Source organism: Alloacidobacterium sp., from assembly GCF_035631355.1.
GTDB lineage: Bacteria > Acidobacteriota > Terriglobia > Terriglobales > Acidobacteriaceae > Alloacidobacterium.
Genome location: NZ_DASQIX010000036.1, coordinates 1 through 57,671, shown reverse-complemented (window position 1 = coordinate 57,671; position 57,671 = coordinate 1). Strand labels below are relative to the sequence as shown.

Annotated in this window: 41 protein-coding genes and 1 other RNA gene (1 of these 42 running past the window's edge); 28 read left to right on the top strand and 14 right to left on the bottom strand. The window is 56.3% G+C overall.

Features of this window, described 5'->3' with window-relative positions:
• The 7 genes from VEV40_RS06645 to VEV40_RS06615 all read left to right on the top strand — a co-directional run.
• Window positions 1-614, top strand: partial view of a phenylalanine--tRNA ligase subunit beta gene (locus tag VEV40_RS06645; protein WP_324831045.1) — the 3' portion only. It extends 1,552 nt beyond the left edge of the window; only the last 614 of its 2,166 coding nucleotides appear in the window; its start codon lies off the left edge, out of view; its stop codon occupies window positions 612-614.
• 167 nt (window positions 615-781) lie between these two features.
• Window positions 782-1,063, top strand: coding sequence for a hypothetical protein (locus tag VEV40_RS06640; RefSeq protein WP_324831043.1), 282 nt, complete (start codon window positions 782-784; stop codon window positions 1,061-1,063).
• A gap of 29 nt (window positions 1,064-1,092) precedes the next feature.
• Window positions 1,093-1,431, top strand: coding sequence for a cell division protein ZapA (locus tag VEV40_RS06635; RefSeq protein WP_324831041.1), 339 nt, complete (start codon window positions 1,093-1,095; stop codon window positions 1,429-1,431).
• A gap of 46 nt (window positions 1,432-1,477) precedes the next feature.
• Window positions 1,478-1,667, top strand: a non-coding RNA gene (ssrS, locus tag VEV40_RS06630) — 6S RNA.
• Window positions 1,668-1,760: 93 nt separating this feature from the next.
• Window positions 1,761-2,666, top strand: coding sequence for a prolipoprotein diacylglyceryl transferase (locus VEV40_RS06625; protein WP_324831039.1), 906 nt, complete (start codon window positions 1,761-1,763; stop codon window positions 2,664-2,666).
• A 370-nt stretch (window positions 2,667-3,036) separates the two neighbouring features.
• Complete coding sequence (locus VEV40_RS06620) at window positions 3,037-3,579, top strand: thioesterase family protein (protein WP_324831038.1); 543 nt, start codon at window positions 3,037-3,039, stop codon at window positions 3,577-3,579.
• A 57-nt stretch (window positions 3,580-3,636) separates the two neighbouring features.
• Window positions 3,637-4,941, top strand: coding sequence for a M23 family metallopeptidase (locus tag VEV40_RS06615; RefSeq protein WP_324831035.1), 1,305 nt, complete (start codon window positions 3,637-3,639; stop codon window positions 4,939-4,941).
• A 557-nt stretch (window positions 4,942-5,498) separates the two neighbouring features.
• Here VEV40_RS06615 and VEV40_RS06610 read toward each other — a convergent pair.
• The 4 genes from VEV40_RS06610 to obgE all read right to left on the bottom strand — a co-directional run bounded on the left by VEV40_RS06610 (window position 5,499) and on the right by obgE (window position 9,311).
• Window positions 5,499-7,052 (bottom strand): altronate dehydratase family protein, encoded by a 1,554-nt coding sequence (locus VEV40_RS06610; protein ID WP_324831033.1) that lies wholly within the window; start codon window positions 7,050-7,052, stop codon window positions 5,499-5,501.
• 38 nt (window positions 7,053-7,090) lie between these two features.
• Window positions 7,091-7,378: a type II toxin-antitoxin system RelE/ParE family toxin gene (locus VEV40_RS06605; protein WP_324831031.1), complete on the bottom strand. Its 288-nt coding sequence runs from the start codon at window positions 7,376-7,378 to the stop codon at window positions 7,091-7,093.
• Window positions 7,378-7,647, bottom strand: a complete 270-nt coding sequence (locus tag VEV40_RS06600) for a type II toxin-antitoxin system ParD family antitoxin (RefSeq protein WP_324831029.1) — start codon at window positions 7,645-7,647, stop codon at window positions 7,378-7,380. The genes VEV40_RS06605 and VEV40_RS06600 overlap by 1 nt, the downstream gene beginning before the upstream one ends.
• Window positions 7,648-8,279: 632 nt before the next feature.
• The gene (gene obgE / locus VEV40_RS06595; RefSeq protein WP_324831027.1) at window positions 8,280-9,311 is read right to left on the bottom strand and encodes a GTPase ObgE; all 1,032 of its coding nucleotides are present in this window, start codon (window positions 9,309-9,311) and stop codon (window positions 8,280-8,282) included.
• Window positions 9,312-9,791: 480 nt separating this feature from the next.
• Here obgE and VEV40_RS06590 point away from each other — a divergent pair, with 480 nt between their 5' ends.
• From VEV40_RS06590 to mnmG, 3 genes are all read left to right on the top strand, one after another.
• Complete coding sequence (locus VEV40_RS06590; protein WP_324831025.1) at window positions 9,792-13,031, top strand: TonB-dependent receptor; 3,240 nt, start codon at window positions 9,792-9,794, stop codon at window positions 13,029-13,031.
• Window positions 13,032-13,257: 226 nt separating this feature from the next.
• Window positions 13,258-16,578, top strand: a complete 3,321-nt coding sequence (locus VEV40_RS06585) for a TonB-dependent receptor (RefSeq protein WP_324831023.1) — start codon at window positions 13,258-13,260, stop codon at window positions 16,576-16,578.
• Window positions 16,579-16,655: 77 nt separating this feature from the next.
• Window positions 16,656-18,728, top strand: coding sequence for a tRNA uridine-5-carboxymethylaminomethyl(34) synthesis enzyme MnmG (gene mnmG / locus VEV40_RS06580; RefSeq protein WP_324831021.1), 2,073 nt, complete (start codon window positions 16,656-16,658; stop codon window positions 18,726-18,728).
• Between the two features lie 164 nt (window positions 18,729-18,892).
• On the opposite strand, the gene VEV40_RS06575 is transcribed toward mnmG, so the two are convergent.
• On the bottom strand, window positions 18,893-19,357 hold the full coding sequence (locus VEV40_RS06575; protein WP_324831019.1) for a hypothetical protein: 465 nt from the start codon (window positions 19,355-19,357) through the stop codon (window positions 18,893-18,895).
• Window positions 19,358-19,616: 259 nt separating this feature from the next.
• Here VEV40_RS06575 and VEV40_RS06570 point away from each other — a divergent pair, with 259 nt between their 5' ends.
• A complete protein-coding gene (locus VEV40_RS06570; RefSeq protein WP_324831018.1) occupies window positions 19,617-20,384 on the top strand; it encodes a carbonic anhydrase family protein in 768 nt (255 codons plus the stop codon).
• A 5-nt stretch (window positions 20,385-20,389) separates the two neighbouring features.
• Here the strand turns inward: VEV40_RS06570 and cax are convergent, their stop codons facing one another.
• Window positions 20,390-21,484: a calcium/proton exchanger gene (cax, locus tag VEV40_RS06565; protein WP_324831017.1), complete on the bottom strand. Its 1,095-nt coding sequence runs from the start codon at window positions 21,482-21,484 to the stop codon at window positions 20,390-20,392.
• A gap of 335 nt (window positions 21,485-21,819) precedes the next feature.
• Between cax and VEV40_RS06560 the strand changes: the two genes are divergently transcribed.
• The 7 genes from VEV40_RS06560 to VEV40_RS06530 all read left to right on the top strand — a co-directional run bounded on the left by VEV40_RS06560 (window position 21,820) and on the right by VEV40_RS06530 (window position 28,595).
• Window positions 21,820-22,086, top strand: coding sequence for a UBP-type zinc finger domain-containing protein (locus tag VEV40_RS06560; RefSeq protein ID WP_324831015.1), 267 nt, complete (start codon window positions 21,820-21,822; stop codon window positions 22,084-22,086).
• A 10-nt stretch (window positions 22,087-22,096) separates the two neighbouring features.
• Window positions 22,097-22,735, top strand: a complete 639-nt coding sequence (locus tag VEV40_RS06555) for a CDGSH iron-sulfur domain-containing protein (RefSeq protein ID WP_324831014.1) — start codon at window positions 22,097-22,099, stop codon at window positions 22,733-22,735.
• A gap of 29 nt (window positions 22,736-22,764) precedes the next feature.
• Window positions 22,765-24,129: a pyridoxal phosphate-dependent decarboxylase family protein gene (locus VEV40_RS06550; RefSeq protein WP_324831013.1), complete on the top strand. Its 1,365-nt coding sequence runs from the start codon at window positions 22,765-22,767 to the stop codon at window positions 24,127-24,129.
• A complete protein-coding gene (locus VEV40_RS06545; protein WP_324831011.1) occupies window positions 24,075-25,052 on the top strand; it encodes a hypothetical protein in 978 nt (325 codons plus the stop codon). The genes VEV40_RS06550 and VEV40_RS06545 overlap by 55 nt, the downstream gene beginning before the upstream one ends.
• Window positions 25,053-25,084: 32 nt before the next feature.
• The gene (gene galK, locus VEV40_RS06540; protein WP_324831009.1) at window positions 25,085-26,263 is read left to right on the top strand and encodes a galactokinase; all 1,179 of its coding nucleotides are present in this window, start codon (window positions 25,085-25,087) and stop codon (window positions 26,261-26,263) included.
• A gap of 204 nt (window positions 26,264-26,467) precedes the next feature.
• The gene (glgP, locus tag VEV40_RS06535; RefSeq protein ID WP_324831008.1) at window positions 26,468-28,228 is read left to right on the top strand and encodes an alpha-glucan family phosphorylase; all 1,761 of its coding nucleotides are present in this window, start codon (window positions 26,468-26,470) and stop codon (window positions 28,226-28,228) included.
• A gap of 124 nt (window positions 28,229-28,352) precedes the next feature.
• Complete coding sequence (locus VEV40_RS06530) at window positions 28,353-28,595, top strand: hypothetical protein (protein WP_324831006.1); 243 nt, start codon at window positions 28,353-28,355, stop codon at window positions 28,593-28,595.
• A gap of 26 nt (window positions 28,596-28,621) precedes the next feature.
• Here the strand turns inward: VEV40_RS06530 and VEV40_RS06525 are convergent, their stop codons facing one another.
• Window positions 28,622-29,308 carry an alpha/beta family hydrolase gene (locus VEV40_RS06525; protein WP_324831003.1) on the bottom strand — a complete coding sequence of 229 codons (687 nt, stop codon included), beginning with the start codon at window positions 29,306-29,308 and terminating at the stop codon, window positions 28,622-28,624.
• A gap of 185 nt (window positions 29,309-29,493) precedes the next feature.
• Between VEV40_RS06525 and VEV40_RS06520 the strand changes: the two genes are divergently transcribed.
• Entirely contained in the window at window positions 29,494-31,632 is a 2,139-nt protein-coding gene (locus VEV40_RS06520) for an alpha-galactosidase (RefSeq protein ID WP_414637818.1), read from the top strand.
• Here VEV40_RS06520 and VEV40_RS06515 read toward each other — a convergent pair.
• The 6 genes from VEV40_RS06515 to VEV40_RS06490 form a co-directional block, all read right to left on the bottom strand.
• Window positions 31,629-32,981 (bottom strand): Gfo/Idh/MocA family oxidoreductase, encoded by a 1,353-nt coding sequence (locus tag VEV40_RS06515; RefSeq protein WP_324831000.1) that lies wholly within the window; start codon window positions 32,979-32,981, stop codon window positions 31,629-31,631. The genes VEV40_RS06520 and VEV40_RS06515 overlap by 4 nt on opposite strands.
• Before the next feature lie 356 nt (window positions 32,982-33,337).
• Window positions 33,338-34,477, bottom strand: a complete 1,140-nt coding sequence (locus VEV40_RS06510) for a cellulase family glycosylhydrolase (protein ID WP_324830999.1) — start codon at window positions 34,475-34,477, stop codon at window positions 33,338-33,340.
• Between the two features lie 203 nt (window positions 34,478-34,680).
• Complete coding sequence (locus VEV40_RS06505) at window positions 34,681-36,720, bottom strand: alpha-L-arabinofuranosidase C-terminal domain-containing protein (RefSeq protein WP_324830998.1); 2,040 nt, start codon at window positions 36,718-36,720, stop codon at window positions 34,681-34,683.
• 83 nt (window positions 36,721-36,803) lie between these two features.
• Window positions 36,804-37,610, bottom strand: a complete 807-nt coding sequence (locus VEV40_RS06500; RefSeq protein ID WP_324830997.1) for a response regulator — start codon at window positions 37,608-37,610, stop codon at window positions 36,804-36,806.
• The gene (locus tag VEV40_RS06495; RefSeq protein ID WP_324830995.1) at window positions 37,600-39,741 is read right to left on the bottom strand and encodes a histidine kinase; all 2,142 of its coding nucleotides are present in this window, start codon (window positions 39,739-39,741) and stop codon (window positions 37,600-37,602) included. Before VEV40_RS06495 ends, VEV40_RS06500 begins: the two co-directional genes overlap by 11 nt.
• Window positions 39,741-40,703, bottom strand: a complete 963-nt coding sequence (locus VEV40_RS06490) for a substrate-binding domain-containing protein (RefSeq protein WP_324830993.1) — start codon at window positions 40,701-40,703, stop codon at window positions 39,741-39,743. The genes VEV40_RS06495 and VEV40_RS06490 overlap by 1 nt, the downstream gene beginning before the upstream one ends.
• A gap of 322 nt (window positions 40,704-41,025) precedes the next feature.
• On the opposite strand from VEV40_RS06490, the gene VEV40_RS06485 reads away from it, so the two are divergent.
• Together VEV40_RS06485 and VEV40_RS06480 are read left to right on the top strand one after the other, a co-directional pair.
• Window positions 41,026-44,682, top strand: coding sequence for a TonB-dependent receptor (locus VEV40_RS06485; protein ID WP_324830991.1), 3,657 nt, complete (start codon window positions 41,026-41,028; stop codon window positions 44,680-44,682).
• A gap of 133 nt (window positions 44,683-44,815) precedes the next feature.
• Window positions 44,816-46,000, top strand: a complete 1,185-nt coding sequence (locus tag VEV40_RS06480; RefSeq protein WP_324830989.1) for a tetratricopeptide repeat protein — start codon at window positions 44,816-44,818, stop codon at window positions 45,998-46,000.
• 7 nt (window positions 46,001-46,007) lie between these two features.
• On the opposite strand, the gene VEV40_RS06475 is transcribed toward VEV40_RS06480, so the two are convergent.
• Window positions 46,008-47,009 carry a tetratricopeptide repeat protein gene (locus VEV40_RS06475; RefSeq protein WP_324830987.1) on the bottom strand — a complete coding sequence of 334 codons (1,002 nt, stop codon included), beginning with the start codon at window positions 47,007-47,009 and terminating at the stop codon, window positions 46,008-46,010.
• Window positions 47,010-47,066: 57 nt separating this feature from the next.
• On the opposite strand from VEV40_RS06475, the gene VEV40_RS06470 reads away from it, so the two are divergent.
• The 7 genes from VEV40_RS06470 to VEV40_RS06440 all read left to right on the top strand — a co-directional run bounded on the left by VEV40_RS06470 (window position 47,067) and on the right by VEV40_RS06440 (window position 57,650).
• Window positions 47,067-48,008, top strand: a complete 942-nt coding sequence (locus VEV40_RS06470) for a tetratricopeptide repeat protein (protein ID WP_324830986.1) — start codon at window positions 47,067-47,069, stop codon at window positions 48,006-48,008.
• A 493-nt stretch (window positions 48,009-48,501) separates the two neighbouring features.
• Complete coding sequence (locus VEV40_RS06465; protein ID WP_324830985.1) at window positions 48,502-49,788, top strand: TolC family protein; 1,287 nt, start codon at window positions 48,502-48,504, stop codon at window positions 49,786-49,788.
• Window positions 49,785-50,960 (top strand): efflux RND transporter periplasmic adaptor subunit, encoded by a 1,176-nt coding sequence (locus tag VEV40_RS06460; protein ID WP_324830984.1) that lies wholly within the window; start codon window positions 49,785-49,787, stop codon window positions 50,958-50,960. The genes VEV40_RS06465 and VEV40_RS06460 overlap by 4 nt, the downstream gene beginning before the upstream one ends.
• 14 nt (window positions 50,961-50,974) lie before the next feature.
• Window positions 50,975-54,064, top strand: a complete 3,090-nt coding sequence (locus tag VEV40_RS06455; protein WP_324830983.1) for a CusA/CzcA family heavy metal efflux RND transporter — start codon at window positions 50,975-50,977, stop codon at window positions 54,062-54,064.
• Between the two features lie 156 nt (window positions 54,065-54,220).
• Window positions 54,221-55,819: a transporter substrate-binding domain-containing protein gene (locus VEV40_RS06450; protein ID WP_324830981.1), complete on the top strand. Its 1,599-nt coding sequence runs from the start codon at window positions 54,221-54,223 to the stop codon at window positions 55,817-55,819.
• Window positions 55,820-56,081: 262 nt separating this feature from the next.
• On the top strand, window positions 56,082-56,597 hold the full coding sequence (locus VEV40_RS06445) for a hypothetical protein (RefSeq protein ID WP_324830980.1): 516 nt from the start codon (window positions 56,082-56,084) through the stop codon (window positions 56,595-56,597).
• A 48-nt stretch (window positions 56,598-56,645) separates the two neighbouring features.
• Window positions 56,646-57,650: an HAD family hydrolase gene (locus VEV40_RS06440; protein WP_324830978.1), complete on the top strand. Its 1,005-nt coding sequence runs from the start codon at window positions 56,646-56,648 to the stop codon at window positions 57,648-57,650.
• Window positions 57,651-57,671 lie beyond the last annotated feature (21 nt).

Here is a 57,671-nt window from a genome sequence, read left to right as displayed (position 1 = left end):
CTCTTGCAGGCCCACATCAACCATCGCGTGAGCTTGATTTCTACGATGTTAAGGGAACCGTCGAAGCCCTACTCGGCAAATTTTTCGCCAAGTCGCTCTATTTCGACCGCTTTCCTTCTGATTCAGGTTTAATGCCTGCATGGCTGCATCCGGGCCGCTCTGCGCGCGCTGCCATCGATGGAGCAACAGTTGGCTACTTCGGCCAGCTTCACCCGGCGGAAGCCCAGCGCCGCAAGATCAAACAAACCATTTATATTGGCGAAATCTATCTCGACCGCCTTTATAAGCAGACTCTGCGCCAGCCTGTCGTGCGTGAATTATCCCGCTTCCAAGCCGTGCGCCGCGACTTCTCCTTCATTCTTGCCGCAGCTACACGTTGGGAACAGATAGCAGAAGCGCTCACTGCACTAGGCATCCCCGAGTTGCAGCAGTTTGAGGCAGTCGAAATCCTGGACGAAAAAGACTCGAAGCTGGTTCCCGCCGGGCACACCTCGCTGCTGCTGCGGACCGTCTTCCAGGCCCAGGACCGCACATTGCAGGAAGACGAGCTGCAAGGCTACGCACAACGCGTGATTTCCGCAGTTGAAGCTCTGGGCGGAAAATTACGGAGCTAGCTCGAACCCCACATCTCAAAATCGAGATGTGGGCCCCTGTCCTCACTTTCACGTAACAAACTGGTTGCGCCTGCACACATTCCCGTGCAATCGATGATTTTCCTCTGCGTAAAACCAGCTATACTGCGCGAAGAACGACTGAATTTCCCCCGTCAAAAGAGGTACTGATGTCCACGCTTGCACTGAAAGATGTTGAAGTCAACGTTACTGCCGACGATTTCAACGCGCTCGAACAGCGCGTCCTGCGCGCAGTTGAATTGCTGAAGAAAGAGCGCGAAGCCCGCGCCACGGCTGAACAGAATGCCGCCACTCTGCAGCAGTTGCTCGATGAGCAATCGACGCAACTGACTGAGGCACAGGAGCAGGTGAAAGCCTTCGAGAAGGAGCGCGAAACCGTGCGCCGCCGCGTTGAGCGCCTGCTGGGCCAACTGGAAGAAATTTCTGCCTGAGAAAATCGCAACAGGAGTATGAGTGATTCATGGCCGATTCTCAGAATGAAAGCACCAACGCCGCGCAGTTCGTAACCGTAGACATCTACGACCAGACCTATCGTCTCCGCGGACAAGACCCCGCATATATCCAGCATCTGGCCGAGGTGGTTGATACAAAAATGCGCACGGTTGCAGCGCAGGGCAAGAGCGTCGATTCGCTGCGCGTGGCCGTTCTCGCAGCGTTGAACATTGCCGATGAACTTTCGGCGCTTGAACAGCGCTATAATGCGCTGGCCGGTACAACAAAAGAAAATCTGCGCAACCGCGCCAGCAAGCTCAATGGCCTGCTCGATGCCGTGCTGATGGAAGACCGCAAGATCAGCTGAGGGCCGCTTGCAATCTGCGCCGTCTCCCGCTAGCATCCAACTAGAAACCGGCCTGCAAAGCAGGTGGCAGCGGTTAACGTCGGTTGAACCTACATTCATTGAACAGGGAGCTCGACTCGACAATCGGCTCGGTGCGCAGTGTCCGCCAGTCCGGAATGCCTAAAGAGCCGCGGAGAGTTCCCACCGTCTTAGGACGGGTTCACCGGCGCGTCGCTCCACGGCCCCGTGGGTCGGTTTTGCTTTCTTCATGAGGAAACCATGGCCAACAACGCTGCAACCACAGGTATCTCCTTTGGCTCCGCTTTTGCGTTAGTTTTGTCGTGGACGAAATGGCACGCATTCTGGTGGGCCATTTTGCACGGTTGCCTTGGCTGGATCTACGTCATCTACTACTGGTTCCGCTTCTATCATCGTTGAAGGTCCGCACCGCCTTGTACCCACGCCTCTTCCAGTTCGGACACATCGCCATCCCGACTTACGGCGTCTTTGCCGCCATTGCGTTAGTCGCAGCCCTCGCATTAGCCATGCAAACAGCGCGTTGCCTGTCTCTCGACGCAAATAAAATCTGGAACCTGAGCCTTATTGGCATTTTGACGGCGCTGCTGAGTTCGCGCCTGTTGTTGATTTTCTTCCACCTACGCGACTTTCTCGCCCATCCGTTCTGGATGCTCGGCCTAGTCAACGTCCGCAGCAGCGGCGCATTTTATGGTGGCGTACTGCTGGCATTTTGTGCCTGTCTCGGATACATATTCGCAGCCCGCCTGCCGCTGCGCCGCACACTTGACTGTCTCGCTCCCGCAATCGCACTCGGCCTTGCCATCAGCAGTCTTGGGACCTTCGCCGCAGGTTCGGATTATGGGTCACCGACTGACAAACCGTGGGGCATCATCTACAAACATGGGCTCGCTACGCTTTGGTCGGGCACGCCATTAGGAATACGTCTGCATCCTGTCCAGCTTTATGAGGCGCTGATTCTGTTTCTGTTGCTGGCCGTCCTGCTGTTTCAGCTTCCGCGTCGCCCGCATGACGGCGACATCGCCGGGACATTTTTTTTTGTCTACGGAATCACCCTGTATTTTCTGGATTTCTACCGAGGCAGCCGGAGCCTCGTCTTGCATGAAGCCATTACCATCGCGCAAATTCTGGCTGTCGCTCTTACGGTCGCAGGCGCAGTGCTTTGGATACGCCGAAAACCCGCGGCATTCTCTACGCATCCGTTAGAGTATGATTCGTAAACTCAAATCCGGTGAATACCGTCTTTATTCGCGTAAGAAGAATGAGTCGACAGGCAAGCGCCGCAATCTTGGCACTTTTTCTTCGCTAAAAGCGGCAAAGCAGCACGAGCGCGAGGTTCAATACTTTAAAAAGCATTAATCGCATAAGTGTTCGTCCCGTGGTCGCGGGAGAAACACCTAACGAAAACGCCCGTAGACCAGTTTTGTCTACGGGCGTCCGATTCAGTAGCCCTCCCCCAAGTGCTACTCAATGTCTGAACTTTATCGCGCGGCACCTATGCGATCCATCCCACAATCGGGTTTTTCAGAAACTATGTCGTAATAGGCTGTTTGATTACTTGTGTACTCTTGAAAAGAACCACTTAGCCAGATGGCCCACATTAACAGCTTCATCCGCATTCCACTGCTTGCCATACGCCAGCGCATTCGGCCGCTGCCGCGCATCAGCGTGCTCGACGAAGACCGCATCCACATGCGCGTGTGGCCCAATGATATCGATTTTTATTTCCATCTTAATAACTCGCGCTATCTCAGTTGCATGGACTACGGACGCATCCACATGATGGCCGCCAATGGCATTCTGTCACACGCGCTGAAAGAGCGCTGGGTAGCGCTGGTCGGCTCGGTCGATATCACCTATCGCCGGTCTTTGGATCTCTGGACAGCCTTCGAGCTTCGCACGCGAACGCTCTGCTGGGACGAGAAGTGGTTTTACATGGAGCAGAGCTTCCACTCGAAATCCGGGCTCGCCGCCATCGCCTGCGGGAAAATACTTTTCCGCAACAAGCAGGGGAACATCCCGCCGCAATTGATCATAGATATGGTTTCGCCGGGAACGGTTTCATCGCCGGTGTCAGAATCGCTGGCGCAATGGAACGAAATTACGAAGCAGCGACTCGATAGTTACAAATGAGTGGCATTGGCTGAATCACGCGTCTTTATTCACACAGAGGGACGCTAAGATATTTTTGTGCGAAAAGTTTTTCTTCCAGCCCTTCTTATAGTTTTTCTGCCTCTTGCCTTCCTTTCCGGCTGTTCAGCGTCGCCCGCGGTAGATGTGTCGCCCTCCATTACCATTCTCGGACAGGCCACGCCCATCACGGTCGTTGTGCGCGATCCGCAGGGCGTTCGTAAAGCGCAGGCCTTCGTCGAGCAGAATGGCAGCCGCTATTCTGTCTGGGAAGCCGCTCAACCGTCGAAAACGGCAACCAGCACATGGAGCTTCACTGCCGGAGCGAAATCCACTCCGCAGCTTAAGGACGGCAAGGCGAAGCTGATCATTGAAGCCACCGGGAATGGTCTTTTTGGCAAGACAGTCCACTGGGAGCGCGATGTCAACGTTGCAACCCAGCCGCCCAGCATCACCGCCGATTCCGACCAGCACTACCTTTATCTCGGCATGGCCGATCTTGCCACCTTGAACATCTCGGGCGCGTGGACAGGGGCCGGCATCCGCGTCGGCGACCAGACCTTCCGCGCGTGGCCCACGCCTGATGGCAAGTCCGGCTACTTTTCGCTCTTCGCCTTTGCCTGGAACATGCCGCCTGACACCGCCCCGGTTGCCTACGCATCGAACGGGGCGGGCAATGAAGTCACCAGCCCGCTCGTCTTTCAGTTTCCTAAAAAGGAGCAGCCCAAATACTCCATCCGCGATCTGCAGATCACCGACGCCTTCATGAACAAGGTCGTCAACGAACTCGATCCGAACGGGTCCGGTGATCCGGTAGCGCGCTTCGTAAAGATCAACAACGAAATGCGCAAGGCCGACAACCAGACGCTCTTCGATCTCCGAACCAAGACAGCCGACCACTTTCTCTGGTCGCAGCCCTTCCTGCGACAGGCACATGCGGCGGCTGAGGCCCACTTCGCAGATACGCGCAACTACATCTACAAGGGCAAGAAGATCGATCAGCAGACCCATCTCGGTTACGACCTGGCCGTCACGCAGCATGTTGGCGTCGAGGCGGCGAACGATGGCCGCATTGTCTACGCCGCCCCCCTCGGCATCTATGGCAACTGCATCGTCGTTGACCACGGCTATGGGCTCATGACCTTCTACGGCCACCTGAGCCAGATCAACGTGCACGAAGGCGACATGGTGAAGCGCGGCCAGGTGATGGGCATCAGCGGCATGACCGGAATGGCTGGAGGGGACCACATCCATTTTGGAATGCTGCTGGATGGCATCCAGATCGACCCCAAGGAATGGTGGGACCCTCACTGGATCAAGGACCACATCGCCAGCCGCGTGGATTTACCGGGATTTCAGGGCTGACCACCCCCTCCCCCATGCTGTACGGGGATCGTTTATTTTCAGCTACTTACAGAGGCTATCTTGTCCGGAGATCCTTTGTTTTATGTAACTTGCGTTAGAAATAAGAAAGGCATGGCTTTTGGCCATGCCTTTTCACTTTTGATTATAGCAGATTGAGGGGATTTCCTGCCGCGTGAATGGCGCTGTAAGTAATTGTTTCTAGTTTAGTTAGAACCTTGCAGCATGCTGAGGGCTTGACAAAAAAGTCGCTGCACCTTCGGTTTCGCTCTGGCCTACGGCAGTGAGGTAGGGCCTTCGGCCCCCCCACTTTATTCGGTGGGCTAAAGCCCACCGCTTTTACCCAGCCTCTGCTGCGGAGGGCAAACTATATTTTCTGCAGTCTGTGAAGCCGTGCCCATACGAAACCAACCAGAACTAAGCCCGCTGTCGGACGAGCATTCTTCGATACGGACAAATTCTTTATCATTTTGGCGGCTTTAAGAGGCTTTTTTGTGTCAGAAAGTGGCAGATAAGTGCGTTTTTGCTGTCATTATTTCGGTCATTCTCTGGAGTGTGGATTACATCACCGCGCCTACCTGCCAGGGGACGAATTCGTAATCGCCATAGTCGTTCTGTTCGCTGCGGGTCCGCTCGCCTGAGGCCACGGCCAGGATTTTGTCGAAAATCTGCCGGCCGATTTCTTCAATTGTCTTCTCTCCGGTGACGATTTCACCGCAGTTCAGGTCCATGTCTTCTGTCATGCGCTCATACATCGGAGTGTTGGTGGCGAGCTTGATGCAGGGCACCGGCTTGTAGCCGGTAGTCGATCCGCGTCCGGTGGTGAAGCACAGCATGTTGCAGCCGCCCGCGATCTGGCCAGTCACGGCGACGGGGTCGTATCCGGGCGTGTCCATAAAGACAAAGCCGCGCTTCGTCACTCGTTCCGCGTATTCGTATACCGCTTCGAGTCTCGACATGCCGCCTTTGGTGACGGCTCCCAAAGACTTTTCAAGAATTGTCGTCAGCCCGCCTGCCTTGTTGCCATGCGATGGATTATTGTCCAGGCTGCCTTTGTTGCGCGCCGCATAATCGCGCCACCACTCGATCCGGTCGAGCAGCTTCTGTGCTACTTCCGGCGTGGCAGCCCGGCGCGTCAACAGATGCTCCGCGCCATAAATCTCCGGCGTCTCCGCCAGAACCGCCGTGCCTCCATGACGAACCAGAAGGTCAGATGAAAAGCCAAGCGCAGGATTGGCTGATATGCCCGAGTAGCCATCCGACCCGCCGCATTCGAGCGCCAGCACCAGCTCCGACGCCTGTTGCACGCTGCGCCTCTGCGCGTTCAAGGCAGGCAGCATCGTTCGCACCGCTTCGATGCCGGCTTCAATCGTTTTCCGCGTGCCTCCGGTTGCCTGGATGGTCATGGTCCGCAGCGTCGGGCCTGCTGTGAGCGAGTGCGTCTCGACGATTGCCGGAATCTGATTTGTCTCGCAGCCCAGGCCGACCATGAGCACCGCGCCAACGTTCGGATGGCGCGCAAACCCTGCCATCGTCCGCGTCAGGATATGGTAGCCCTCGCCTTGCCCATCCATGGCACAGCCGCCGCCATGCGTGAATGCGGCGACCCCATCTACATTCGAAAACGCATCGAGTTCGCCCGATGAACTGAAATGCCGGGCGATGGCATGGGAGACAGTCGCCGAGCAATTTACGGATGAGAGTATTGCAAGATAATTCCGCGTCCCGACTCGTCCATCACTGCGTTTGAATCCCAAAAAGGTAGCGCGGTCTGCCTCGGGAAAAAACTCCGGAGCCACGGCATCGACGCAGAACTCATGCCGCAAGTGCAGATCGGTAATCGCAAGATTGTTCGAATGCACATGCTCACCGGCCTCGATGGGCCGCGTTGCATGACCGATCACCTGGCCGTATTTGAAGATTGCCTCGCCTGCGGCAATCGCTTTGAGCGCGATTTTGTGGCCGGTGGGGATAGGGGTTTTCATCGATATGCCAAACTCCGAAAGCACTATGCCGGGACTTAGCGAAACTCGCGCGACAGCGACGTTATCCGCTGCGTGCAGGCGGATGAGCGGAGGCTTTGTAGTAGGTATTGTGTAAAGATCCGTCGGCAATGTATCACCCAAACCGAGCAGTCAATTCGATGTGAGCGTCACTGTAGTAGCAATGGCAAATCACGCCCACCAAATACGACGCGCTCGATTCTCACGATCTTACGCCGTACGCGGAACAGAATCACATACCTGCCGACAATCGCCAGCCGCGCCTCTTCGCCAATCTCAGGCCGAAGCCGGTAGAGAAGAGGATTCTTCCCAATCTGCCGTATCTCTTCACGAATTTCCTGAATGAACTCAACCGCGCGACGCGGATTGTCCTGTGCAATGTAGTCGGCGATTGCCACCAGATCGCCTTCAATGAAGGGCGAAAACTCGATGCGCACTATTTGCTCATCGCCCGGTATTTCTTTTCAAGGCGAGAAAGCACTTCCTTCGGTGCGACACCGGGTGTTTCATCCTTGATGGCTTGTTTCCAGACTCGCCGCAACTCTTTCAGTCCTTGCTGGTGCAGATTCCGCTTTTGCGTCCACTCCCGCAGCGCATCGCGGACAGCTTCGCTGCTCGACGCATACTCTCCGGAGTCAACAGCGTCGCGAAGTTGAGCCACCATTTCCGCAGGAAGAGCGATGCTGATTTTTTCTATAGAGGGCATATTTTCCTAGTAGGAACCATTCCTACCGCTTATTTTAGCCGCAAAAACGAAATCGGGTAGAAAAAGCACTGACAAAACCTGATTGCATTTCTGCTCACACACTAATAGAAATGATTTAATGCCTTGCTGGCCTGATCTGTGGAACGAAATTTTGAGATTGAGATGGTTAATTGGCCTACTATTAGTTTTCATTTTAGTGGTCTTGATGCTGTGGTCACCGGGCATCAAGTGGCGTTGGCTGCGGATATCTCTTCGCATTTGTGGCGGGATAGGGGCGATAGTTGTCTTTCCTGTTGTGGGACTCTTTCTGCTCTTTGCCGCGACGAGTCCCAAGCCGCAATATCGGACAGTCAACTCGCCATCCGGACTTCATGAAGCCACGCTGAAGTATCAAGCCGGATTTCTCGGGAGAGATTTTTCCCAAGTCTCAATTAAAAAAGAGAGTTGCTGTCAGCATTTCACAGCTTACGAGTATGCAGGCCCGAGCGATGTCACGGAAACAAAGATGACTTGGCTTGACGATTCCCGTCTGCAAATTGAGTATTATTCTGACCCCGAGCGAATACAGAATTGTCGGAGCCGAGTTGAAGACGTGCTCGTCATCTGCAAACCGCTTCTGCGGCCACAATAGTCTAACTCGCCGCCAATTCCATTTCCCGCAACTCGCGCACCCGATCCCCAATCGCATACTTGAGCGCATCCACACCCAAGCCAGTCACCGCTGAAATCGCATAGAACCCAAGCTTCTTCCGCTTGGCCATCGCCTGCAGCTTCTTCAGCTTGTCGGGGTTGGCTACGTCGGCCTTTGATGCGACCACGATCATTGGTTTTTCGTCGAGGCCGTGGCCGAAGCTTTTCAGCTCACCCAGGATGACTTTGAAGTCTTCGACCGGATCGGGGCGGCCGCTTGAATCCGACACATCCACCAGATGCGCCAGCAGGCGCGTGCGCTCAATGTGGCGCAGGAACTGCACGCCCAACCCTGCGCCGAGATGCGCTCCCTCAATGAGCCCCGGAATGTCTGCGACGACGTAGCTTTCTTCGTGCGGGGCTTCGCCAATGGAGACAACGCCCAGGTTCGGCTCCAGCGTCGTGAAGGGATAATCGGCGATCTTCGGCTTTGCGGCTGAGAGGCGCGAGATGAGCGTCGATTTGCCCACGTTGGGATAGCCGACCAGTCCCACGTCGGCGAGCAGTTTCAATTCGAGGCGGTAACGCTTCTCCTCGCCCGGACGGCCCAGCTCGTGCTCACGCGGAGCCTGATGCGTCGACGTGGCAAAGTGCTGGTTGCCCCGACCGCCGCGTCCGCCGCGCGCAATCACAAAGCGCTCATCGGGACGCTGGAAATCGTGCACCAGCTCGCCTGTCTCTTCGTCGAAGAGCGACGTCCCGACAGGCACCTTCAGCACAATGTCTTCGCCATCGCTGCCGGTGCAGTTCGATCCCTCACCGTGCCGTCCGCGGTCGGCTTTGTGTTCAGGATTGAAGCGATAATGAACGAGCGTATTGTGACGCTCGCTCGATTCCATGACCACGTCGCCGCCATGTCCGCCGTCGCCGCCTGAGGGGCCCCCGCGCGGCACAAATTTTTCACGGCGGAAGGCCATGCAGCCATTACCACCGTCACCGGCTTTTACCCGGATTCGCGCTTCATCGATAAACATTTCTATGGTTTAGTCTAACGAATCGGCTAAGCTCGGAGCACGAATCCTGAAATTGTCGGAAGAAGAACATTTACCTCAGGGGCTAAAGCCCCTGAGGGTTGCATCTCTTGCGGCATGGCTGAAGCCATGCCCTTACGAAGCAGGCTTTCAGTCCTGCTGCGGGTTTGTGTTGGCTTTAGTGTTGGCATGAAAGCGATGCCTCGGCGGCTAAAGGCGCTGTGATATCGAAGTTTACGGCACGACTGAAGTCGTGCCCCTTCAAAGCAGGCTTTGCAGTATTGCCTGCTGGTTTGTGGGGATCAGGGAAGAGTCTGAGGAGTCGTTTGAGTGATGAGCCGGGGCTAAAGCCCGTAAATTTTTCCGGCATTGATTTACCGACCTAAAGGCCGGTGCTTCTACCTGAAAACCAAGGCTCCGTGATTGCTCAGATATCGACTTAGTCTCCGGCCTGAGTTTCTTTTATTTGTTTTGGAGATGGTTTTGAAGGTCTGGTTCGCGCTGCTGTGCGCACTTCTGCTTGTCCCCTGCTGCATCTCCCAATCGACCACCGCCGGAGCCATCGCGGTGACAGTGCTAGACGCGGAAGGCCGGGCCATTCCTAACGCCCAACTCGCTCTTCGCAATCCGGCGACCGGGTTCGAGCGCAACGCGAGAACCAGTGAAACCGGCAGCTTCTATTTTGAGGAACTGACGCCGGGAACCTACACGCTTATGGCCGGGGCTGACGGTTTCGCGCTCCTGCTCGAAAATTCCATCACCGTCGAAATAGGCCGGCTCACCCACATCGCGCCAAGGCTCGCAGTAGGCACCGCGCAGCAGACCATCAGCGTTACCGACAATGCGCCGATCATCGACACCACGACCGCTGCGGTCACGCAGAACATCAACCAGATGCAGGTGGACGAGCTGCCCAGCAATGGCCGCCGCTGGTCGAATTTTGCGCTGCTCGCTCCGGGCGTTACGCCTGACCAGAATGGATATGGTCTGCTCAGTTTTCGTGGCATCAGCGTCCTGCTGAACAACAACACTATTGACGGCGCGGACAATAATCAGGCGTTCTTCTCCGAAGAGCGTGGACGCACGCGCATCGGGTATTCGACAACGCAGGCCGCAGTGCGCGAGTTCCAGGTGAATACGTCGAATTTTTCAGCGGAGTATGGACGCGCTGCCGGAGGCGTTGTGAACACTGTGACGAAAAGTGGCGGCAACGACCTACATGGCCAAATCTTTTTCTATGACCGCGACAATAACTGGGGTGCGACGAATCCATTTACAACTCTCACTTCGCGTACTGCGACGGGCAGTTTTGTGACAACGCCTTTCAAGCCTTCTGATGTCCGCAAGCAGTGGGGCCTAAATGCCGGAGGCCCTATCCGCAAGGGCAAACTTTTCTGGTTCTTTGCTTATGATCAGTATCGGCGCGATTTTCCCGGCGTGGCCCGCGCTGGTACTCCGGAGAAATTTTTCGAGACGCCTTCGGCGCAGCAGATATTGACGCTTGCCGGGCGCATCCAGCAGACGCCAGCGCAGGCGCTTGCCAGCTACAACAATCTGCTCAACGGCTTGAACAGTCTGCTCGGCGACGTTCCGCGCAACGGGAACCAGGTCATCTTTTTCCCGAAGATTGACTGGCAGCTTAACGAGCGGAACCACCTTGTCTTCCAGTACAACCATATGCGGTGGTCATCGCTGAATGGCGTGCAGACGCAGGCGTCGGACACTTATGGTGTTGCGAGTTTCGGGAACGACTATGTGAAAGAAGACTGGGGCATCGCGCGATGGCAGTACTTCCTCACCGCCAACATGCTCAACGAAGCCCGCTATCAGTATGGGCGCGATACCGAATCCGAATTCGCTCCGGCTCCCGCGCCCTTTGAGCAGAGCCTGTCAAAGAATGTTTATGGCCACGCGCCACAGATCTCGATTGCCGCATCCAGCGACGGCTTCCGCTTTGGCAAGCCGGCGTTCCTTGACCGCCCTGCTTATCCCGACGAGCGCCGTCAGCAGTTCGTGGACACCATCACATGGATCAAGGGAAACCACGCCATCAAACTTGGTTATGATCTGAATTACGTCACCGATTACAGCGACAATCTTTACGACCAGAACGGGACCTACGATTATTCCAACCCGCTGGACTTCGCCGCCGACTACTACTTCCCCAATCACTGTTCGGGGACAACAACTGGCGTGGGCGATCTGCCTTGCTATGCGTATTTTCAGCAGGGTATTGGCTATACGAAGTTTCAATTTCAGACCATCGATTACGCCGGATTCATTTCCGATGAATGGAAGCTGCGCCATGGCCTGACGCTCTCCTACGGCGTGCGCTACGAGTACGAGCAACTTCCGAACACCAACAAGAATCTTGTTAACCCCGACATTCCCCAGACTGCGGCCCTCCCTCACGACCGCAACAACTTCGGGCCGCGTCTCGGTGTTGCCTGGGACAATGGCGGCAAGGGGCACACTGTCCTTCGCGCCGGATATGGCATCTACTATGGGCGCATCATCAACTCGACTGTGTTCACAGCACTCTCGGCTACGGGATCGCCGAATGGCCAGAGGACTTATTTCTACCGGCCAACTGATCTGGGGGCGCCGCCGTTTCCTTATGTCTTCAGCCACAAGCCGACGCTGGCGGTTGCGCCCAACGCCGTCTATTTCGATCCGCGTTTTCAGAACCCGCAGATTCATCAGGTCGAGATGTCGCTCGAACAGGCCCTTCCCAACAAAACCACGCTGACTTTTACTTATATGGGCAGCGCTGGACGCGAGCTGCCCAACTTTATCGACGCCAACATTGATCTCAGCGGCAACCAGCCTTTCCCCACCATCACCTACACCATTGACGACGCTACTGGAAAAGGCCCGCTGCACGGGACATACACGACGGATTTCTTTACGCAGCGGATCAATCCGAACTACCAGCAAATCACGGACATCTTCAGCGAAACCAACTCCGCATATCGGGCCGGGGTCGTCAAACTCAGCCATCACTCGCGCGCGCTTGACCTCAGCGGTTCCTATACCTACGCTCATGCCGTTGACTACAACCAGAATGAGAGCACCTTCGCCGATCTGCATGATGTGCTCGACCCGACGGACTTCAAGCTCGAATACGGCAACTCGAATTTCGACCTTCGCCACCGTATTACGGGCGGCGCCGTCGCTCATGCCCCATGGCGGATTCATGGATTCTGGGGCTATATCGTCAATGGATACCTGATCGCGCCCGTCGTCGAGCTACGAACTGGCCTGCCCTTTACGATGCGAACCACCGGCTCGATTCCATCGCTCGAATGTTCCTATCAGCAATTCCTGCTGGGGATTTGTCGATCGACGAAAATCGTCGGCCTCGGTGCGAGCATTAATGGCTCCGGAGGCGACAACCGCATCCCCACAGTGGGCCGAAATACCTTCCGCTATCCGCGCATTTACAATATCGACGCTCGGCTGGCCAAGAACACGCGAATCGGCGAGCGCTACAACCTCGAAGTGGTCGGCGAAATCTTCAACGTCCTCAACCACCAGAACGCGACGAACATCGATACGGTGGGATACACCATCGACGGCGCCAGTGCACCCGGCGGCAATGGGCGGCTCACCTTCCTGAGCGGAGCCAATGGCCAGGCCCGGTTTGGCACAATTACCAATGCCAACAGCACGACTCTCTATCGCGAGCGCCAGCTCCAGCTGGCCATGCGCCTGCGCTTTTGAACAGGGCAAATAAAATCCGCCTCAGTTATTATGGAACCACACAGTAAGAGCGGTCTCGATCCCTATTAACGAGTTTGTAAAGCAGTTATGGGAATCTGAAGGCGGCTGTCTCTGATTCCTTGCGCCTATCAATACTTATTGCGCGCCCCAGAGATAACGTTAATGCGTACCTGCAATGTTGGGTACAGGCCGACAGAAAGAGTTTCAATTTTTTAGGAGAGCCAAAATGCTGCAACGACTACGGCGAACCTCGCTCGCCGCAATGCTCGTATGTTTTATCGCATGTGCATGCTTGTCCAGGGCATATGCGCAAAGCTCAGTCGATGGTGCGATCGGCGGTACCGTCATGGACAACAGTGGCTCCGTCGTTCCCAATGCCGCCGTTGTCGTCCAGAACAACGGCACCAATGCCCAGCAGACTGCCACCACGGACGGATCCGGCTATTTCCGCATCATTCATCTGCAGCCCGGAACCTACAGCGTCTCCGTTACAGCGGGTGGCTTCAACGCCTACAAATCCACCGACCTGACTGTACAGGTCGGCCTGCTCACCGATCTCGAAGCGCGTCTGACCATCGGCTCATCTACGCAAACCATCGAGGTCACCGGCGAAGCGCCGGTCATCAACACTACTTCGGCTGACTTTGCCGGCGTGATTCCGACAACCGTCCTGCGCGATCTGCCCGTCAGCAACTACCGCTGGTCGTCCTACTCGCTGCTTACGCCCGGCGTTGTCAACGACTCCAACGGCTACGGCCTGCTCAGCTTTCGCGGCGCAAGCACCCTGCTCAACAACGTCAACATCGACGGCACCGACGACAATCAGGCGTATTTCTCTGAAGAGCGTGGCCGCACCCGCGCCGGCTACTCCTTCTCGAAAGCGGCAGTGCAGGAGTTCCAAGTCAACACTTCGAATTACTCGGTCGAATATGGACGCTCCGCTGGCGGCATCGTCAACTCGGTTACCAGGAGCGGTAGCAACTCGTTCCACGGCGAAGGCTACTACTACGACCGTGACTCCGCCTGGGCCGCAACCAATGCCTCTGTTACGAAGCCGTTCCTGACTCCCGCCGGAACCTACCAGGTTCTGCCCTTCAAGCCGACTGACCTTCGCCGCCAGTATGGTTTCGGTGTTGGTGGTCCTATCCTGAAAGATCGCCTCTTCTTCTTCTTCGCCGCCGACAAGTTCTATCATGACTTCCCCGGTACGGCGACCATCACCGGCACAACGGCGAATGCCAACTTCTTCAACCCGGCAGACCCCACGCTTCCCGCAGGCAAAACCTGCAGTTCGTCAGGCCTGTCGTATCAGGACCAGCAAGTCTGCGCGATTTCTAAAATCACCAGCCTTTCCTATAGCGGTGCGGGAAACAGCGCCTACAGCGTCTACACGCAGGGCATTTCGAACCTCACCAGCATGCTTGGCACCGTGCCCCGTACCGGCGACCAGACCCTGTACTTCCCACGCCTCGACTGGCAGGTGAACTCCCGCAATCACGTTTCCGTGGAAGCCAACCGTATGCGCTGGACCTCGCCTGCAGGTATCCAGACCAGCCCAGCCGTCGCCTATGGTATCCGCAGCTTCGGCAACGATTACGTCCGCGACAACTGGATTGTCGGTAAGCTCGACACCTTCCTGACTTCGTCGCTCAGCAACGAAGCTCGCTATATGTACGGACGCGACTTCGAATACGAGTTCGCCCAGTCGCCAACTACATACGAGCAGAACAACCTCATCAACACGCCGAGCGGTTACGTCAATCCTCTCGGTCTGCCGGTCAACGTCTTCCTTTCCGGATTCTTCCAGTTCGGCACGCCGCAGTTCCTGCAGCGTCCTTCCTATCCTGACGAGCGCCGCTGGCAGATTGCCGACACCGTCGAATGGATTCGCGGCAACCACGACTTTAAGTTCGGTGGCGACTACATCCACACCTACGATCTGGTCCAGAATCTCTACAATCAGTACGGCGGATACAGCTACACCGGCGCAACGCCCATCGGCAACTATCTCGGAGATCTCTATCTTTCGCAGAATGCAGCGACGGCTCCCGGCGCCCTCCATTACAGCGGGGGATTCGGTCAGGCCTTCGGCTCTCCCGGATTCGATTTCACGACGGGTGACTACTCCGGCTTCGCTCAGGACCAATGGAAGTTTTCACCGCGCCTCAGCCTGACCGGAGGTATTCGCTACGAGTACGAGCAGTTCCCGAGTCCGATCGTCCCCAACGCAGCCATCCCGCAGACAACTCACATGCCTGACAACAAGTCGAACATCGGTCCTCGTGTCGGCTTTGCGTATGACGTCTACGGCGCCGGCAAAACCGTCCTCCGCGGCGGATACGGCATGTTCTTCGCGCGCGCCATCAACTCGACCATCTACCAGGCTCTATCCGCCACCGGTGCTCCCGCCGGACAGGTGTCCGTCTCCTTCACGACGACGACCCCGGGCGCTCCCACATTCCCGCAGGTGCTCACCAGCACTTCTAACATCGCTGGAGCCGGCGGCAATGCCTACTACTTCGATCCCAACTTCAAGCTGCCCCTGATCCATCAGGCCGACCTTACCCTTGAGCAGGATATGGGCTGGGACAGCGTCTTCAGCCTCTCATGGCTCGGCTCCTGGGGACGCCGTCTGCCCGACTTCGTTGACACCAACCTGCCGGCTCCCACAGCGGTCAACTTCATTGTCAACGATCCTGGACAGCTCGGACCTCTGGGCAATGGAAGTACCTTTACGACCAATGCGTTCTTCCGCGAGACCACCAAGAACTTCCGCCCCAACCCTGCCTATGGATCTATCACCGATATCTTCAGCGGCGTCACCTCGAATTACGAGGCCTTCGTCGCCCAGTTCAAGCACCGCATGTCGCACCATGTTGAGTTGAACGCCAACTACACCTGGTCGCATGCTCTTGATTTCGGTCAGAACAACACCACCGGCGCCAGCGCTACCTCGCTGCTCGACCCGACCAATATCCGCCTCGACTATGGCAACTCCAACCAGAACGTGCCCAACCGCCTCGTCGTCTACGGCGTCGGCGATTCCTGGTGGCACGCCAATGGCTGGCTCGGCTACCTCGTCAATGACTTCGAGATCTCACCCAGCTATGCCATGCAGACCGGTTTGACGTATTCGGCGAATATCAACGGCGCATCCAGCACGCTCTATGACACTTCAGGAACGACACAGAGCATCATCAGCACCAGCTCGTTCAACGGATCGGGCGGCGCCAACCGCGTTCCTGTCATCAATCGCAATAACTTCCAGCAGCCAAGAACGAACGTTCTCGATCTGCGCCTCTCCAAGCGCATCAAATTCGAGGATAAGTACGCGTTGGAATTTCTCGGCGAGGCCTTCAACATCGCCAACCACCCGAACGTGACCGCCGTTAACGCGACTGCCTATAACGTGACGCTCGACAACGTGAACCACCTCAACACGCTCACGCCGTATTCGGTGCCCTTCTCGCAGACGACGAGCACCAACAACAGCAACTTCGCCTACAACGTCCGCCAGCTGCAACTGGCGGTCCGCTTCCAGTTCTAAAGAAGCGGTTTACCTGAACGCGGCGGCTTCGGCCGCCGCGTTTTTCTTATGGCGCACGGTAAAATAGAAGCTGCTCAATGCCTTTTATGGAACAGTATGATGTGGTCGTGGTCGGCGCCGGACACGCCGGCTGCGAGGCGGCCATGTCCGCGGCCCGCATGGGCCTGCGCACCGCCCTGTTCACGCTGAATCTCGACCTCATTGCGCAGATGTCCTGCAACCCGGCCATCGGAGGCATCGCCAAGGGCCATCTCGTCCGCGAAGTCGATGCGCTCGGTGGCATCATGGGCGAAGTGGCCGACGCTGTCGGCATCCAGTTCCGCCTGCTCAATACCTCGCGCGGTCCTGCCGTGTGGTCGCCGCGCGCGCAATGCGACAAGCAGCAATACCGCGTAAAAATGCGCGAGGTGCTCGAGTCGCAGCCGAATCTGTTTATCAAGCAGGCCGAAGTCGCGGATGTGGTGTTTGCTGACGTCGCTTCAAATGAAGACACTAGGGTGCCCCATCCTATCGCGTCTTTTGCGATAGGGTGGGAAGGTAATGCAGCCGATAAGCCGAGCAAAATCATCGGTGTGAAGTTGCGTGACGGCCGCATCGTCCACGCTGACGCTGTCGTCATCACCACGGGAACGTTCCTCAATGGCTTGATCCATTGCGGAGAAGAGAATTACCCCGCGGGACGCAGCGGTGAACCGCCTTCTGTTCTGCTGGGCGAGGCGCTGAAGCGTCTCGGCCTGCGCGGCTGCCGCCTCAAGACCGGAACACCGCCGCGCCTGGATGGCCGCACGATTGACTGGAGCAGGTTTGATGAGCAGCCCGGAGACGCCGACCCGACTCCGTTCAGCTTCCGCACGAAAGAGATTGAACAGCGCCAGATATCCTGTCACATCGCCTATACCACGCCGGAGACGCTGCGTCTCATCCGCGAAAATGTCTCGCGTTCGCCCATGTATTCCGGCCAGATCAAGGCCACTGGGCCGCGCTACTGCCCGTCGATCGAAGACAAGGTCGTTAAGTTCCCGGACAAGGAGCAGCACCAGTTCTTCCTCGAACCCGAGGGCCTGAACACGCATGAGGTCTATGTCAACGGCATGTCCACCTCGCTGCCGATGGACGTGCAGTGGCAGATCGTCCACTCGATCCCCGGCCTCGAAAACGCAGAGATGCTGCGGCCGGGATATGCGATTGAGTACGACGCCATTGATCCGACCGAACTCGACAGAAGCCTGCGCGTCAAGCAGTTCGAGGGCCTTTATCTCGCCGGGCAAATCAACGGGACTTCAGGCTATGAAGAAGCTGCCTGCCAGGGCCTGATGGCCGGCATTAACGCCGCTCTTTATGTTAAGGGCGAGCATCCATTCACGCTCGACCGCACTGAAGCCTACACCGGCATCCTGATCGACGACCTCATCAGCAAGGGGACCAACGAACCGTACCGGATGTTCACCTCGCGCGCCGAGTTCCGCCTGCATCTGCGCATCGACAACGCTGACCGCCGCCTCACGCCTCATGGCCGCCGCCTAGGACTCATCAGCGACGAAGCCTGGACTGACTACGAGCAGAAGCAGGCGCGCGCTGTGGCCCTCGAAAAGCTGCTGTCTACAAAGAAGGTCAACCTTGAGCGCCTGCAAGCGCTTCTGCCGGAACTGGCTGCGCAACTCGGCAACATCGCCGGACAGACCTATGCTCAACTGCTCAAGCGCCCTGAGGTGACTATTGATGCGCTCTTCCCGGTGATTCGTGAAGAATTGCTAACTACGGATAGCGCTCTCTTTGGTGCATGGATTCATGAGGCTGTCATCCTGAGCGAAGCGCAGCGCAGTGAAGGACCTGTTTTTCATCCTTTAGCCGCGCACATTAGAAACGAACTCAAGTCCGTCGAAACCGAAATCAAGTACGCGGGCTATCTTGACCAGCAGAAGAAGGCCATCGACAAGCTCAAGAAGGCGGAAGAGCGAGCCATCCCCGAATGGTTCGACTACAAGAACGTCAGCGGCCTCTCCCGCGAGATGCAGGAAAAGCTCATCCGCGTCCGCCCGCAAACTATTGGACAGGCTAGCCGCATCCCCGGTGTAACCCCAGCCGCGCTCACGCTCATCAACGTCTATATTGAGATTCAGGCGAAGCGTGGACTTGCGCGTGCCACTTAGTCGCGTTTGCAGTAAACAATTTCGACATACATCGAACAAAAACCCAGTCAAAACTGATCGATTGTTATGATTCCAAACAGATCGATAAGGCTTTGAGCGGACCTTAGTAGCATCCATCGAACGGCAATTGGAGATCGAGGAGTCGGTAAGCCGCGAGAGCACACTCAACGCTCGTAGCTATACCTCCCGCACAGGGCCGATGAATTCGAGATTGCATCCAGCGTAAAGACAGGGACTTTCTGCCCGGAGAAGAAGGCGAGGTGCAGCGTGCGCCCTTCAACATACGCTGCGACCCACTGCGTATCTTCACCTTCACACAGGGTGTTCTTGTGCAGGAACTTCCTGGCGCCGGGTATGTTCATCTTGTAGAGATGGCCCTTGTTGGCGGTGTTGTTGCTGTCCACATCGAAGACGGAGCTGACCTGCGCCGAATCAAGATCGGCTGCATGAACAATGTCAAAGTTGGAAAAATAGATGGTCAGCTTCGCGTCGGAAAATCCCACATCGCCGGTAACAGACTTGGCTTCCGCACTTGCCGCGCGCCAGTAGCCCAATTCCTGCGCAGTGGCCGACATGGAACCGGCCAGGAGCAATCCGGCAATGGCCGAGAGTAAAAATCCTTGCTTCATCTATTTAGCATGACATTCATGGATGTCTTGAGCAATTCGTGATTCCGAAACTACAGTGTGCTTCATAAATCCGTCAGACCCAATTCTTGGGTGGTTTGCCGAGGCTAAAGCCTCTCGATTTGCGGCTCAAATTCACCGGCCTGAAGGCCGGTGCTTCTACCCAAAACCATTTATGAAAACATGCTGTCGCGAAACAGGGTTTCTGTAGAATAGTCGCGACAATGCGGTCAGGAATCCAGCGTTACTTATTGGAGCTGATATGCAGATTCGGAACTGTCCTTTCCTCGCAATCATCTGCTGCTCTCTCGCGCTAACCGCCGCCGGCCTGGCGCAGGAGCAGCCGCATCCGGAACATACCTGGGACTATGGACAGTTGCACGGGCCAAGCCATTGGGGCGAACTCAAGCCGGAGTTTGCTCAGTGCGTGAATGGGCATCACCAGTCCCCTATCGACATCCGCAATCCTCAAAGGGCCGACCTGCCGCCCATCCAGTTTGATTACAAAGCTTCGCCGCTGGACATTATTGATAACGGCCATACGATCATGATCAATTACGCACCCGGAAGCTTTATGTTTGTGGGCGGCAAGAAGTATGAACTCAAACAATTCCATTTCCACAGGCCAAGCGAAGAGAAGATCGACGGCAGAGGTTTTGCAATGACGGCGCATCTGGTGCACGCCGATCCCAATGGCAAGCTGGCGGTGGTTGCAATTCTGCTTCAGAAGGGAGAGGACAACCCCCTGGTGCACGAACTATGGAACGACCTGCCGAAGGAAAAGGACAAGGAAGAACACCTCAACAATATCCAGATTGAAGTGGCCCGGCTGCTGCCCGCCGATCACGGCTACTACACGTTTGATGGTTCGCTCACGACACCTCCATGCAGTGAAGGCGTGACATGGTATGTGCTGAAGCATCCTGTGACGGTTACGGCAGCGGAGATCGAGCAGTTTTCGAAGATCTACCGCAACGATGCCCGGCCCACCCAGCAGCTTTACGACCGGGTCGTTATGGAAAGCAAGTAGCGCTTTCAGTGTGCCCGAGGGGGTAACAGATACAGCGTCATCGCGAAGACCAGATAAACCATCAGCACGAACACCCCGACAAACCAGGTAGATCGTCCGCTGCTGGTGACCAGGGCCGCTGCCATTGTGGCGATCAGCATCATGACCACCGCGCCCGGCCAGAACTGCAGGTCCATTGCCTGAGGGCCAATGACATAACTCAGCAGCACCAGCACAGGCGCGACAAACAGCGCGATCTGGGAGGCGCTTCCCAGCGCAATGCCTACGCTCAAGTCGAGTCGGTTCTTACGGGCGCCGGAAAACGCTGAACCCATCTCCGCCGCGCCGCCCACCAGCGCCACGACGATGAAGCCTACAAACGCTGGCGTCATACCAAAGGACAATGCTGCCTGTTGTACGGACTCGACAAATACCTCGCTGACCAGTGCGACAAGCACGGTGACGATGGCCAGTGTGCCGAGGGCTACACCGAGAGGCAGTGGCGCCTCGCTGCTTTCACCGGATTCCGCAACGGCAAACAACTCGCGGTGGGTCTTAAGTGAAAACAAGAGCCCCAGTGCGTATGTGGCGAGGAGCAGCACGGCCAGCGCCAGGCTTAACTTCTGGGTGAATGCCGATCCCGCTGGCGAGTCTGCTTCCTTGACGGCTGAAGGAACCAGAAGCGCTACTGTGGCTAGGAAGAGCAATCCCGCCTGAAAGCGGGCGTTTACCCGGTTGTATTCCTGGAGATGGTGTTTAAGTCCACCAAGCAGGAACGATGCCCCAAGCATAAAGAGTGTGTTGGCGACGATCGCGCCAGCGATGGAAGCCTTCACCAGCATGTACTGACCGGATTGCAATGCGGCGAGAACGATGACCAATTCGGTCAGGTTTCCCAGTGTGGCGTTGAGCAGTCCGCCGACTGCGTCTCCAGTCCGGTGCGCGACAGATTCCGTGGCAAGGCTTAATAGAGCCGCCAGAGGTATGATGGCAAGTACCGAGAGAATAAATAAGAGCGTGTGCGATTCGGGTATAAGCCAATGACACACGAACAGGATCGGGACGAATGCCAAGCCCCATAACAGCGGGTTATGGCCTATTTCCTTGAGTAGCTGCTTCATCGGTTCACCTCAGGTTCTCCTCGTCCTTTGGTGGTATCGTCACGGTAAGTACCGAATTAAGCGCCTGACATTCGAGATCTGTCAACCGAATGTTCCGAAGAAGAGCAGTAATTAAAGCACGATTAATTTAGTAAGGAACAATCCCAAGGACGCCTTCACAGGCGAGGGTATTTCCAGCTGTTGATATTGTTGAGACGTGGAGAAATTTGCTTCGTTCACATGAGAATCCTGCCTGACCTGAATCGCGGGATCGTAAAGTCGCCGTGACGCCACGGCTCGACGCATCGCTGCAAATCGGAGCACAATGGTGAGTCTCAATCATCGGGAGGAGGCGAATGGCGCAAGCAACCTGTCCCCACGTCAAGGATCACGAAAAGAACGTTAAGGCCAGCAGCAAAGGCTGTGAAGACTGCCTGAAAACCGGAGACACCTGGGTGCATCTCCGCATGTGCATGGAATGCGGCCACGTCGGCTGCTGCGACTCGTCGAAGAACCGCCATGCCCGCGCGCACTTCCATGCGACCCAGCACCCTATCATCAAGTCGGCGGAGCGCGGCGAGAGCTGGCGCTGGTGCTACATCGACGAAACGTACCTGCAATAAGGGCGTAAACATGAGCAAGGTGAGAGAGTACGAAGGCCAAGGCATCACCATCCTGTACGATGTGGCGCGCTGCTTTCACGCTGAAGAGTGCATTCACGGCGCGCCGGGAGTATTTCAGAAAGACGCACGTCCATGGGTCAGCCCCGATGGCGAAAACCCGGCCAAAACAGCGGAGGTCATCCATCGCTGCCCGACCGGCGCTTTGCACTATCGCGCGAAAGACGCTTCTCTCAACGAGGAGCCGGATGCCGAAAATACCGTCACCGTGACCGCAAACGGCCCGTTGCTGATGCGCGGAGACATGGAGATCAGTCTGTCGGATGGCCTGCTCAAGGAAACCCGCGCCGCCTTCTGCCGCTGCGGAGCTTCGGCCAACAAACCATTTTGCGATGATTCTCACTACCGCATAGGATTTACCGATCCTGGGCCAGCTGCTTCCGATGCTGCGAATGGCGAGGCGGCAAATGGGCCTGTGACCCTGACCCTCGCGCCGAATGGCCCTCTGCTGGCGAAGGGAGCCGTCATTGTCAGGAACGGCGATGGCCAGACCGCATCTGTGGTCACTCAGACCGCATTCTGCCGCTGCGGCGCTTCGGCTAACAAGCCCTTCTGTGACGGGAGCCACAAGCGCATTGGATTTACCGGCTGAACGTTGAAGCGGGTATTCTGTGGCCACCTATGAAACACGATCAGGCGGTCGAACTTCTGCGTGAAGCGCTGCCTCAGTTGCAGCAGTCATTCGCGCATCTGCCCACTCGCGACTTTGAGGAACCATCGACTGACGCTATGCGTTCGGTTCTGGCAGAGATCACTGGGCGTCTCGCGGACAACTATCCCTACTTCCACCCGCTCTACGCCGGACAGATGCTGAAGCCGCCGCATCCTATCGCACGCGCAGCCTACGCATTGGCGATGTGGCTCAACCCCAACAACCACGCGCTCGATGGAGGCCGCGCCAGCTCGCATCTTGAAGTCGAAGCTGTCCGCGAAATCGCGGCGATGTTTGGATGGACGGAATACCTGGGCCATCTGACCAGCGGTGGGACATTCGCGAACCTCGAAGCTTTGTGGGTCGCAGGCGAGCTTGCTCCGGGAAAGAAAATCGTCGCCTCAGAGAACGCCCATTATACCCACAACCGCATCAGCGCCGTGCTGCGCCTGCCATTTGCAAGCATCGCAGCTGATGCTCGCGGCCGCATGGACCTGTCCGCGCTTCAGGCTGCTTTGCAGTCCGGCGAAGTGGAAACGGTCGTCGTGACGCTGGGAACGACTTCGTCAGGCGCGGTTGATCCGCTCGACCGGATTCTCGATCTGCGCCAGCGCTACGGATTCCGCATCCACGTTGATGCGGCCTATGGAGGCTATTTCAAGCTGGTCTCAAATCTGGCAGAAGATGCAGCCCAGGCCTTCTCGCATATTCATGAGGCTGACTCCATCGTTGTCGATCCACACAAACACGGCCTGCAGCCATACGGATGCGGCTGCATCCTCTTTCGCGATCCATCCGTTGGCCGCCTTTACAAGCACGACTCTCCCTACACTTACTTCACTTCGAGTGAATTGCATCTGGGCGAAATCAGCCTGGAATGCTCTCGCGCCGGAGCCGCTGCAACCGCCTTATGGGCGACGCAAAGGCTTCTGCCGCTGAGGCCGGACGGCGAGTTCGCAAATGGACTGGCGTGCGGCCTAAAGGCGACACTGCGCATCTATGAAAGGTTACGAAAGGACAAACGATTTCTTACTGGTCCTGAACCGGAACTGGACATTCTGGTGTTCGCTGTGAAAGCGTGTACATTGCAGGAATCTTCCAGGCTCGCTACGGCAGTATTCGATCATGCGGCAGCAGAGGACTTGCACCTGGCGCTTGCCCAGATACCGATCAGCTATTTCGGAGAGAACGCGTGGCCGGACGCGCCAGCCGGCAGCAAAGTTACATGCCTTCGATCCGTGCTGATGAAGCCAGAACACCTTGACTGGGTGGATGAGATATGGAAAAGGTTGAGCCACGCAGCGTCGAAAGCAATGAAAGCAGCGGACGAATAGAACAAGCCGTGCTGGAAAACGGCGTCCTTCGCGTGACCGTATTACCTTCACTTGGCGGAAAGATCGCTTCCATTCAGATCGTTTCCAGTGGAGAAGAATTGCTGCAGCAGCCGTTGCGGCCGTATGCTCCGCGCGTTCCATACATGAGATTCGATGAGAGCGACGCCAGCGGGTGGGATGAATGCCTTCCCTCGGTGGCCGCCTGCGAGGTGCAAACAGCTTCGGGAAAGGTGTCGGTTCCTGACCACGGAGATTTCTGGCAGGTTCCCTGGCAGACGCTTTCGCGGAGCGGGACGGAACTCGAAATGTCCGCTGACGGGTTCAGTCTTCGGCTGCGATTCAGTAAGACCCTGCGGCTTGACGGTGATTGCCTACATGTTGCCTATCGGATCCAGAATCTGAGTAAAGAGTCAGTGGAATACATCTGGTCGGCGCATCCGCTGTTCGCCGTCGAGCCGGGAGACCGCATTCTGCTGCCGGACTCGGTCCGCGAGGTCACAGTCGAAGGCACGGCGGAAAACCGTCTTGGTAGGCGGGGGGCAAAGCAGCCCTGGCCTGAGACGAAATTAGCCAATCAGGAAATTATCGATCTGTCTGTTGCCGGCAGGATTACTGATAGAACCGGCGACAAGCTTTTCGCGCAGTCTCCACAGGAAGGCTGGTGCGCCATCGAGCGCAAGCGGTTGAAATGCCGGATTGAATTGCATTTTGATCCCAAGGATTTGCCGGTTCTGGGGCTTTGGATTTGCTATGGCGGCTGGCCGGAAGGCGGAGTAAACCGGCAGCAATGCGTTGCTCCTGAACCATGCACTGCGATGGGCGATTCCCTGGCGACAGTGATGACGCAAGGCGGCGCGCGGAAGCTTGAGCCTCAAGCGCAAGACCACTGGGCGCTCGAATTACGAGTGGGTAGTGTATTGTAGTCGGAGTGGTTATTTTTCCTGAGGCTGATGAAATGCCAGATGTAAGCGGTATCAGGAGACTCCACAGGGAACGGTTTGGCCAGGAACCTGAAGTCTTCATGGCTCCGGGCCGCGTCAACCTGATTGGCGAGCATACCGATTACGCTGATGGCTTTGTGATGCCGGCAGCGATCAACTTCGCTACTCTGGCGGCTGTTTCTCCCGCTGCCGACCGCAATGCGACACTCTTTTCCAGGAATTTCAACGAATCAGTATCTCTCTCGCTCGATCTGATTGGCGAACACGGTTCGCACCACTGGAGCGACTATCCCTTTGGCGTGCTTTCAGTCCTGCAGCAGGAGCGAATCAGCGTTCCCGGATTCCATCTAACTCTCGACGGCGATGTTCCCCTGGGAGCGGGCCTGAGTTCCTCTGCTTCGATTGAAGTGGCAAGTATGCTGGCCATGCTCCATGTCGCGGGGGTTGAGCTTCCCCTACCTAAAGTCGCCCTGCTATGCCAACGCGCGGAAAATGACTATGTCGGCGCTCCGTGCGGAATCATGGACCAGTTCGTCTCATGCTGTGGCGCTGCCGATCACGCTTTGCTGCTGGACTGCCGCAGTCTTGGCTACCGGTTAGCGCCCATTCCGAAACACCTGAGTCTGGTGATCTGCAACACCATGGTGAAGCACTCCCATGCGGGTGGCGAATACGGTACGCGCCGTGCTGAAGTTGAAGAAGGCACGGCGATCCTCCGACGCCATCGTCCGGAAATTCGCCTGCTGCGCGACGCGACCGTTGACGACCTCAAGCGCTGGGGACACGAAATGCCTCCAAACGTGCTCAAGCGGTGCCGTCACATCATTACTGACAGCAATCGTACAGTAGCAGCGGCGGACGCGTTGGAGGCGAAAGATCTTGCTACCGTAGGACGCTTAATGGCAGAAGCCCACGCCAGCTATCGCGATGACTTTGAAGCAAGCTGCCCCGAAGCTGACATCATGGTCGAGCTGGCCAACAAACTGGAAGGCTGTGTAGGCGCGCGCCTCACAGGCGGAGGCTTCGGCGGATGCACCGTGAACCTTGTCGAATCGAATCACGCGGCACAATTCGCTGCAAGCATTTCGGCGGCGTATGAGAAGGCCACGGGCATCCATCCGGAGATTTATCAGAGCCGCGCATCTGCGGGCGCACATAAAGTTGGGCAAGATGTCGTCGTTTCACATCGCTAAGATATTCATTTCTCAGAACAAGCAGATGCTGATTTTACATACATCGCTTTATCCGCGCGTTTCTGTGAAAACGCTTGGTAAAATCTGAGAGCAGATTTGCGCGCTTGCCGTGATGGAAATCAGGCGGCGTTGGAGATAGTATCCGCGCAAACGTTTGTCGACAGCCGTGATCTGTTGACTGTTATGCGCGGGGAGATGAATTGAATGAGTCTTTCAACCGGTTTTTTTGCTCTCAGCCCTAATGAGAGTTCGCGCATCGCTTATTTTTCCATGGAAATTGCGGTTGCACCGGACATGCCCACATACAGTGGTGGTCTGGGTGTGCTTGCCGGCGATACGCTTCGCTCCGCTGCCGATATGGGGTTGCCTCTGGCCGCAGTTACGCTCGCGCACCGCCAGGGATATTTCAGGCAATTTCTGGATGCCGAAGGCAAACAGACTGAAGGGCCGCAACCCTGGAACATTGAAGAAAAGCTTACGCCTGAAGAGCCTGTCGTCACGATTACGATTGAAGGCCGGGATGTCGCGCTGCGCGCCTGGCGCTATGACCTGATCGGCGTGACAGGACACAGAATCCCCATCTATTTTCTTGACACCGATCTGGAACAGAACGCGCCGGATGACCGTAAGCTTACCGACAGTCTCTATGGCGGCAAGAATGACTATCGGATCCGCCAGGAAATGGTGCTTGGCATCGGCGGAGTGCGCATTCTCGATGCGTTGGAATACAAGGCCAGCGTTTACCACATGAATGAAGGGCACGCGGCATTTCTGACGCTTGCGTTGATGGAAGACCAGTTGAATGGCGCAGCGCTTGCATCAGCCGGCGATGCGGATATGGCCGCGGTCCGCGAGCTTTGTGTCTTTACTACGCATACCCCCGTGCCTGCGGGCCATGATCGCTTCGACCTCAGTGAGGCAAGCCGCATTCTTGGTGTTGAGCGTTTTTCCTTCCTCGAACACCATGGCTGTATTCATGAGGGCCTGCTGAACATGACATATGTTGCGTTGCGGTTCTCGCGTTTTGTAAACGGCGTTGCCATGCAGCACGGGAAAGTGTCGCGCTCGATGTTTCCTGAGTACAACATCAGCGCCATTACCAATGGCGTGCACGCAGCTACATGGACTTCGGCGGCTTTCCAGGGCCTTTATGACCATCACATGCCGCGCTGGCGCCATGACAATGTGACTCTGCGTTATGCCATCGACATTCCAGAAGAAGAAATAGCGGGCGCGCACGCGGCAGCGAAGCAATTGCTCATCGACGCTGTCACGCAGCGTGCGGGAGTCGAGCTTAAGCCCGATGTCTTCACTATTGGTTTCGCGCGTCGCGCAGCCACCTACAAACGCGCCGACCTCCTCTTTACCGATCCGGAACGGCTGGTGCGCTGCGCGCATGAGCGCGGCGGTCTGCAGATTATTTACAGCGGCAAGGCGCATCCAGCGGATGAACCAGGCAAGGAAAAGATTCGCCACGTTATCGAGCTCGCAAAGCAGCTCAATTCTGATACGTTGCGGATTGTCTATCTTGAAAACTACGAATGGACGCTCGGCGCGCTGCTGACTGGCGGCGCTGATATATGGCTTAATACGCCCAAGCGCCCTTATGAGGCTTCCGGTACGAGCGGTATGAAGGCGGCCCTGAACGGCGTTCCCAGCCTGAGCATTCTTGACGGCTGGTGGATTGAAGGCTGGATTGAAGGTGTTACCGGCTGGGCCATCGAAGACCACGAGGATGAGGCCAACGAAGCGAACTCATTATACGATCAGCTCGAGCATGTGCTGCTGCCGCTCTATTACGAACATCCGCAGCAATGGCGGCGCATTATGCGCTCCACCATCGCGCTGAATGGCTCCTTCTTCAATACGCAACGAATGCTGGAACAATATGTTGTCAACGCATACTTCCCGGAGCAGCGTGTTGACGAGCCAGCCGAAGAGCCTGAACCTGCCCTCACAAGCTAGTAACCTATTCAACCTTACGAAAGACTTCCACCGCTGGAACCAAGACGGCATAACAAATCGTTTAGTACAGTGTTCAAATTGCTGTTAGCGAATCCTGAGCGTCTAACTTGACGAGGAATGCGCCATGGCGGAGAAGAAGATGGTTGAGAAATTTTCGATGGCGGAGCTTTCGCGCCTGCGGCAGGAATTGATGCAAGCGGGAATTGATTCGAGACAGGCTGCCGAACTGGTCATCGCATTTCTCACTGCGCACGGATATGGGGCCGACTCAACGCTGGTGCCTGATGTGTTGCCGCGTCTGGAAGGCATAGGCTGTTCCGTCGATTGTCTCCAAGCCGAACTGGAGCGGGTTGCGCTTGTAATGTAGGCGTTTGGCCTGCACTCGTCTTTGACTTAAGCGGCCTTGTAATCCACGAATCGTTGAAATGCGGTTGCTATCGTCTGCGCGACCTCGGCGCGATTTTTCTTTAATGCAAGCTCATGTCCTGCGCCGGTCACCGGCAACAGTTCTGTTCGTGCCGAAATCAACTTCAGCGCGGCTTCTATTTCGGCAATCGAACCAAAGCCATCCTTTGTTCCCTGCACGAACAGAGCAGGTGTTTGCAGCGATGGAAAGTGCGCGGTGCGCAATTCTCCCGGGCGCTGTGGCGGATGAAGTGGATAGGAAAGCAGAAGAAGCCGCTCGACCAGATCCGGCTTTGCTGCAGCCAGCATCGAGGCCTGCCTGCCTCCATAGGAATGGCCGCCAAGAAAGATGCACCCTGGAGTCTGCCGTTGCATGGACGCAACTGCCGCTCTAAGTCCGTTCTGGTCGCGTTCCGCACTTCCGCGCGGCGGTGGACCATGCGGCCGCTCCTGGCGGAAGGGCAAATCACAACGCAGGACAGTCCATCCGGATAAGTAGAAGCATTCTGCGAGCGCAACCAGCAGCAGAGCCTTGCAGTCCGCTCCGGCGCCATGCGTCAGGATAAGACAGTCGCCGTTTGCGACAGCAGGCTCATGCAGGAAGCCTCGAACCCGTTCGTCGCCGCTCGTGTCGAAAAATTGGCGCTCATTGCTCATATCAAGAGCGTACCGCACGCCGCTTCAGGTCAATTTCAAATACAATCCGGCAGTAAGTGAAACCTATGAATCCGAAACATGTCTCGCCTTGCCGCAGCTACGAAAACGCTTACAATCGAAGCGCTTTTATTTTGTGCGCGTTCGCCGTCCTCTTTCTGTTCCCATTTGCCGGTTTCACGGCCAACGCGCAGAGCAATCCTGCGATGATTCGTTTTGACGAAAATACGAAGGTTTTTCGTATCGATACGTCGAAGACAACGTATGTTCTGGGAATCAATGAGAACCAGCAGGTGCAATCGCTGTATTGGGGCGCGCGCCTGGCTGATGGCGACCATTTTGCCGCCGCGAAAGCGATGCCGGGACACTCATCTTTCGATCTGCCGGTCACTACCACTCCACATGAATATGTGGGATGGGGAGGCGGTCTCTACGTCGAGCCTGACCTGAAGATCACCTTTCCTGATGGTAATCGCGACCTGGCGCTGAAATACGTCTCGCACAAAATTAATGGCGACGAGCTCGACATCCTGATGAAGGACATTTCGCTCGAAGTCTACGTCACGCTGCAATACAAGGCGGACGGAGAAACGGGCATCATTCGCCGCTCGGCTGAAATTGAAAACCGCACAAACGAGCAGTTCACTATCGAGCAGGCTTTCTCCGCGACATGGAACCTGCCGCGAGGCACAGATTATCGCCTCCGTTATCTCTCAGGCCGTTGGGGGGCCGAATGGAATGTGCAGCAGCAGCCGGTGCAGCCCGGCAAGACCGTGCTCGAAAGCCGGCGCGGCACCACAGGGCACCAGAATAATCCGTGGTTTGCCATTGACCGCGAAGGCAGCAATGATTCCGAACATGGCAGCGTGTGGTTCGGCGCGCTGGGCTGGAGCGGCTCATGGGAAATCACCGTCGAGCAGGACACATTGCAGCAGGTGCGCATCAGCGGCGGGCCGAACAGTTTCGACTTCGGCTATCGCCTGCAAAAGGGCGAACACTTTCAGACGCCGTATTTTTATGGCGGCTACTCAAGCGAAGGCATTGGCGGAGCGTCGCGCCTGCTGCATCGCTTTGAAATTGATTCCATCTTGCCTCACGCGCCGCATCCGGCACTGCGTCCTGTGCTCTACAACTCATGGGAAGCGACGGAGTTTAACGTCGACGAGGCTGGACAGATGGCACTTGCCGAAAAGGCCGCGAGCATTGGCGTTGAGCGCTTTGTGATGGATGACGGCTGGTTCGGCCAGCGCAAGGACGATCATGCCGGGCTTGGCGACTGGTACGTGAACCCGCAGAAGTTTCCGCACGGGCTGAAACCGCTGATCGACAAAGTGCATTCATTGGGAATGGACTTCGGGTTATGGGTAGAGCCGGAAATGGTCAATCCGGACAGCGATCTTTATCGCAAGCATCTGGACTGGGTATTGAATTTTTCTGGACGCCCGCGCACTGAGGCCCGCAATCAACTGGTGCTGAATCTTGCCCGCCCAGACGTTCGCGAATACGTCTTCAACGTTCTCGACAAATTGCTGAACGAGAATGACATTGCCTTCCTCAAGTGGGATTACAACCGCAACTGGTCAGAGCCGGGCTGGCCTGCCGTCGCGCCTGAAGACGAGAAGAAGGTGTATGTCGATTTCATCCGCAACTACTACAGCATCCTTGCCGAGCTTCGCGAGAAGCATCCGAAGATTGAGATAGAAAGCTGCTCAGGCGGAGGCGGACGCGTCGATCTGGGTGTGTTGCGCCTGACCGACGAAGTCTGGACTTCAGACAACACCGATGCTTTTGACCGGCTGCTAATCCAGAACGGCTTCACCTATGCCTACACTCCGGGAGTGATGATGGCCTGGGTCACGGATTCTCCTACGTGGGTCAACCATCGCACGCTGTCGCTTGAGTATCGTTTCCTGTCGTCGATGCAAGGCTCGCTTGGCATCGGCGCGAACCTGAATAAGTGGACGCCGGAAGACTTCGACACCGCGAAAAAGATGGTCGCGCAATACAAAGGCATCCGCGAGACGGTGCAACGCGGGTCGCTGTATCGGCTCATTACGCCGGAGAACAATAGTGAGCAGTCGGTTACCGAATCAGTCTCGCGCGATGGGCATCAGGCGGTCGTCTTTGCCTTTCTGCATTCCAGCACGGAGCTATATCCTTTCCCGCGGCTTTACCTGCGGGGACTGGATGCGAAGGCGGTTTACCGCATTGACGCAATGGACAGCAGACTGGCGCCGGACACGCCTGCGGAAGCAAGCGGCGCGTATTGGATGGAGCATGGAGTGGATGTAGAGCTGCGCGGCGACTTTCAGGCCGCCGCGTTCACTCTGGAGCGGAAAAACTAGAGCAGCTTCATGGCGTCGGGGTCCCAGTGGACTACGGCGCCACGTTCCATGCTTAGATTGCTCAGTAACGCAGCTCCGGCGGCGCGATACCCAAAGACTGCGTCTTCCACCACAGGTTTACGGGTGCGTACCGCTTCAAAGAAGTTCTTGAAGTGGTCGTAGCTGTCGCTGTATCCCTCGGGAGCTTCGTATTTTTCATATCGCGCGGACGGCTCTCCACTGGGATGCTCGCGCGGATACTTCTTCAAGTATTCCGCGATGATCTGCTTCTGCATCGCTTCCGTGAAGGTGCTGACGGTGTAACCCGGTTCCTTCTCGCGCGGCACGCGGCTCAGGATGAGACTTGGCCCGGCGATTTCTATCGTGCCTTCCGATCCGGTGAAGAGCAGCCCTTCGCTTTCTTCGCCGCCATCCACAAAGTTCACGCGAAGACTCAGGTTGAACCCTTCACGATAGTCAAAAAGTCCGAGCATCACGTCGGGCGCGTCGCGGCTATCTTTCCAGAAACGCAGACCGCCAGTAGCCATGGCGCGCGTTGGGCCATGCGATCCGGTAATGAAGTGCGTTCCACTAAATAGATGAACGAAGAGATCGCCGGCTACGCCGCTTCCATAGGCTTTCCACTTGCGCCACTGGAAGAAGTGCTCGGCATTGAAGGGAATTTTCGGCGCCGTGCCCAGAAAGCGCGGCCAGTCGCAGGTTTCCGTAGAAGCATCGAGCGGCACGGTGTAGTCCCATGCGCCGATGGCCGAATTGCGATCCCAGCGCGCCGTCACCATATTGAGTTGACCGATTGCGCCAGCGGCAAGCAGTTCCTTCGCCTTGGCATAAATCATCGAGCTGACGCGCTGGCTGCCGATCTGAATGATGCGGTTCGTGGCGCGCGCGGTTTCGATCATCTCCGGGCCATCTTTGTAGAGATGGATCATTGGCTTTTCGCAATAGACATCTTTGCCGGCCTTCATGGCGTCGATGGATGCCTGCTTGTGCCAGTGGTCAGGCGTGCCGATGATGACGGCGTCAATGTCCTTGCGCGCGAGAACTTCCGCGTAGTCGCGGGTAGTGAAGACATCCTCGCCCCAAAGCTCCTTGCTGTGCGCGAGCCGTCCGTCATAGCAATCAGCCACGGCCACAAGCTTCACGCCGGGGACTTGCACGGCGGTCTTCGTGTCATATTGCCCCTGGCCGCCCGCGCCGATGAGGGCGATCTGAATATGGTCATTGGCTGCGACTGGCTTTGCGGGTTCGTTCTGGGCCTGCGCCAGCATATGCGTTCCTGCTCCAAGAAAGCTTGTAGCCGTTGCCGCTCCCGCGACCTTTAGAAAATTCCTGCGATTCAAATCTTGCACTTCATCTCCTTGTTCGAATTTGTCTGGCGCAGCACTTGCCGCTCTTTCGCGTGCCCGGCCAATCCAGGGCCTGTTAACACTATTAGGGCAGACGGCCTTGCGAGTCAAAATCCGACCAGACGAGACGGAGTCCGAAGATTGTGGTGGGACCACTGTCAGGACGACAACGAAGTATGACCGGATTTGACCGCAACCCGGAAGGAGAAGGCGGCCCGTTTTTCAATTTCTGGGCCGATTGCTTTTTCCCTCGTCGCTAAAATACACCCGGTATTCGTCGCTCCTCACTTCTCGCACTCGAAAAAATCCGCTCCTTTCGCTGCCGTCCTAATAGTGTTAACAGGCCCTAGCACAATACGCTATTTACCCTCATTCCACGCAGGGGTGGGCGACGTTGCGAGATCATGGATCAACTCTACTTCGCGCTGGCGGTACGGTGTTCCATCCGGGTGAAAGATATCGTGGAACCACACCGTCGGCTGAATGAGCACATATGGCCTTTGCCAGGAATCCCATGGCAGATATGTCTGTGTTTTCCCGGCTACGAATCCCCAGCTGATGGCGGCGACACGATATTTCTTAGCAATCGGCAGAATCGTGTCGAAGGTGCTGCCTGCGCCGCGCGCCATGTATTCCGTGCAGATAATGGGCCGATGAAACTGGAGCAGCCACTGGATGCGCTGCTCGAATTCCTCAGGCCAGCCGTAATTATGGAATGAGATGATGTCCGACTCCTCAATCTGGATGCGAGTGATCGGGTCCATCTTGTCGAGCGAGGACCAGTCTCCCGTCCAAACGCCGCTGGTCAGCGGCTGCGATGGATGCGCACTCCGTGCCCACTCGAATACCTGCGGCAGCAGGTCCTGGACATAATGCGCCTTGTTCTTCGGGTCTTCTTTTCCATAGGAGTTGTTGTTACCATTGCTGGGCTCGTTCCACAAATCCCACGCCAGAATGCGGTCGTCATTGGCAAATGCGCCGATCACTCCCTGCACATAGGTTTTCAAGCGCGGATACTGCGAGGGGTCTTCGAGGGCTTTTTTGCCTGGGCTTTGCACCCATCCGGAATTGTGCACTCCGGGAATCGGCGGATGCTGCGGACCGAGCTTCGGGTTTGGGTCCCAGCATGAATCGAAGAGCACAAATACCGGCTTGATGTGGTGCTTGCTGGCAATAGTCAGGAACGTATCAATGCGCTTCTGAAAACCTGCCGCATCCTGCTGCCACAGCAGGTCGTGCAGAAAGACACGCATGGTGTTCATGCCGATGTGTTGCGCCCACCCAAGTTCCTTGTCAATCTCCTGGGGGTCGAAGGTATCCGCCTGCCACATCTCCAGTTGGTTAATCGCGTCCTGTGGTACGAAGTTGCTGCCTATATACCAGGGCTGCTGCGCGTACCATGCATTCGCCTTCGATTCAGTCCACCGCTGGGCCAGTGCGGAGCCGGATACCAGTAATGAACAAAGAACAACCAGCAGGAAAATTCGGATGTGCTTCACTGTCCCCTCCAAAATGCGCTGCCTCTGTCGGAAGCGCTTCCATCATTATGTAAGCAGGTCCCGGGGCTAAAGCCCCTTTCGCGCCGGGCTCCTATTTCACCGGCCTAAAGGCCGGTGCTTCTACCTGCTCCCAGCATCAAGATATCCCTGCCAAATGTTGCATTGTCGATCACAGTTAAACCGGGCGCTCACTCCTCGTTCCCCTACTTTCGGTGAAGCACAATACGGGTCACGCTTTCATGCGGAAAGACGTGCCCAAAAGCGCCGTGGTCAACCCGTCCTTCAGTCTTCTCGGGAGCTACACGCTCGGGATCGTCCTCGTCGTTTCCGTCGCTTATGCTGGCGCTGCGCAGGGTGTAAATCTCGGCAGTAGAAGCGTCCGTAAATCCAGCAACTTTGATGTCCGCCGGAATGTCCGTATCGAGGCTGCGGTTGACGCAGAACAGATTCAGCGTATCGCCTTTGTCGTTCAAGGCGGCCACAACGTCGAGATACGGCACGTTGGAAATGTCCGGAATGCGGCCAACGCCGTGTTGCACTGAGTAGCTTCCCGCCTGCGTCTCGACCTTCACCGGGCGCGTCGCATGCGAGGTTGAATACATCCTGAATGCGTAGTAGCCGGGCGCGGCAAACACCTGACTGCGTGCCTTCCAGATGCCAGCAAACTCCATGATGCCGGTCATGTCGGAAATGGGCACGATAGAGCTGTTGCGCATCAGCATATTGAAGAAGCCCGCTGTGTCGATGGCGCCGCCCATGTTTCTGAAGCTGGGCGTTCCGGGACGGTTCCCAATAAAAAGCCACTCGGTAAAGGCGATGTGCGCCTTGTCGGCAAATGCCGGGATGGAGTTGATCTGCTGCTGCATCTCCTTAAGCTTTGCTTCGAGCCCGATGGGCAGCGCAAACGCCGCTTGCGTGATGAAGTCTGTGCTGGCATGGGGCATACGCACATCCGTGTTCGTGACTACGAAGTGGGTTGAGAGATAGTTGAAGGTGTTCGCCGGATTGGTTAACTGCGTCGCGTTCCACTTCGTGTAGTTGTCCGGATCAGCACCGGTAGCGATCAAGACCGCATTCGGATCGACCGCGCGAATCGCTTTGCTATACGCCAGCGTGCGCGCGGCAAGCTGATCAAGCGTAGGCCAACCGGTGTTCCAACTGCCCCAAAGCTCGTTGCCCAACTCCCAGGTGAGTCCGCCGTGCTTGTGCCAGTGCTCGTCAATGTAGCGCACCCAGTCGGCGGCTTCTTCCGGAGTCCCGCTGCCCAGATTCAGCGCGACCTGCGGATCAGCCCCGATCAGCTCGCAGAAGTGCAGGAATTCGTCAGTGCCGAAGGTGTTGTATTCAGGAATGCCCCATGCCAGATTCAACATGCTTACGCGCTTGTCGCGAGGCCCGATTCCGTCACGCCAGTGATACCCGGAGGTGAAGTTGCCGCCAAAGCGCACGAGCGGCGTCTCCATGGCCTTGGCCATCGCCACTTCGTCTGGATCGAGGCCGTCGAGCGCGTCCGCCGGCATCAAGGAAAACTCATCCACCTCCACGCGCTCGTCGCCTTCCACCTGCACGACAAAGTCAGCCGGATCGAGACGGTGCAGTTTGCCCTCGGGCAGATTCAGGTCGAAGCTGTACTTCGTCCATGAATCCGAAGCCGCATCGATATGCGCGGACGCCAGCGCGTCCCCACCGTCATGTCGACGAATAGAGATAGTCAGGCCGGACGGTCCGTCAAGGTGGCGGGCGTAAAGGCTGCCTTTGTATTCCAGCGTTCGATGCACCGGCAGATAGACCTTCTGCCGGATGCCGGTCGGCTCGCCGGGAACGCCCATAATCATCAGCGAGCGCCATGAATTGGCGGCGTTTCCGTAGCGCGGTTCATAGCGATTTCCTTGATTGGGATCAAGCGGCTCCCAGGGCAGCGGCAGTCCCAGAGAAGAAGCGCGACCCAATTCAGGATCGTCGTGAAGCATCCGGCCTACGTTGCCCGCGCTCCACATTCCTGCTTCGAAGCTGGGATTCTGCAGAATTTCCGCCCACAGGCCGTTGTAGGTCGAGTTGCCGATGGGTTCGAGAAAGCTTCCGAAGATAGTTCGCGGAATTGCGGCTCCCGCCGATTGTGACGCGTCTATCTGAATGGTTGCCGTCGCTGGAACAGGCTGATTCACGATACTTTGAGCAGCAGCCATTGTGGAAGCGCTTACACCAAGCAGCGTGACTAATGCCAAAGGAACGATCCGCGTCATCTCTTCAAGTCCTTAGGAAAATTCGGGGCATATGTCCCTTTTTGGATCAACCAATATAAACCGCGCTGGCTGTAAATAAGCAACTAGCTTTGCGACGTATTGCGCATCATGGCCAGCGAGGCTGCATTGTCGTTGAGTTGAAAATCATATTCGCTCACGACCTTCATCACGGCGCGGCGCGTTTCTTCAGAGTGCTTGCCCGAATTGTGCAGCACACGCGAGACGGTTGCCATGGAAACACCCGCTTTGCGGGCAATGTCTGATATGGTTACGCGCCTTCCTTGCGCGGCATTGGCGCGGGCTTCTTCCGCCGCATCGAGCGTTTCGATGATCGCGTTCAGCCGCTCCCAGACCTCGGCAACATCGAGCCCGACTTTTTCTGCAACCTGCGTGTCCGTCATGCCCTCAGAGATGAGATCCAAAATGCTCCGCTGTTCCTGATCAAGATGGGCGCGGGGTACGCGGTCGGCAAAGCGCGCTGCAATGTGCGGCGGAAAATGCCGCTCGCCCGCATGGACATCATGGATGGCGTCGATCATTTCCTCAACCGACGATGCTTTGAGCAGATAACCGTGCGCGCCGGCGCGGATGGCCTCATATACGTCATCATCGCTCTCGTAGCTGGTGAGCACGATGACCCGGGGCGGCGATTTAAGCTGCTTCAGGGCGCGTAGCGTTTCAATTCCATTAAGCGCAGGCATGCGCAGGTCGAGCAGCAGAATATCGACTTGTTTCTTGACTAGGGTAGAAATGGTCTGGTTGCCATCCGGTACGCTGCCGACAACTTCAAGATCGGGATAGGTAGCCAGCATACTGGCGAGTCCTGCGCGCACCACCGGATGATCGTCAGCAATCAGAATCCGAATCACGTCTGTTGTCTCACGAGACACGGCTGCTTGGCTCCCGCTGCTCCTCATCATACGCGAGGCGGAAAAATCTGGCCCGCTTGAGAACGGCGGGAGCGCGGACACTAATCCGCGTGCCTCTTCCCGGGCCAGTCTCAATTTCAACAGTCCCCTGGATGCTTTCCGCGCGTCGGTGAATCCCGGTTAAGCCAAAGCCATCCGCATCAGGCCTGGGAACGAAACCGGCGCCGTTGTCTTCAACGATCAATGTAATGGTTGATGGCGCATATACCGCGCGCACCAGAAGACGGGTTGGATGCCCGTGCTGCATGGCATTGGCAATCGCCTCCTGGCCAATGCGGAACAGGCAATCCAGAATATGCAGAGGAATAGTGCGAGGTTCTCCCTCGACCGACGACTCCACCTCTACTGGCACGCGTCCCACCATCTGCCTTGCAACCTGTTCCAAGGCGGCTACAAGTCCGCCGGCCTCCGTGGCGTCCGGGCGGAGGGTGATTATGCTGCGCCGCGCCTCATCGTGGCTGTGACGCACAAGATCGCTGGTGCGGTTCAGCTCCTCGATCAGCATGGATTTGTCCAGCGGCGATGGATGTCTTGAGATGCGATTGAGAATTGCGCGAAGCTGAAAGCCAATGCCTGCAAAGCTCTGCGCCAGGGTGTCGTGAATTTCATGCGCCAGCCGTTCGCGCTCGTCAATCACAGCGCGCAGCCGCCATTCTTCCGCGCGGCTGAAAAGCAGATGGACAATGAAGCCGAGCACCAGCATGAGCAGTGCAAGCTCGATCAGATGCCCGGCGCTCCACCAGGGCGGACCGACCAGCATTCTGACGTCATCGGCGGAGCTGACAAGCACTACAAATGGAACCGCATTCTTCGTGTGGTCAGCGTCTATAAAACAGATTCCGCGCACGCGGACTACACTGCCTTTTTCGAGCCTTCGGAAGGCAGTTTCTGTAGCGGCAGAGCTGGCCAGCGCGCGAAAGACCTGCTGGCCATCGCGCAACTCGAGATTCAGCAAGCCATCCGGAGCATCTGTCTTACTGTGCAGCGTGCCTTCCACTTCGATGTACATCGCGTGGTATGCGCCGGTAGCGGCCTGGTCGGCGGTCACCGACAGTGGCGGTGGTGGTGTCAACCCTCCCAGCGGACGCGCGATCGCATTGCCAATGGTTGCCGTCAGACCGTGTGGATAGACATCGCCTTCCACCTCGACCTCATCGCCCACGCGCAGCGGGACCTTGTTTTTTAGCTCTACCTCCACGCCGCCACTTGAGTCCTGAATGAACAGCGGTTCGGTATCAATCACAGAACCGCGTACCGTAACCCGTGCGGGATGGCTTATCGAAAACAGGTGCAGATTTCGGATAGGCTGTGTCAGCCCCTCGTTGTGTGCTCTTTCCACCACAGGAGGGGCTGGATTGGGAACAGAAGCGAACGCAGGCGTTCCCTGACTGGTGGGATAAATCGCGGTTTCAGCTGGAGGCGGAGCAGCTGCAAGCCGCGCTGCATCCGCACTTGAGATGCGTTCGGCGCGAATATTACGCCATACTCCGCCCGCGGCCATGGAACGTAATCCGATCCTACCGGAAGCAAAACAGTGCGGATCATGAGCTTCAACTGTGGTTGCGGCGCCTGTTTCTATATCAGTAGCAGAGGCGCTGATGCTGCAGCCAAATGCGCTCAGTTTCAGGTGATACCACTTGCCAGGCAACACGCCACCAGGCATTTTCACGGGGGGAAATTCGATCCATCCATGCTCCGCGCGGCCAAGCACGAGTGACTGGTCAGAAGTACGCAGACCGGCATAGTAGCCATTGTACGAATCCACTCCACGCTCGGCGCCGCTGACGCGGATCATGAGTCCGGCGTCTCCGCCATTTGCCACCAGTTGCATGTTGGCTTCTACCGAATAGTTTTTCCAATATGGAGAACCGGTAACAAATTTTGCGCCACGATCGCTGGAATCATTCTTAATGGCCCCGTCTACGATGGTCCAGTTGCCGGAATAAGGCGTCCATTCGTCAGTTCTAGTCGACGCAAAGGAGTCACCATAGGGAAGTCCCCGCCACGGGCTGCGCATGTAGAGGGCGAATGCGGCCGCAATGAGCATTCCCACGCCCGCGCAATACAAGACCACGCCTTTCGACAGCCGCATCAAGGCTTCCGCCTCCAGTCCTGATTGATAAGACGCTGCGCCAGCGGTGAGTCAATGTTTTCGCTGGTCAGCAGAGTAGGCTCGAGCTTGATCTCCTGCGCCGGAAGCGGTCCATCGCGGTGCTCGGCAAGCAGGGTAAGAGCGCGATATCCCATCTGATATGTGTCTTCGGCAATTAAGGAGTCCATCACTCCGGCGCGGACTTCGTTGCCCATCTCAACGCTTTGCTCGAAGCCGATGAGCTTGACCTGGGCCGTCTGGCCTCTGGCCTGCAATGCGGCAATCGCTCCATACGTCGCCACAGCGGACAGCGCGAGAATTGCGTTCAAATCATGGTGGCCAGCCAGGACCTCATCGGCGATTTGCTGGGCCTCGACCCCGTTATGCGTCCCCGGCCTGCGCTCTTCGATCACAATGCCAGGGAAGTTTTCCTCAAATGTCTTTTCCAAGGAATGGAGGACCGTCAGATCACTCAGCGACTCCGGATCAATGCCGAGCACTGCGACGCGTCCTTTGCCTCCTAGTATTTTGCCGATGCGCATTGCAGCCATGCGTCCGCTTGCCTCATCGTCATTCACGATATAAGCGAGGTCCCGCTGAGGAGGCAGCGGCAGCGGCGCGGCAATCACGACGGTACGCACTCCCCTGCTTACAGCCCGCTGTACTGGAGTCATCAGCACGAGCGGCTGGTCGGGGGCAATGATCAGCCCCTGATAATGCTCGTCAATCACGCGGTCGATCAGAGCCGCCTGCTGCTGGAAATCGTCTTCGCTGGTCGGAGCATTCCAATACACCTGAATGCCTGCCGGACTCGCGGCAAACTCCGCCCCGGCGTGAACAGCTTCCCATATCGTCTCCGCCGTAGTCCGGGGAATGACGGCCACGCGGAACTCCCGCTTGCCGCATCCGACCGCCAGGCAGACGCATGCCGCCAGCATCAGCCTTAACCACGGGTCAGACACTCATTGCCTCGCACTCCCACATTGACACACGCCAAGACCATGAAGCCTGCCAGAAACCGCCATCGAGCCTGGATTCCACGATCCTTTAAAGAAAGCTATTGACAACTCTGGCGGGGATTATATATTACAACTGGAAAATGAGTGTAAACGCTTCCACTCACTTAATGAGAGCGTTTACACATGATTACTAAACATAGAGACCGTCACAGTAAGGCATGCACCCCGGGAGCGCAATGTTTCGGGAGGAGATGCGAAATCCATTCATCCCCCGACCAGCAAAAAGACCCCGTGTGAATGAGAAGTATTTCTTCAGGAGGTTGAAATGAAATCTTTGAGGCTTGCGACAGGATTCGCGGCGATACTGGCTTGCTTCTCCTTTACTCTTCCATCCAGCGCGCAAACCGTATTCGGCAGCATAGCGGGAACCATCACAGACTCCACCGGCGCCGTTGTCCCGAACGCTAAGGTGCAGGCGGTTGACGAAAAAACCGGAACGACTCAGGAGACGGTCTCCACCTCAGCCGGGACATACCGGCTGCCTCAGGTTCCTCTCGGCACCTTTGATATCAACGTAACTGCAGCTGGATTTCAGCCACAAAAGCTCACTGGAATCCAGGTGAACCTTCAGGTCACTGCGGCCGTGAACGTTGTATTGCAGGTTGGCGCAGCGACTGAAACTATCACCGTTGCAGCGGATGCTCCTCGACTACAGACCGAGAGCTCCGATATATCCGGCACGATTACCGCCGATCAGTACCATGACCTGCCTCTGGCTCTGGGTGGCGTGGGTGCTTTCCGTTCCCCGGAGGCATTTATCTTTCTGTTGCCTGGCAACACCGGCCCTGGCACAGCCAACAGTCCGAACGGCATTTTCTTCAGCAAGATCGCCGGCGGACAGGACTACGGTGCCGAGGTGTTGATCGACGGCCTCAGCCAGCAGCGCAGTGAGAATGGGTCCTCCTTCGATGAAGAGGCACCGTCAGTAGATGCGCTGCAACAATTGACTGTCACCCAAGCCCTTCCCTCGGCCGAATACAACCGCACCACGGGTGGATTTGAAAATTTCGTTACCAAGAGCGGCGCCAGTCAGTTCCACGGCTACGCGTTTGAAATTCTTCGCAATACGGCCCTGGATGCGAACCTGTGGTTTAACGGCGGCAACCGGGCGTTGCAATGCTCGGGCGCCAATGACACACCGGCCTGCGCTTCTACTTTCGCTACGCCAGTGGACCGCAAGAACGACTACGGCGGCACCTTCAGCGGTCCGGTTTGGATCCCGAAGGTCTACAACGGCCGCGACAAGACGTTCTTCTTTTTTGCTTGGGAGCAGTTGAAATACAGCCTGGGCGCGACCACCATCACTACAGTTCCGACAGCGGCAGAGCTGGCCGGCGACTTCTCTAGTCCGGCGCTGTTCAATCCATCGAATGTAGTAGGCACGAATCCTTGCGATGGAAGTCCTGTCTATCAGGGGCAGATATTTGATCCTTCCACCACCAGAATTGTGAATGGCGTGGGATGCCGCACCGCCTACCCAGGCAACAAAATTATGGGAGGGTTCTCGCCCGTCGTGAAGAATCTTTTGAGCTACTTCCCGGCGCCAACCAACGGGAATGTCTTCAACAATTTCTCCTATTCCAGCACCGCTCCGATCGAGAACACGACGTTAACGGTCCGCATCGATACCAACATCACGCAGAAGCTGAAGCTCTGGAGCTCGTACAGCTCGCGTGACAACAACCGCATTTCGGGTGCGCCGCAGTACCTGCCATATCCGATCGACTTTGCCACATGGAAGCAGGACTTCGAAACTCACTTCTGGCGCCTTGGACTGGATTACAGTTTTTCACCCGACCTCCTAAACCACTTCATCGTTGGATCGAACCGCTCTAACAGCATCAACTTCGCAGTGCCAGCTTTGGAAGGCAAGGATTGGTTCGGGCTGTTGGGGATTGGAAACGCGGTCAGCAAGAACTTCCCGGTGATCACGAATGGCGTGACTGCTCAGGAGGGCATGCCGAATAATGGCGATAATATCGACAATGGACTCCGCCTAGTGGATAGTCTTTCCTGGCAGAAAGGTCCCCATAGCCTGACGTTCGGCACTGACATCCGCTATCAGCAGTACTCGCCGATCAACAACAACTCCCCGTCAATCAATTTCTGTGCGGCGCAGACTTCCGCGTATCAAGGATCAAGCAATAACGGCAATGGACTGGCCAGCGAACTCCTGGGTCTTGCCTGCAACGGAGGCCAGAACGTCTATGCCCATCAGTCGCGGTGGATATCCTGGTACTACTCGGGATATGTGCAGGACGACTGGAAGATTAGCAGGGATCTCACGCTCAATTTAGGCGTGAACTACAGCGTCGATGTGCCACGGCATGAAGCGCTGAACAATACGTCCAACTTCAGCCCAACTGCCATCGATCCGGAGTATGGCGTGCCCGGCGCATTGATTTTCGGTACTACCTGCAATGGATGCAACACGAAATGGGCGGATACCTACTTCAAAGACATTGCTCCGAGAGTTGGCTTTGCATACACGCCGCCGTGGCTTAATGGGAAAACGGTGCTGCGCGGCGGAGCCGGCATCCTGTATGGTCCACTCCAATATGACGATTTTGGCGGGTCGATGAACGCCGGTTACAAATCGAGTCCCGTATTTCCGTCGAAGAATGGCTTCGATCCATCCTTTGTGATCGACAACGGCTATCCTTCCTTCCCGGCTCCTCCGAATCTCGACCCTGGCCAGTACAATGGCGCCTTCCTTCCCGGCTCCTATATTGAGAAGGGCGCAGGACGCCCGGCCGCTGTTTACAACTACAACATGCAAGTGCAACAGGAACTTGCCAAGGACCTGATCGCAAGCATCGGCTACGTCGGCAGCGCGGCTCAGAATTTGCAGGCCAACAACCAGAACATCAACAACATTCCTTATCCGGACATCGCGCTCGGCAAGGAACTTGGCCAGCAATTGATGAATAATTCCTACGGTGTGCCTGTTCCGTTCACTGGATATTTCAACCTGTGGGGCAACGGGGTGCAGATTCAGCAAGCGCTACGTCCCTTCCCCCAATATGACTTCATCGATTCCGGCTGCTGCCTGGAGGCCACCGGCCACTCCAGCTACAATGCCCTCCTCCTGTCTTTATCGCGACGCTTCCGCGATGGGTTGAGCCTGCAGGCATCCTACACATGGTCCAAGAACCTCAACGACACCGACAGCGCGCTGCCGAACACCAATCCCGGCCAGCCGCAGGTCCAGAACCCCTCAAACCTGCATGAAGAGAAAGCGATCAGCGTTCAGGACATTACCAACATGTTCGTCCTGAGCCCCTTCTATGAACTGCCTTTGGGGAAGGGCAAGCCATTCCTGAATCATGGGCCGTTGAGTTACATCCTGGGCGACTGGCAGGTTGGGGCCATCCTGCGCTACCAGGACGGTCAGCCAATGGCATTCTGCTGCACAGCGGGAATTCCCGGCTGGCAGAACGCAACCCGCTACAACCTTGTTCCCACCGTTCCTATCAAGAGCGCGGTCTACCGGAGCGGGTGGAAAAAAATCAATCCATTTAATACCGCCAATGGAAGCGATCCAACTACAAACAGCTTCTTCAACGGCTCCGATACCAGTTCCGCGCCGGCATACCACAATGGAACTGCGAGCCCGGCCTTCATTGATCAGGTGGCGGCGGTGAACGCCTCGCCACTGAACCTGCCATACACTCTCGGGAACACACCCAGGGTGACCAATATACGTATGCCTGCCTGGAAGAACGAAGACTTCAGCTTAATTAAGCAAATTCCGATCCACGAGAGTGTGGCCTTTGAGATGAAGTTCGAGTTCCTCAACGCATTTAACCGTCACCTGTTCGGCTCTCCGGACAGCAATCCAGCTGACTTCACGTTCGGCATTCCAACTTACCAGGCCAACTCGCCGCGCGCGATTCAGGTGACAGGCAGAATCAGCTTCTAGCCAAAACTGGCCTCCCGGGGAGCGCAGTTGAGAGTCTGCGCTCCCCATATTTTTTGCCCGGCATCTCTCGCTTTTGATCTGATTTCCTGGATTTGACAAGGCTGAATTGCTCTTCTAGCGTGGGCCTAGTTCTATGCGGTTTGCGAGTCTTCGATATTGCGGGCTGATCGCCTATACCTTGATTCTTACTGGAGCTTCGCTGGGCCAAACGGCGCCGGACCAGATGCAGTCGCTCTTCAGGGAGGGCGCCGAACAGATGCACGCGGGAAATGCCGCTGCAGCGGAAGCAGCCTTTCGCAAAGCCGCGGATCTCGATCCCTCTTTCGCTCCGGCTCGCCTCGATCTTGGCCTTGCCCAGTTGAAAGAAGGCAAGCTTCTGGAAGCGATTGCTTCGATCCGGAAATCGCTCGAGCTTGATCCCGCCTCGCCTGGCGCGCATCTTTTTCTGGGCATTGCCGAGTATCAGAGCAATGACGCGGACAGCGCCCTTCGCGATCTCCAGCAGGCGCTGAAAGAAGACCCGAAAAACGTCCAGGCATTGACCTGGCTCGGAATTGTTGAACTGAATACGGGCCATCCCGAGCTGGCGAGCGGTCCATTGGATACCGCTGCCGAACTTGCGCCGAAAGATGAGAATGTTCTCGACTACCGCGTCCAGGCGCACATGGCAGCAGCCAAAGAAAGCTATACGGCCCTGTACAAGCTGGATCCCGCGTCCTGGCGCCTGCATCGGCTAAATGCGGCTATCGACGCGCAGGCCGATGATCACAAGGGCGCCATTCAGGAATACCAGTTGGCCATCAAGCTTGCTCCGAAAGAAGCCGATTTGTATGAAGGCATGGGTTGGGAATACCGGAAGCTGGGGCAGGCCGATCAGGCCGCGAAAGCCTTCGCCGAGCAGTTGAAGCTGACACCCGGAAATCCGATCGCCATGTACAACCTGGGCAGCGCCCAGGTAGACAGCGGGCAGGAAGCCGCGGCTCTTCCATTGCTTCAGCAGGTTGTCAAAATTTATGGCCATCCCACCGGGGCTGATTATTATCTGGCCCGCGCGTTGGCTGCGGAAGGAAAAGAGGAGGAGGCCGTAACCGAGTTTCAGCGCGCAACCACGCTCGATGGCGAGATGCAGCGGCGTGCCTGGTACCAGCTTTCGCAAATCTACCGGCGTCTTGGAAAAACCGCGGAAGCGCGCGCAGCGGCGCTGAAATACGAACAGCTAAAGCAATCCGCCGACGAAGCGAGCGCAAAGGAAGTCGAGGACTGGCGGAAGCTGAATGCAGCCAGTGCGGCTGCCCAGGGTGCTTCTGAAAAGCAATGACTGAAAGCTACTTCCTGTCTCCAGCCGTTTTAGTTCCGTAAAGCTTCTCGCTCAATGCAAGCTCCTCTTTCGCGCGCGCCTCTTGGCCGTCTTTACGGTATGCGAGACCAAGCTCGTAATGCAGATGCGCGTCATTCGCGTTAAGCGCAATCGCCTGTTCAAGTTGCCTGATTCCTTCAGGCAAATTTCCCGAGGCAGCCAGCGCGCGGCCCAGTTTTTCGTGGCATTGCGCGCATTTTGCGTTCAAAGCAACGGCCTGCTGCAAAAGCGGGATAGCATCTTTGGCGCGATCCTGGTCCAGCAGAAAACTGCCGTAGTCGAGATACGGCCATTCGTCGGTTGATTGAGTTTTGCGCGCCAGAGCAATCGACTTCTGGAAGCTTTTGTCGGCGTCATCGAGACGGTTTTCAGCGCTATAAACCAGGCCGAGATTTTCCACCGCCTTCATGTTGCCCGGGTCCAGCGCGAGCGTTTTAGCAAAAGCCTTCTCCGCATCATGAAAGCGGCTCTGGGTGTAATCGCAGCGTCCAAGCGAGTACCACGCTTCCCCATTGTTCGGATCGAACTCGACCGCTTGCTCCAGCCAGTGGATCGCATCTGTGTAGTCATTGAGCAGGACGTAATCGAGTCCCACAATCTGAAGCTGCTCCGAGGTCGGCGTCCGCAATTTGGCTGCGCGCGTAAAGGTAGTCAGCGATTCGCGCGGCTTGTTTTCCCGCTGCTGTGCGAGCCCCAACGTGTATAGTCCATCCGCCGAATCAGGATGACGCTCCGTGAAACTGGTCAGCGCCTTGTCGGCTTCCGGCAGACGGTCGAGTCGCAACATCGCTTTCCCGGCAAAAAGCAGGGCGTCCGTCGATCCCGGCGCGGCCATCTCCGCCGCATTCATCAAACGCGCTGCCTCTTCCCATTGCTGCGTATCGAAAGCGGCGCGTCCCTGAGCGTAAAGCGTGTCCTGCGCGCGCGCCGTTGTGCAGGTTACGGCCAGCAGGATAACCAGAGAAGGCACGCAGCCAGGGCCGCGAGAAAAGCAAAGCTTCACCCACTCATAATATTCTGGAAGGCAGTGCTTCCGCGCATAACAATCTGCTTTAGCTGTGCTCTGATCGCGCTGTTTGGCGCAGCTATTTCTTCCACGCAGACGACCAACTCCACCGCTCCCCAGAGCGCGAAACTGGACGCATACGAGGAGGTCCTGAAACAGGATCCCCATGACAACGCGGCAAGGGAAGGCGAGGTAGAAACTGCAATCAACGAAGCACTGGCGGCGAAACGCGTTGGCAATAATGATCTGGCGTTGGCTTTCCTGCTCCGGGCAAACTACTGGATTCCTGACGATGCCGAGCTGCTGACCGACACCGGCATTCAGGAAGAGGCGATGAACCTCAATCATGACGCGGACGCAGCACTCGAAAAGGCACAGCAGCTTCGCCCCGGAAATCCGAAAACGCTTTATGCTATTGCCCGGGTCAAGATGAATTTGAACCAGGCCCGGGCGTCGGAAGAAGCGTGGAAAGCCTACCTCGCGCAACTCCCTGATGATGCGTCGGCGCATTACGGCTATGGCCTGCTATTGCAGATGTTGCAGCGCACGGATGAAGCACGCGCTGAATTTCAGAAGTCGATTGATCTGTCGCCGCATCAGGCGGAGTCGTATTACCGGCTGGGAGAAATTGCGCGTAATGCAGGCGATGCGGCTCAGGCAAAGCAATACTACATGCTGGCGACCGAACATGATCCTCAACACGGCGGCGCATGGACCGGTCTCGGCATTCTCGCCTTCAAAGCAAAACAATACGATGAAGCCGAGAGCGACCTGGAGAAGGCCATTCAATTCGCGCCTGATTTCCAGCAGGCGCGGTACTATCACGGTCTGACGCTGGCCAGGCTGGGGCGCAAAGACGAATCGGAAAAAGAGCTCGCCCGCGCTGTGCAGCTTGCCGACGCGGAAAACGCGCGCAAAGACCAGGCAAAACGCCTTGCCGCGCAGCCTTATCAGCCGCAGTAATCTATGAGAGGTGTAGTATCAAGAATTAGAATGTTGGTAATAAATTTCCCGTCTGAACTAAACTAGAGACTGTTATCTGTTTGACTGCCCTGCGGTAATGTGTGATCGAAAGCGAATCTGTCGTCTGGTATTGCCAATCGCGCTGCTTGCGCTATTGATTGGGACGACGTGTGGCGAACTTTGGCATCAGCACATCAATTCTTCGCCTGAGACGTGTCCGATCTGCCATCTCAGTCATCAGGCGGTTGAAGCGCCATCGACAACCGCGCAGATCGTTCACCTGGTTCCTACCGGCCCGGGGCCGGAAGCTCCACGCTACAGTCTGATCTGGGTCCCTACCGTTCAGCGCATCCCCGCGCGAGCGCCGCCAGCATAAATCAGCCGCTTTGCCCGCGCGCTGCCTTCGGCAGCGTGAGATGTTCCTGCTTTCCTGAAAGAAGGCTGATTCCTCATGCGTTTACAGCGTTTATATCGCTTGATTTGGCTTATTTTTGTGTCTTTTTCGCTGGCTGCTGGCGCGCAGTCTCCGCCTGCGACCGGACAATCGCCACCAGCGGCTCCGCAGGCACAGACGCTCGCGCAGAAGCCGGGTACAACACTCATTTCGCTCGATGATGCAATTCGGCTGGCGCTCCAGCACAACCATAATCTGCTGGCTGCGCGCACCACGATCCAGCAGAGCGAGGCGGAGGAAGTCACTGCGAACCTTCGCCCTAACCCGGTGCTGATAGGAGATGCGCAGTTCCTGCCGATTTTTCAGCCGGACCAATTCTCGGCGGACTATATCGACGACACGGCCCAATTCGATCTCGGCGTCAGTTATCTCTTTGAGCGGGGGAAAAAGCGGCAACACCGCTTGCAGGCGGCCAAAGACGTAACCGCAGTGACGAAATCGCAGGTTGCCGACAATGAGCGCACGCTCTCGTTCAATGTTGCGTCGCAGTTCATCAATGTTGAGATGGCTGAATCGACGCTGGCGCTGGCCCAGCAGGACCTTAAGAGCTTTCGGAACACGCTTGACATCAGCGAATCGCGGTATAAGGCGGGCGACATCAGTGAGGACGATCTGCTGAAGATCAAGCTGCAGATGTTGCAGTTTCAGACGGATGTGTCGGCAGCACAGCTTGCGCGGGTGCAGGGGCTTTCGGACCTGCGGCAGCTTCTGGGATATGAATCAGTTCCGGCTGATTACGACGTAGCGGGAGCGTTCGACTACCAGCCAGTCAAGGGTAATCTGGAAGACTTTGAAGCGGCTGCGCTGAAGAACCGGCCTGATCTGCAGGCGGCGCAGCAGGGCGTGACCGCCGCGAACAGCCAGTACCAACTGCAAAAGGCGAACGGGAAACGGGACGCTACGGGCCAGATCAACTACACGCATATCACCTACAACACGGTTTCTCTGTTCGGACAGATTCAACTGCCTGTTTTCGACCGCAATCAGGGTGAAATTGCCCGCGCGGGTTATGGCATCACGCAGGCCCAGGAGCAGGAAAAATTCGCGAATGGCCAGGTCCTTACCGATGTAAGAGACGCTTTTGAGAATCTGCACTCGAACGATCAGGTTATTGGCCTATACCGCTCGGGCTATCTGGATGCGGCGCAGCAGTCACGCGACATAAGTGAATACGCCTACCGGCGCGGCGCGGCGAGCCTGCTTGATTTTCTTGATTCGGAACGCAGCTATCGAAGCACGCAGCTTGCTTACAGGCAGGCCCTCGCTTCATATCTGCTTGCAGTTGAACAGCTACGCCAGGCGGTGGGAACAAGGAGCTTGCCATGACAAGAACAGAAAATATACGCAGGCTTCAAGGCGCCATCGCGCTCGCTGCCATGTGCGTTGTTATCGGGTGCAGTTCGAACGACCGGCAGCGGGCGAGCGAGATGACGTCGTTTTCTACAAAGGCCACGAAGGCGACGACGCCTCAGCTCTTCACCATTCCTGAAGACCAGATGTCGCATGTGCAGGTGATTACTCTCGAACCCACCACGCTGACACGCACGCTTCGGCTTACCGGCAGCGTGGCGTATAACGCTTTTGCGACTACGCCGGTGATCACGCAGGTTGGCGGGCCGGTAAGCCGCGTTCTGGTATTGCCCGGCCAGCATGTAAAAGCCGGCCAGCCAATGCTTGAAATCAGCAGTCCTGATTATTCGCAATTGCTGGATGCCTATCTGAAGGCCGCGGATTCATCCCGTCTCGCGAACAAAAACTACACTCGTGCACAGGACCTATATCAACACCACGCCATCGCCGAACGTGATCTCGAACAGGCTGAATCAGACCGCAACCAGGCCCAGGCCGATCTGAACGCGGCTGAACAGGGAATGAAAATTCTGGGCATCAAGAATCCCAGCGATCTGATGAAAGCCCCAAGCTCCGCGCAGATTCCCGTGCTGGCGCCGATTAGCGGCGAAGTTGTAGAGCGTCTCGTTGCTCCAGGCCAGGTGGTACAGGCGGGGCAGACGCAGGCGTTCACCATTTCCGACGTGAGCACGGTCTGGGTCTTGGCCAATGTTTACCAGGCTGATCTTGCTTCCGTGCATAGCGGAGACAACGTCGTGGTGCAGACCAGCTCCTATCCGGACAGCTTTCATGGACGAATCTCTTATATCTCACCCGCGCTCGATCCAAACACCAGAACACTGCAGGCGCGCATCGTGGTGGACAACCCGGGCGAAAAGCTGAAGAAGGACATGTACTGCACCGTCATTGTGACGGCAGGATCTATTCCGAATGCCATTGCGGTACCCGATTCTTCTGTCCTGCGCGATGACAACAACCAGCCGTTTGTTTATGTCGCCGTCAACTCAAATCAATTTGGCAGGCGCGATGTGGAGACAGGCCAGAGCGAGGACGGGAAGACCCAAATCCTGAAGGGCATTTCCGTTGGCGAAAAAGTTGTGGGCGACGGCAGTCTCTTTCTTCAATTTGCCAACTCGCTGCAGCACTGAGGAGCAGGCCAGAAATGATTCATCGCATCGTACAATTTGCCCTGCGTCAACGGCTGCTGGTCCTGATGGTGGTGTTGATTATTGCGGTCGCGGGAGCGATCTCGTTTCAGCACATGCCGGTGGACGCTTACCCCGATCTTTCTCCGCCGATGGTCGAGATCATTACCCAATGGCCGGGACACGCTGCCGAAGAAGTCGAGCGTCTGGTTACGGTACCAACCGAAGTCGAGATGAACGGCGTTCCGAAGATGTCCGTCATGCGGTCGATCTCGCTTTACGGCCTCTCGGACGTCAGGCTGACCTTCGATGAAGACACCGACGACTACTTCGCGCGCCAAGTGGTCTTCGAGCGATTGAGCGAGGTGACGTATCCGACCGGGGTGACGCCGACGCTCGCACCGCTTACCAGTCCGTCCGGGCTGGTCTATCGATATGTCATTCAAAGTCCCGACCGGACGCCGCAGGAATTGAAGGTTTACGAAGACTGGGTCATTGAGCGCGAATATAAACAGGTTCCCGGTGTCGCTGACGATTCGGGATTCGGCGGCACTGTCATGCAGTATCAGGTCTTGCTTGACCCGGCAAGGCTCTACGGCTACCACATCACGGTGCCGACTGTGCTGCAGCAATTGGCCGCCAATAATTCCAATGCAGGAGGCGGATTCTATTCGCAAGGCGGCCAGTTCTACTATGTTCGCGGCCTCGGGCTTGTCCACGACACCTCGGACATTGGCAACATCGTAGTTGGCTCACAAAATGGAGTGCCGGTAAGGATACGCGATATCGGCGACGTAACCATCGGGAACGCGCCGCGACTGGGCGAATTCGGCTTCAACAAAACGAATGACGCGGTTGAAGGCGTCATCATGATGCGGCGCGGCGAACAGACACAAAATGTGCTGAAGGGCGTGGAGGCGAAAACAGAGCAACTCAACAATCAGATACTGCCGCCAGACATCAAAGTACGGCCCTATTACGACCGCAGCGACCTGGTGCAACTTACTATCGACACGGTCGAGCACAACATGCTGCTGGGGATGGCGCTCGTTCTCATCGTCCTGATGTTTTTCCTGGTGAGCGTTCGCGCTGCAGTGATTGTTGCGCTCACCATTCCTTTGTCGCTGCTGTTTTCTTTTGTCTTTCTGCATCTTCGCGGCGTTGCGGCAAACCTGCTCTCGATTGGCGCCATCGATTTCGGCATTCTCATTGACGGCACGCTGGTGATGGTCGAAAACATCTTCCGTGAGCTTGGTTTGCGTGAAGGCCAAAGTTACGACCTACAAACTGTGATCCTCGACGCCGCCAAAGACGTAGACCGTCCCATTTTCTATTCCGTCGCCGTCATCATCGCCGGCTATCTGCCGATCTATGCGCTCTCTGGACCTTCAGGGAAACTGTTCAAGCCCATGGCGGACACGGTATCCGTCGCGCTCGTTGGCGCCTTGATCCTGACGCTCACGTTCGTTCCCGTGATGTGCGCTTACTGGTTCAAGAAAGGTGTGCGTGAGCGCATTAACAAGCCCTTTGAATGGGTGCGTGATAAGTACGCCGTTCAGCTTGAATGGTGCCTCAACCACCCGAAGACCACGATGGTGGCTTCCACGGTGATCTTCGCCCTTTCGCTGTTGCTCGTTCCCTTCATCGGCGGAGAGTTCATGCCGCACCTCGATGAAGGCGCGCTATGGGTGCGGGCCACCATGCCGTATACGATCTCATTTGAGGAAGCGAGCAAGTTTTCGCCGAAAGTCCGCGATATTTTGATGAAGTATCCGATGGTCACGGATGTCGGTTCCGAGCTTGGACGCCCGGATGACGGCACCGACCCTACAGGGTTCTTCAACGACGAGTTTTACGTCGGACTCAAGCCTTATAACGATGCTTCGTGGAAGGCGACTTCGATCCACAACAAAGCTGAACTGACCGAGGACATCCAGAACCAGCTCAAGGCGTTTCCGGGGGTCATCTTCAACTACACGCAGCCTGCCGAAGACGCGGTTGACGAAGCGCTGACAGGATTAAAGAGCGCGCTCGCAGTGAAGATTTACGGTCCTGACCTGAACGTTCTGCAAAGCAAAGCGCTTGAGATCAAGCGCCGCCTTTCACAGGTTCCCGGATTTGCCGAACTCACCGTTGTACGCGAGCTTGGTCAGCCGAGCCTGCTGATCGATGTCGATCGAGACAAGATTGCCCGCTATGGCATTAACGTTGCCGATGTCGAAGCAATCGTGCAGGCGGCTGTAGGAGGCGAAGCAGCCACGCAGGTCATTCAAGGCGAAAAACTGTTCGACCTTGTCGTGCGCATGAAGCCGGAATTCCGCGAAAACGCGCAACAGATTGGCAACCTGCTGGTTGGAACGCCGGCGGGCCAGCAAATTCCTCTCAGCGAGCTTGCCAATATCCATGAGGCGAGCGGCGCATCGTTTATCTACCGCGAAAACAACTCACGCTATATCGGCGTGCAGTACAGCATCGAGGGCCGCGACCTTGAGCGGGCCGTGGCCGATGGTCAGAAGTCTATTGAGGACATTGCCAAGTCGCTGCCTCCCGGCTATCGGCTGGCCTGGGGCGGCGAGTACGGCGAATTTCTCGAAGCGAAGCATCAGATGGAATTGATTGGGCCTCTTGCAGTGCTCATCATTTTCATGATTCTGTTTGCGCTCTACGGCAACATCAAGTTTCCTGTGACCATTGCTCTCGGCGTCATACTCACAGTGCCAGTGGGTGTGCTGCCCGCGCTTTTATTGACGCATACCACGTTCAGCGTTTCGTCAGCGCTGGGGCTACTCGCGCTGATGGGCGTTTCGGTAGAAACCGCGGTTATCCTTGTCTCCTATATCAATAAGCTGCGTATTGAAAACAAGGACATCCGCACGGCTACTCTCGAAGCCTCTCTCCTGCGGCTGCGGCCGATTATGATGACTGCCCTAGTCGCGTGCCTAGGACTTCTTCCCGCCGCGCTTTCCACCGGCATAGGCTCGGACACGCAGAAGCCCTTCGCCATTGTCATCGTAACGGGACTGATTTCGCGGCTCTTCCTCGGCTTCTTCGTCAATCCGGTGCTGTATGAGATGGTCGCCCGCGACGGAGATGTCTTGCAGGTGTGATTAGGACGCCAGCAAGGTATGGAGAGTTAGAACTGCGCCGGTTGCAAAGAGTTGACCCTGTCAACTCTCACAGTATCCTTTGCGGATAATTTGGGATTGTATTGTTGTTCAGCCCCGTATCGAGCCAAGCCGCTGCTTCCGTTCTGGAGTTTAAAGATGGCAATCGCAAGTGGACAAACAGCCATAGCTTCTGAAGGTTCTCTCCATAACAAAAAAAATGCACAGGTCTTTTCCAGACGCGCTTCAACGCTGCTGATTGTGCTCTCAATAGGATGGCTAGCTGTTGCGGGCTGCGGCAAAAAACAGCCTCCCGTCACGCAGGAACAATCGCCGAAACAAGCCGCTCCGGAGTCTCTGCTTCCAAACGCCAACAGTGGGGAAGCAGCTGGACAGGGGACACTGATGTTGCCTGCAGCGTTCGGTAAACGCACCGGCGACCTAGACGAGATGGCAAAGCAGCGAAGCATTCGGGCCTTAGTCATCGTCAACCCTATCGGGTTCTTCTATCAAGCCGGAAAGCCTCAGGGCATCCAATACGAGGCCCTCCAGGAGTTCGAGAAGTTCGCTAACCAAAAACTGAAAACAGGCAAGCTGCCAGTGAAGGTAGTTTTTCTTCCCATGCGTCCCGACCAGCTTGAAGCCGCGCTGACTCAGGGATTGGGTGATCTTATTGCACAGGGGGTCGTCATTACCCCGGAGCGCGAGCAGAGAGTCGCTTTCTCCGCTCCAATTCAGAAAGACGTGTCGCAAGTAGTCGTGACTGGACCGGCTCTGGCCAATGTATCCAGTTTTGACGATCTTGCCGGCAAGGCCATCTATGTCAATCCGTTGACTACTTATTACGAAAATCTCAAGAAAGTGAGCGATGCGCAGCAGAAAGCGGGCAAGCATCCACTGACAATTAAGACCGCCGACTCTAACCTCTACGACGACGATCTGATTCAGATGGCAAATGCGGGACTTATTCCGGCAACGGTTACAACCAAACCCAGGGCTGATTTGTGGGCGCAGGTGCTGCCGAATATCAAGTCACATTCTGAACTTGTTGTCGCCAGCGGAAATGACCTGGCCTGGGTGATGCGCAAAGACAATCCGCAGCTTAAGCAACTGGTCGATGAGTTTGCCGAAACCCATGCGGTAGGAACGTCTTTCGGAAATACACTCCTGCGCCGCTATCTGCAAAATACGAAATGGATCACAAACTCAACATCCGCCGAGGAAATGCAGAAGTTCACTGCCTATGTCGAATTCTTCAAGAAATACGCGGCCGAGTATAACTTCGACTATCTGATGCTGGCCGCGCAGGGCTATCAGGAGTCGCTGCTCGATCAGGACAAGAAGAGCCACGTTGGTGCGGTCGGAGTAATGCAGGTGATTCCGAAGCTCGCGGCTGCCAATCCGATCGACATCCCAAATGTCAGCACCGCAAACGGGAACATTCATGCAGGCGTGAAGATCATGCGCAATATCGCTGATACCTATTTCAATGATCCCGGCATAGATCCGATGAACAAAACGCTCTTCACGTTTGCCAGCTACAACGCTGGGCCGAATCGAATCGCACGCCTGCGCAAGAAAGCGCAAGATGACGGACTTGATCCTAATAAATGGTTTGGCAATGTCGAGCTGGAAGTGGCCAAAGAAGTCGGGCAGGAGACGGTCACTTACGTCAGCAACATCTATAAGTACTACGTCGCTTACAAATTGACGGTTGAAGAAAAGCAGCAGAAGCCCAACGCAGTGGCGAGCAAGTAGCTGCCCGCGTCATTAGGGCCCCCATTTGCGCGACATACTGTAAGAGTTAACAGTTGTAAGCCTCTCCTTGAAAATCCATCATACTGCCACGCACATTTAGACAGGTGTAAGCATGCTGAACGCAAAGCTGGCACTTAAACCATGCCTTTTCTGTTCTCGGGAACTCACAGGCAGAAGGCTAATTTGTTAATACGCAAACAGCATAAGAAGTGCAAAATAATCCGGGCCCCTACCTTTCAATACTTAGGAGAAACCGATGATCATGCAACGCCGGATCGCGCTTGTCATAGTGACGTCAATAGTGCTGCTCTCCAGCCGGTTTATGTTTTCTCAGACAAGTTCGTCGCAAGCCAGCTCGTCCAGCCAGACCCAGAGCTCGACCGACCAGGACATCGACCTGCTTCGCAAGGACATTCGCTCTCAAAAGAAGCAGGTCATTGCGGCCAACCTGAACCTGAGCGACAAGGAAGCTGAACAGTTCTGGCCTGTTTACGATCAGTACACCGCCGAGCTGGTCAAGATTAACGATAAGAAGTATGCGGCAATCAAACAATTTGCGCAGAACTATGACACGCTGACCGACGACCAGGCGCAAAGCCTCACTCGCCAGGCCCTCGAAGTGGATGAATCTGTCGCACAGTTGAGGCTGAAATACATCCCGATCTTTGGAAAGGTGATTTCCGGCAAAAAAACGGCTCTGTTTTTTCAGCTTGATCACAGGCTTGTCATGCTGATCGATCTGCAACTATCGTCGGCAATCCCTCTGGTCCAGCAATAGAAGGTCTCGTCCTTACTTGTTCAAATGCTCATCTGATGGGAGGGGCGAATGGCTAAAGCGAGGAGCGCGTTGCCTCGTTCGTGCATCTGTATCGTTTTCACCGCGCTCTCGCTGGTTTGTGTTCAGGCGCAGACAGATCCTCTACCATCGTGGAACGATACCGCGCCCAAGAAAGCCATCATTGCTTTCGTTGAAAAGGTTACCAAGGAAGGGACTCCAAATTTCGTTCCGGCGGATCAGCGTATCGCCACATTTGATAACGATGGCACGTTGTGGGTAGAGCAGCCCATGTATGTACAGCTCGCTTTTATGCTCGACCGCGTTAAGCAACTGGCGCCGAAGCATCCGGAATGGAAGACGACGCAGCCATTCAAGGGTGTTCTCGATGGCGATATGAAAGCCGTAGCCGCAACCGGAGAGAGAGGGCTCGTGCAGCTTATGGCGGCGACGCACGCAGGCATGACCGTGGACCAGTTCCAGAAGATCGTCACCGACTGGCTCGCCACTGCGCAACAACCCAGGTTCAAACGTCCATATACGCAATGCGTTTATCAGCCTATGCTGGAGCTGCTGGCCTATCTCCGCGCTAATAACTTTAAGACTTACATTGTCTCGGGTGGTGGAGTTGAGTTCATGCGTCCATGGACGGAGGAAGTCTACGGCATACCCCCTGAACAGGTCGTGGGCAGCTCCATCAAGACGAAATTCGAAATGGTTGACGGCAAACCTGATCTGATGCGGCTTCCGGAGATCGACTTCATTGACGACAAGGAAGGCAAACCAGTCGGGATTAACCAGTACATAGGCCGCCGTCCCATAGCCGCCTTCGGCAACTCCGATGGCGACCAGCAGATGCTCGAATGGATTGCCGCAGGCGATGGCCCGCGCTTCATGCTGCTCGTACACCACACGGATGCAGCACGCGAATATGCTTATGACTGTGAATCGAGCTTTGGAAAGCTTGATAAAGCGCTGGACGAAGCGAACGCCAAGGGCTGGACAGTAGTAGACATGAAGAAAGACTGGAAAGTGGTTTTTCCGCCTGGAATATAGTTGGTAAAACTACACAGGTAG

Excerpts from the sequence above, each read along its gene's own strand:
- VEV40_RS06640 (WP_324831043.1), top strand. The coding sequence starts at position 782 with ATGTCCACGCTTGCACTGAAAGATGTTGAAGTCAACGTTACTGCCGAC.
- VEV40_RS06635 (WP_324831041.1), top strand. The coding sequence starts at position 1,093 with ATGGCCGATTCTCAGAATGAAAGCACCAACGCCGCGCAGTTCGTAACC.
- VEV40_RS06625 (WP_324831039.1), top strand. The coding sequence starts at position 1,761 with ATGGCACGCATTCTGGTGGGCCATTTTGCACGGTTGCCTTGGCTGGAT.
- VEV40_RS06620 (WP_324831038.1), top strand. The coding sequence starts at position 3,037 with ATGGCCCACATTAACAGCTTCATCCGCATTCCACTGCTTGCCATACGC.
- VEV40_RS06600 (WP_324831029.1), bottom strand. The coding sequence starts at position 7,647 with ATGCCCTCTATAGAAAAAATCAGCATCGCTCTTCCTGCGGAAATGGTG.
- obgE (WP_324831027.1), bottom strand. The coding sequence starts at position 9,311 with ATGTTTATCGATGAAGCGCGAATCCGGGTAAAAGCCGGTGACGGTGGT.
- VEV40_RS06585 (WP_324831023.1), top strand. The coding sequence starts at position 13,258 with ATGCTGCAACGACTACGGCGAACCTCGCTCGCCGCAATGCTCGTATGT.
- mnmG (WP_324831021.1), top strand. The coding sequence starts at position 16,656 with ATGCCTTTTATGGAACAGTATGATGTGGTCGTGGTCGGCGCCGGACAC.
- VEV40_RS06575 (WP_324831019.1), bottom strand. The coding sequence starts at position 19,357 with ATGAAGCAAGGATTTTTACTCTCGGCCATTGCCGGATTGCTCCTGGCC.
- VEV40_RS06570 (WP_324831018.1), top strand. The coding sequence starts at position 19,617 with ATGCAGATTCGGAACTGTCCTTTCCTCGCAATCATCTGCTGCTCTCTC.
- cax (WP_324831017.1), bottom strand. The coding sequence starts at position 21,484 with ATGAAGCAGCTACTCAAGGAAATAGGCCATAACCCGCTGTTATGGGGC.
- VEV40_RS06560 (WP_324831015.1), top strand. The coding sequence starts at position 21,820 with ATGGCGCAAGCAACCTGTCCCCACGTCAAGGATCACGAAAAGAACGTT.
- VEV40_RS06555 (WP_324831014.1), top strand. The coding sequence starts at position 22,097 with ATGAGCAAGGTGAGAGAGTACGAAGGCCAAGGCATCACCATCCTGTAC.
- VEV40_RS06550 (WP_324831013.1), top strand. The coding sequence starts at position 22,765 with ATGAAACACGATCAGGCGGTCGAACTTCTGCGTGAAGCGCTGCCTCAG.
- VEV40_RS06545 (WP_324831011.1), top strand. The coding sequence starts at position 24,075 with ATGGAAAAGGTTGAGCCACGCAGCGTCGAAAGCAATGAAAGCAGCGGA.
- galK (WP_324831009.1), top strand. The coding sequence starts at position 25,085 with ATGCCAGATGTAAGCGGTATCAGGAGACTCCACAGGGAACGGTTTGGC.
- glgP (WP_324831008.1), top strand. The coding sequence starts at position 26,468 with ATGAGTCTTTCAACCGGTTTTTTTGCTCTCAGCCCTAATGAGAGTTCG.
- VEV40_RS06530 (WP_324831006.1), top strand. The coding sequence starts at position 28,353 with ATGGCGGAGAAGAAGATGGTTGAGAAATTTTCGATGGCGGAGCTTTCG.
- VEV40_RS06520 (WP_414637818.1), top strand. The coding sequence starts at position 29,494 with ATGATTCGTTTTGACGAAAATACGAAGGTTTTTCGTATCGATACGTCG.
- VEV40_RS06505 (WP_324830998.1), bottom strand. The coding sequence starts at position 36,720 with ATGACGCGGATCGTTCCTTTGGCATTAGTCACGCTGCTTGGTGTAAGC.
- VEV40_RS06495 (WP_324830995.1), bottom strand. The coding sequence starts at position 39,741 with ATGCGGCTGTCGAAAGGCGTGGTCTTGTATTGCGCGGGCGTGGGAATG.
- VEV40_RS06485 (WP_324830991.1), top strand. The coding sequence starts at position 41,026 with ATGAAATCTTTGAGGCTTGCGACAGGATTCGCGGCGATACTGGCTTGC.
- VEV40_RS06480 (WP_324830989.1), top strand. The coding sequence starts at position 44,816 with ATGCGGTTTGCGAGTCTTCGATATTGCGGGCTGATCGCCTATACCTTG.
- VEV40_RS06460 (WP_324830984.1), top strand. The coding sequence starts at position 49,785 with ATGACAAGAACAGAAAATATACGCAGGCTTCAAGGCGCCATCGCGCTC.
- VEV40_RS06455 (WP_324830983.1), top strand. The coding sequence starts at position 50,975 with ATGATTCATCGCATCGTACAATTTGCCCTGCGTCAACGGCTGCTGGTC.
- VEV40_RS06450 (WP_324830981.1), top strand. The coding sequence starts at position 54,221 with ATGGCAATCGCAAGTGGACAAACAGCCATAGCTTCTGAAGGTTCTCTC.
- VEV40_RS06445 (WP_324830980.1), top strand. The coding sequence starts at position 56,082 with ATGCAACGCCGGATCGCGCTTGTCATAGTGACGTCAATAGTGCTGCTC.
- VEV40_RS06440 (WP_324830978.1), top strand. The coding sequence starts at position 56,646 with ATGGCTAAAGCGAGGAGCGCGTTGCCTCGTTCGTGCATCTGTATCGTT.